Source organism: Bacillota bacterium, from assembly GCA_013314855.1.
In the GTDB taxonomy this organism is placed as follows: domain Bacteria; phylum Bacillota; class Clostridia; order Acetivibrionales; family DUMC01; genus Ch48.
Map to the genome: position 1 here is coordinate 1 of JABUEW010000028.1, position 40,860 is coordinate 40,860.

Consider the following 40,860-nt stretch of genomic DNA (forward strand, 5'->3'; position numbering starts at 1 on the left):
TACAGGCATGTCTTCATTTGTGACAATGAAAGTTTTATTTTTTAAAACTGATAAACGTCATATGGAATAATCTGGGTACTATGAATGATTTAGGGTAAAAAGTTTGAGTTTTTATGAATAGGTCCTGGATATTCAAAAAGAATAATTGACATATAGCGAGAAATATAATATAATTTTACTAAATCACAATTTACTAATTTATGTTTTAGTAAAATAAGGAGAAGCATATGTTTGTTGGTAGAAAACAAGAGTTAAAGAAATTGAACCAAATGTATGAAAGTAATAAATTTGAATTAGCTGTGCTTTATGGAAGACGACGTGTTGGCAAAACTACCCTTGTTAATGAATTTTGTAAAAATAAAAGGGCTATTTATTTTGTGGCTGTTGAGTCCACTGAAAAAGAAAATCTTAAAAATTTGTCAAGGGCTATCTTTGATATAACTATGCCAAACGTAGATATGCCTGTTTTTGATAACTTTGATAAGCTATTTGATTATATTTATACCGTTGCAAAAAATGAAAGAATAATTCTGGTAATTGATGAGTACCCTTATTTGGCTCAGTCATCTCCTGCTGTTTCTTCAATTTTGCAGTCGCATATTGACAGAAAGTTGAAGGACAGCAAATTATTTTTAATTTTATGTGGTTCATCTATGAGCTTTATGGAATACCAGGTATTAGGTTATAAAAGTCCATTATACGGAAGGCGTACGGCACAATTTAAGATAAGACCGTTCACATATATTGAGTCTACCGAAATGCTGCATGGTTTTTCGAACGAAGACAAAGCGATTTTATACGGAGTTACAGGAGGTGTTCCTGAATATTTATCAAGAATTAATAATAATTTAAGTGTAAAAGAAAATATTGTAGAGCTATTTTTAAATTCGTCCGGCAGGCTCTTTGAAGAACCATCAAATCTTTTAAAGCAGGAGCTTAGAGACCCATATACTTATAACGCAATTATAAGTGCTATTGCCGGTGGTGCGAGCAGGCTCAATGAGATTGCGGTTAAGGTGGGGATTGAAACCAGTGCGTGCAGTAGTTACTTAACTTCATTAATTGCCTTAGGTTTAGTCAAAAAGGAAATACCAATTACTGAAGATTTAAGCAGGAAAACCATATATCTATTAGAAGACCAAATGTTTCGTTTTTGGTATAGTTTTGTATTGCCAAATATGAATAGTATTGTTTCCGGTTACGGTGACAAAATTTACGATATAAAAATTAAACCACTGATAAGTAGCTATATGGGTGCTGTTTTTGAACAAATTTGTAAAGAGTATTTAATATCCCAATTGGGAGAGAATAGTTTACCGTTTTTCTTTACTAAGATTGGCAGATGGTGGGGTAACAATAAAAAGCTAATGCGGGAGGAAGAAATTGATATACTTGCCTACGATGGCGATAAAGCATTATTTGGCGAATGCAAGTGGGTAAATGCTCTTGTTGATATTGATGTCTTGGATGACCTAATCGGTCAAAGCAAACTGTTTCACTTCAAAAGCAATTATTTTTACTTATTTGCTAAAATCGGGTTTACGGATAGGTGCATCAAAACAGCAAATGAAAATAACAATGTGAGGCTTATCACCTTTGATGAGATGCACAAATAATGCTGCAATAAATAATACTGCAATAAAAAAGGTCTTAAAAATTCACTTCACGGCCAATTAAATTCGCTTTACTTATAACTTATACTTTTTATCTTTGCAACCATTTGTTTTACTTCCGTTTTAATCTCACCGGTAAGGTAAAGGCTTGCTCCATAAACTGCCATACCTGCCGGCACGAGGATAAATAACATTGGAATACTTACAGGTACTACTCTTGTTATTACATATAAAACAAGGCCCATTAATGCTGCAGAGCCGAATATCCTTACGTAGTTGCCGGAGGACAAGTGCCACTTAAGAATCTTCCTGCCGCCAAAGAAGGATAGGAGAAAATACAGAAAATAAGCCAGTGCAGTGTTTACTGCGGCTACTTTGTATCCCAATGGCCGTATTAATAAAAGGTTTAATGCTATATTAAAGAGGCAGCATAGCAAGCTATTCCTGAATATTACTCCTGTACTGGATGTAAGTTCCCATGCCTTGTTATTATACTCTGTAAGGCCCAGAAAAAACATACCAATAGATACCCAGATTATAACGCTGCTGCCAACGACATATAATGGATCCAGTATCCTGGAGATTATTGAAGATAAAACGCTAATACCTATAACGGCCGGGACAGTAATCAAAAGGAAAAAACGCACAGCACATGACAAAAGTTCTTCGGCTCTGTCTTTTTCATTCTGTTTCCATGTTTTTAAAATATTAGGATAAACCCCCCTCATAATAGCCAGCAACAGCATACTGAAAACAGAGGAAGCTATCGAATAATTGGCTACATAAATACCCACATCAGATGATCCTGAAAGTAACTTTATTATATACCTGTCAGCGTTGTTTAGAAGGCTTAGAGAAAGACTTACACCAACAAGGGGGATACCATATTTTATAAACTGTTTCATTATGTTCCGAGAAAATTGTGAGAAGTTGATATATTGGTATATCTTAAGCCGAAAAATGATTACTACAGCTACTGCCGAGTCTACAAGAATAATACTTATAACGGCACTATATATGCCAATATTAAAAAATTTGACAAACAGGGTGGTAACTAATAGCTTAAACACTGCCGACAAAACCGACAACATCAGGTTTAACCTGATTACTCTTGCCGCACTTAACATAGCAAAAAGGACCTGAGTAATACTATATGTAAGGAACATAAATATGCTTAACAATATAAGATATGTAATACCGACATAAAAATATTCTTTTATAAAAAACAATATAATAAGGCTTACGGCAACAACAGAGACAGAAATTGCTGCCCAGGCCACAAATACAGTTGAGTAAAATGCTTTAATATTCTTTTCTCCTGAAAAATTATTAATATATCTGTAGGCAGACTGAAAAAGCCAGCCTAACAGGAATAAAGCCGTTATATTTACTGTAACAACTGCCAGGTTATAGTTACCATATTCTTCTGGTTTAAAAAAGTTTGTGTAGAGAGAAAGAGTTATAATCCCTACTATTCCTTCTATTGCTTTAGCAGGAAGGTATAAAAAAGTATCTTTTGTCATATTGCTTTTAACTTCGCTGTTTTTTATACTGTTTTCCATATAATCCGACAATCCCTTTCTATAAATGACCTTTCTAATAAATTAATTATATAAATCATTTATTCATATTGGAAATCTTATATATTATATCCACAAGTTCTCGGGGAGTATGGGCGATGAAATCCGGTTCCCCTTTTATCAGAAGCTCCTCCGAGTCAAAACCCCAGGTTACAGACACTATCTTTATCTTGGATTTTTTACAGGCTTTAATATCCCTGTGTTCATCACCGATATAAACTGCCTCATGCTTTTTTATTCCAAGTTTTTTAATTAATTTATTAATGGCTCTGTGTTTATCAAAAAGACCCTTTGACGAGAAAATTTCATCAAAAATATCTAAATTTTTATCTTTAAAGAAACGTTCAATATTGGCTATAGAATTAGACGAAATAATAGCAAGCTTAAAACCGGCTTGTTTAAGCTCTTTAACTCCATCTTCTATACCCTCTATCCAGTTTAGTTCATGAATATGATTTTTTATTTCTTCCTGCATCCTTATGTTCATGGCCGGCAACCGATATAGGGGTATACCTAGTTTTTTGCACCTTTCTTTTATGGGCATAGTTGAAAACAACCTGAGCTCATCAATGCTTAGTTTTGGCAAACCAAACTCGCCGGCTATATTACTTGCCAACCTTATATATAGGCTTGCAGAATCTACAACAGTACCGTCAAAATCAAATATCAAATATTTTATCAAAACGCCACTTCCTTATAAAACCAGTTTATTAAAAATATGTAAAACATCAGGTGGCTTTTCGGGCAACTTATATTGGAAAAATTATAGCATACTTTCCTTTTACTTTACAAGGAAACAGGTTGAAAAACTTTACAAAAATATTGATACCATTGCATACAAATATTATAATAATTGTAATAAAATTTGATGGTTCTTGAGTACAACTAGCACAGTATTTTAATTTAAATTTAAAGAGGGAATGATAGATGCAAGTTGTGACGCCTTCCCAGATGGGAGAAATTGATGCCAGGACTATAAATGAATATGGTATCCCAGGCATAGTACTTATGGAAAATGCTGCGTTGAAAGTGCTGGATGAGATAGAAAAGATGTTGGGCAGTGTTTCATACAAAAGAATTCTTGTATTTGCAGGAAAAGGGAACAATGGTGGAGATGCTTTTGCTGTTGCAAGGCATCTGTTTAATAAAGGAGCAGCAGTTAACGTATATATAATAGCTAATAGAAATTCCATAAAGGGTGATGCAGCCATTAACCTTGCTATTCTTGATAAAATAGGCCTTGAGCCTGTTGAGATAAAAGAGTTTGATGACACAAAGGAAAGGAACGATAGTAAAGCTGAGCAAATTAAACACTTAGAAAATCAACTGGCTTCGGCAGACCTTATAATAGACGGGATATTCGGAACAGGTTTGAAAGGTGAGGTAACGGGAATAGCGGCAGAAATAATTAATATGATAAATTCCTCCGGCAAAACAGTTATATCTATTGACATACCTTCAGGAATTGACGGCACGACGGGAGAAGTTTGCGGTACATGTATCAAGGCCCATAAAACGGTAACCTTTGGGCTCCCCAAGATTGGCCTTATTTTATACCCAGGCTGTGAATATACAGGAGAACTTGTTGTTGCCGACATAAGTATTCCACCAAAAGTAATAGACAGTATGGACATTAAAACCAATATAATTGATGAGAGAATGGTATCCCTGTGGATTCCTAAAAGAGCTAAGCAGACAAACAAAGGAGACTATGGAAGAGTCTTAATAATAAGCGGCTCCAAGGGTATGACCGGGGCAGGCTGTCTTGCAGCACGGGCAGCCCACAGGGCAGGTGCTGGGCTGGTTTATCTTGCTGTTCCTGAAAGTCTTTCCACTATTTATGGTGCCTCTTTGACTGAAACTATAACTATTCCTCTAAAAGATGAGGGTAAAGGGTATATCTTATCTGATAATATCGAATTTCTTGAAAAGCAAATGGAAAGCAAGGATGTAATAGCAATTGGCCCAGGATTATCAATGAATGAGGATACAATTAAGCTTGTTCGCTGGATTGTTGAAAATTCAACAGTATCCCTGGTATTGGATGCAGATGCATTAAATATAACAGCTCGTGATGTTTCCATTTTGAAGAGGCTTAAAACAACTGCTGTAATTACCCCCCACCCAGGAGAGATGGCAAGACTTACGGGAAAAAGCATAGAACAGGTACAAAGGGACAGGATTAATACAGCAAAGGAATTTGCATGTAAATGGGAAGTTATAACTGTACTTAAAGGATTCCGTACAGTAATAGCTTTGCCTGATGGAACAACCTATATTAACCTTACAGGTAATCCCGGAATGGCAACTGCAGGTACGGGTGATGTACTTACAGGGGTTATTGCAGGTCTCATGGCCCAAGGAATTGAACCGGGTTTTGCTGCTCCTGCGGGCGTATATATACATGGGCTGGCAGGAGACATGGCGTCTTTGAAAATTGGTGAGTATAGTCTTACAGCAAGTGACCTGGTTGAGGAAATTCCGTATGCAATAATGAGTCCCTATGTAATAATGAAAAAAATATAGAAGGTGAATAAAATAATGGACTATAAACTTAACAGGGCATGGGCTGAAATAAATCTTGACAATATTGCACATAATGTTAGAGAAATACGAAGAATTGTAAATAAAAGGGCAGAAATAATGGGAGTGGTTAAAGCAGATGCATATGGGCATGGTGCAATGGAAGTTGCAAAAACTCTCCTTGACAACGGAGTATCCAGGCTTGCAGTATCAATGCTTGATGAGGCAATACAATTGCGTAAGAAAGGAATTGATGTACCCATATTAATATTGAGTTATACAGATCCTGTCAGGGCTGAGGATATTATTGAATATAACGTTACCCAGACTGTTTTCAGCCATGACCTGGCCAATGCTTTATCAAATGCTGCCGTAAGGTTGGGCCGTAAGGCAAAAATTCATATAAAGATTGATACGGGTATGACGCGGGTAGGATTTATGCCGGGCTATAGTGCGGTAAAAAATGTTGTGGAAATAAGTAAATTACCGGGGATTATTATAGAAGGATTATTTACTCATTTTGCTTCGGCTGACGAGAAGGATAAAAGATATACTTACATGCAATTTGAAAGGTTTTTAAGTATATGTACCGAACTTCAAAGGATTGGAGTTCATATACCGGTAAAGCATGTTGCCAATAGTGCAGCTATAATTGAATTTCCCGAGATGCACCTGGATATGGTGAGGCCGGGAATTATTTTATATGGGTTTTATCCTTCATCAGAGGTGGACCAAGAAAAAATCAGACTAATACCTGCAATGACATTAAAAGCTAATGTAATACTTGTTAAGGATGTTGAAAATCATACTCCGGTAAGCTATGGAAGAGTTTTTACTACACAGCGTAAGAGTAAAATAGCAACTATACCTATAGGATATGCAGACGGTTATTCCAGGCTTCTTACAGGCAAAGCCAAAGTTTTGATTAATGGGGAATTTGCACCTGTTATAGGTACAATATGCATGGACCAGTGTATGGTGGATGTAACAGATATAAAAAGTAATGTAAAAGTAGGTGATGAGGTAGTCCTGTTCGGCAAACAGGGCGGGAAAGAAATAAAAGTAGAGGAACTGGCGTCCCTTATAGGTACTATTAACTATGAGGTGATAAGCGTAGTGGGGAAAAGGATACCAAGGGTATACTTGCAGGGAGGGGAAATCTACAATGTGCTGAATTACCTTATATAGTAATAATCTTCAATAAGATAATAATATTTTAATTTGACCCGATAGTATTGTAGAATATATAATTATGGTGTATTATAAGATATATAATGGAGAATGCAAATATTTATCCTGTAAAACCGGCTGTACATACCTGGGAGTGGGGGGGTAATTTTGGCTGAGTCACGTAAAATATTAATCAGTCTTCCGGAACAGCTTCTAAAGGAAGTAGATTCTATAGTCTCAATAGAAAAAACCAACAGAAGTGAATTTGTACGGAGGACAATACAGCTTTATATAAGAGAAAGAAGGAAGATTGAAGTAAGGGACAGGCTCAAAAAAGGTTATCAGGAAATGGCTGAAATAAATATAAGATTGTCTGAAATATGGTTTGAAGCGGATAACGACTTGCAGCAAAAATATGAAGAAAGGCTCGGGGAGTTGGAGTAGGAAGTGGTGATTAGAAGAGGAGATATATTCTATGCAGACCTAAGTCCTGTTGTTGGTTCCGAGCAGGGTGGCGTTAGGCCTGTATTAGTAATCCAAAATGATATTGGAAATAAATTTAGTCCAACCATTATTGTATCGGCAATAACTTCACAAATTAACAAGGCAAAGCTACCGACGCATGTTGAGATAAGTGCAAAAGAGTATGGGCTCCAAAAGGATTCAGTAATACTTCTTGAACAGTTAAGGACTATTGATAAAAAAAGGCTTAAGGAAAAAATAGGCCACCTGGACGATAAGTTGATGGAGCAGGTGAATGAGGCGTTATACATAAGTTTAGGGCTGGTTGATTTATAAATGATATGGGAGGGACACAAAAGATGAGGTTTTTTGAAAATCTTAAAAATAAGGGGAGATACCTTTATATTTGTGTATTGATAATAGTTTTTAGTTTGCTGTTAGTACATACTGTAAGTGGTATAGGTTCTGAACCTGGAAGCGATGAAGACCCATTAGTTACAAAAAGTTATATAGATTCTGAACTTGATAAATTTGCTTCTGAAGTAAATTCCAAAATTAACCTGCTTAAGTCCGAGTTAAAAAAATCCAAAAGTGATGAGGCTGTTGAAGCAATAGCTGCCAAATTATTTGAATTAGTCAAAAATGTAGACGATTTAAATAAGCAAATTGAGGAGTTCTCAAAATATGCAAAATTTGAGGTTGTTGAGTTGGAACCAGGACAGAAAATAATACTGGGCGATAGTGCCGAAGTAATTCTAAGGGCTGGTAAAGCGCTTGCTATAGCAGGAGAAAAAGGTGACGGACTGGCTGACATTACAACCGACAGTAAGAACAATAATCTGGTTACAGAGGATATAGTACCCTTAAATCACTTGCTTTTGGTATCTAGAGATGACGGAAGGGGAATAAAGGCCGTAACCAAGGTATGGGTACTTGTAAAGGGCAATTATAGAATAGAAGGAGTAAATGAAGACACGGCAAGTAAGGATAACAAAGCCGAAACGGAATAATTGCCTGTCTCCTCATTGCTCGTTGTTATTATAATTTGAAAATACCCGCCTTTGAAAAGGCGGGTATTATAATAGGTAGAAATATTCAACTACCAGCCACTAAAGTGGCAGGTTTGTACGACGCCTGCATTTGCTTTAGTCGACTTTCAGTCAAAAATATAACCCCTGCACTTTAGTACAGGCGTCGTTAAGATATAATTTTGTTAATTATGTTAATTGTGCAAATTATGGGTTTTACTGTGGAATAACCTGGAGCGCAGAGCAAGTATCAAAAACCGTGGAATATCTAGCATTCGCCGAAAACGCCACGGTTCTTTATATAACCTGTAAAGCCATTCAAGGCCGTGCTTTTGGAAAAATGCCGGCGCGCGGGTTGCTTTTCCTGCAAAGACATCCAGAGTTCCACCTACACCAATGCATATTTTTACTTTGAGCCTGTCTTTGTTTTTATGGATCCACTTTTCCTGTTTAGGCGCTCCAAGGGCTACAAGTAATATTTGTGCTCCACTGGAATTAATTTGATTAATTATTTCATCCTCTTCATCTTTTGAAAAATACCCATGGCGGTACCCCGAAATTTCCACGCCTTTAAACCCGTTAATCATGTTTATTGCTGCTTCTTCGGCAACGCCGGGTTTTGCACCCAGAAGGAAAAACTTAAGTTTCATTTTAGAAGACATTTGTAAAATGTTTTTTACAAGGTCAAACCCTGCAACCCTTTCAGGCAATTTGCAACCGAGGATTTTCGAAGCTAATACCACTCCAGCCCCATCTGCTATAAGCATGTTACCTTCTCTTAAAACTTCCCTGAGGAATTCATCCCTTTGTGCTGCCATCATTATTTCTGAATTTGGAGTGTATATGGTATGGACCCTGTCTTGATTCAAAAACTCTTTTATCATTTCCAGGGCTTCTGCCATGTTTACATTATCAATAGGTATTCCTAAAATATCTATGGTATTTCTCATACTTCTAAAGGCTGCCTCCTCTCATAATTTAGTGTTAAAGTTAATTATCTGCAATTATCTGAAATAGAAGTACTGCACGGTAGTATTACTGCACGATAGTATTGTTACTCTGTAATTAGTTATTCTACTCTATTTCTGATTTATAGCTATTCAACACTTTAACTGCTATTTTGGCATTTTTTATTGATTTTTCTTTTAGTTCAATTGTAATATTTTCCAAATATGTTTTTATTTCATTTCTATTTGTCCAGGTATAATCAACAATATTTTTTAACTTTTCAAACTCAAGAGTTTTAACATCACCTGCCGAAGCCTGCCCTTGCCCTATGTACTCAAGAAACCATTGTACTTTCGGTTCATATACAAGTCCTACCACGGGTATTCCCAAACTTACAGCAAAAATAAGGGCATGAAGGCGCATCCCAATTAAAATATCCATCTTTGAAGTTATTCCCATGACCTGGGATACATCATACTTATTTTCTATAATATATCCTTTGTGTTTCATCTTAGAAACAATAGATTTAATTATAAGAAGATCATTAGGGTGCTGCATTGGTAAAAACACGGGGTTAGTATTATATTTTTCTACCACATAGTCAGCAGTACGGGCTATGACTTCTACATAATTTTTATAGCCATGCCATTTCCTTACTGAAAAACCCATAATTGGACCATGCAAATCTATACCTTCATCTACAAATATTTTTTCTATTTCGGTTTTGCTACATGGCTCAATGGTGAAAGCGGGGTCTGCAGTAACAATTACCTGGGGCTTACATATTCCAAGTTTTTGGAGCTCTATTTTTGAGGCTTCTTCCCTTAATGTAATCATGTCTACTTTATTAAGAATTTTTTTTGTCAATCTTTTATTAATATACTTGTTTATAGGCTCAATTCCATTTGCATAAAGCATAACTTTAAGTCCGATTTTTTTCGCTATCCATATTATTCCAAGGTAGTAAATAAGGGAACGGGTACTTGTATTTTCTTGAATAAGTGTTCCTCCACCATACATAAACATCCTGGAATTTTTCATGGCTTTAACAATCTTGATTAAATTCAGCCGGTTTATAGAGTATGTACTGTAAAGGAGCCTTGTTTCCATGGGGTTATTGGAAAGAACAACCATTTTTATATCTTCTATATATGTTTGGAGATCCTGGATAATAGCCATAAGCAGTGCTTCATCACCAATGTTATTAAAACCGTAATATCCTGCAATTACCATATCATACTTATGGTTTGTTTTCTTATAGAAGGCATACCTTTTTAATATAATTTTGTAGATATTTAGCTGGGTTTCACACATTTTTTCAAGAGAAAACATTGCCCTGGCTTTTTGATAAATCTTTTCCCCCATTATTTCGCGTTTTTCCGGATTACCTGCCAGCTCAAGAATATATTCAGCTAATTTTCCGTAGTCTCCCGGGTTAAAAAGATACCCGTTTTCTCGATTTTCTATAAGGTCTGGAATTCCTCCTACACAAGTACTTATGGTGGCTTTCTTAAATCTGGCCCCTTCTAGAATTGAATATGCGAAACTTTCGCTAATTGAAGTTAAGACACTAATATCTACAATACCCATGAGTTCATATGGGTCATTAAGCCATCCGGTGAAAAATACATTGTTATTTAGTCCCAAAGATTCAGCTTTCTGTTCAAGCATTTTCCTCTCTTCACCGTCGCCGCCTATAATAAACTTTACATTAGGGTTTTCCTTTACAACCAGGTTAGCTGCATCCAGAAGGGTGGATATGCTTTTTACAGGATAAAGCCGTGCTGCAATGCCAACGATTATATCGCTATCAACCAAGTTTATGTTATATTTTCCGGCAAATTCTTTCCTTGAATAATCTTTTATCGGGTTTTTGAAATCAACGCCGTTATAAACAGTGAAAATGTTTACTGGATTAAACTTTCTTTTTATCAACATTTTCTTAAAGTTATTAGACACGCCTATATGAAAATCAATAAGCCTTAAGGCTATAGTATTTATCAAGCCGAAAGTCAGGCTTTTAACCAGGCTGTGCATATAGTCGAGACGGTAGTCGCTGTGCACTGTTGTAACAGTGGGCAGCTTAGTAAAATATTTTACGGCAATTGCTATCATATTTGCCTTTGCACCATGAGAGTGGATTATCTCGTAACCCTCTTTTTTTACTATTTTAATAACTCTTTTAATGTCTTTAAAAATATTTCCCGTCTTTACCACTTCTACATCAATACCCATGGCTTTAGCATCATCTGCGAAAATACCCGGCCGAAAGCTCACTATTTTCACATCTATATATTTGCCTAATTCTTTAACCAGGTGCAAGACGTGGGTTTTGGCACCTCCAACATCCCCTCCACCTATTAAATGCAGTACTTTCATAGTATCTCCTTTTTAGTTCAATAGGTTAATTTAAGTTTATTTTATAGCGTTTTATTTGTCAACAAGGGGATAAGTTAAAAACATATTGCAAAATCTTTGTAAAAGTTTAAAATATAAATATAAATATTTTAATATTTAATGATAAGTTAAATTCTGATAATTTGGAGATACTAACCATGAATCCTAATAATCCTAATAATCTGAATAAAAAAAGAAATAAAATGAATAAAAATTATAAAGCTAAATTATGGATAAATTACTTAATGATTGTTGTAGGTTCGATTATTACTGCCGCTGGCATTAATATTTTCCTGGTACCAAATAAGATTGCTCCCGGCGGTGTAACCGGTATAGCCACGGTAATTTACCACCTGAGTAATGGCAAGTTGCCGGTAGGAATAGTAATGCTTGCTCTTAACATTCCGCTCTTTATTATAGGCATGAAATATATCGGAAAAAGGTTTATTATACGTACGTTATTCGGCACAATACTTCTTTCTGTAATTGTGGACTCTACCCAGCCTCTAACAAATCATTTTATTGAATTGTTCCTTACAAGACCTGAATATCCCTACTATACCCCGGATATTTTACTTTATTCGCTATTTGGAGGCCTTTTTATGGGAATGGGCCTTGGACTGATTTTCAGGTCTGGCGCTACAACAGGTGGAAGTGACCTGGCTGCAAAGATCATAAATCATTTTATACCCAATTTTACTGTGGGCCAAATTTTATTATTTATTGATATATTTATTATTATTTTCGCTACTATTGTTTTTAAAAGCTTTATTATAGGATTGTATGCGATAGTAACCTTATTTATCATGTCTAAAGTTATCGATGCAGTTCTGGAAGGTGTTAATTTTGCAAAAGCTGTATATATTATTTCCGACAAGTCTGGTGAAATTTCCAAAAGAATCCTGTATGAGATGGACAGGGGTGTGACAGCACTTAAAGGGACAGGTATGTATACAGGTAAGGAGAGAGACGTCCTTCTGTGCATCTTATACAGGGCTCAAATCTCCCAATTAAAGCAAATTGTTAAGGTTATTGACCCGAATGCTTTTGTTATCCTTGCTGATGTCAGGGAAGTATTAGGTGAAGGTTTTAAGGCCCATGATTGAGTGGGTTATATAAATATATTTTTAATAAAATTTTGTTTGCCGTGTGAAAATGTTTAGGAAATTTGGGAGGATAATAAATGACTGAAAAAGAAAGAGTAAAACGGGCTATACTTATGGATGGTCCCGACTGTGTACCTTTATTCCTATTTAATAAGGATATTGAGCAATCAGATATTGTTATATTGGAAGTAGTTAAGCATTTTATGGGCGAAAAACGTGACTACTCTGAATGGGGATTCCAATGGGAGAGATATGATGATACTATGGGCCAGCCAAAAGGTAGCATTATAAAGACCTGGGACGACCTTGAAAAATTAAAAATACCCGACCCCTTTGATACAAGGAGGTTTGCCGGTGTTAAGGATGCAATGCTCAAGTATGGCGAAAAGTACTACTTGGCAAGTCTTGCTTTGACTGGGTTTACTGTAATGACATTTTTACGGGGATTTTCAGACATACTGGTAGATATTTACATAGACAGAGAGAAGGTTGATAAGCTGGCTGATATAGTATTCGGGTTTGAAGAGAAGATTATAGGCCAACTAAGAGAATACGGATTTGATGGAGTTGCCTTCTTTGACGATTGGGGCACCCAGGGCAATCTTATCATATCTCCCCAATTATGGAGGGAATTCTTCAAACCAAGGTATAAAAAGCAATTTGACCTGACCCATAGTTGTGGCCTTGACGTATATTTTCACAGCTGCGGGTATATAAAAGAAATTATACCGGATCTAATTGAGGTTGGGGTCGACATCCTAAATATAAGCCAGCCGAATTTATATGATATAAAAGAACTGGGAAAAGAATTCGGCGGGAAGGTTTGCTTCTGTTGTCCCGTGAGCTACCAGACAACATCCATAACCGGGACCAGGGAGGATATCTACAGTGATATTGCTTTACTTTTCGAAAACCTTGGATGTTATAACGGGGGGCTTATAGGCTATGTTGAAGAATATAAATCAATCGGATTGAGTGATGAAAACTACCGTCACTGTGTAGAGGGTTTTAGAAGCTTGAAATATAAGTAACATTGCACAGGGTTCGAACAAAACGTCCCCTTGTCACATTATTTTTGATATAGTATACTGAATTGTGAGAAATTAATAACGAAGGCGGTGTTGTAATGGACAAACAAAAGTTAAAACAACTTAAGAAGTATGCCACGTTGATAAGAAGGCATATAATAGAAGAAGTATACCACGCAGCATCGGGACACCCTGGCGGTTCCTTATCCTGTACCGATATTCTTACGGTATTATATTTCCATGAAATGAGGGTAGATATACATAATCCGCAATGGCCTGACAGGGATAGGTTCGTTTTATCTAAAGGCCACTGTGCGCCTGCTTTATATGCTGCTTTGGCTGAAAGAGGGTTTTTCCCGGTAGAAGAGCTTCCAAAATTCAGAAGCATAGATAGCTATCTGCAAGGTCACCCAAGCATGAAGGATGTACCGGGGGTAGATATGTCTACGGGTTCTCTTGGACAGGGTTTTTCTGCTTCAGTCGGTATGGCACTTGCGGGAAAACTGGATAATAAGGATTACAGGGTCTATGTATTGCTCGGTGATGGAGAATTACAGGAAGGGCAGGTATGGGAGGCTTCAATGGCGGCTGCCCATTATAAACTTGATAACCTTACAGCTTTTCTTGACCATAACGGTTTGCAGATTGACGGTAAGATAACGGAAGTTATGTCTCCCGAACCGGTAGAGGAAAAGTTTAAGGCTTTCGGATGGAATGTTATCGTGATAGATGGCCACAACTACGGGCAAATTATGGGTGCTATAGAAGAAGCCAAGAAAACGAAAGGCAAGCCTACAATGGTGGTTGCAAAAACAACAAAAGGCAAGGGAGTATCTTTTATGGAAAATGAAGCAGGTTGGCATGGTTCAGCTCCCAATAAGGAACAACGGGACCAGGCTGTAGCTGAATTGGATGCTGCCTTAGCCGAATTGGAGGTGGAGTAGTATGGTACAGAATAATTCTTCAGTAAAAAAAATTGCAACGAGGGAGGCATATGGAGCTGCCCTTGCCGAGTTTGGAGGAGACAACAGGATTGTAGTACTTGATGCGGACCTTTCTAAGTCTACAAAAACAGATACCTTTAAGAAAAAGTATCCTGAAAGGTTTTTTAATATGGGTATAGCAGAAGCAAATATGATGTCAGTTGCTGCAGGGCTTGCAACTTGCGGCAAAATTGTTTTTGCAAGCAGTTTTGCCATATTTGCGGCTGAGAGGGCATGTGAGCAGATTAGAAACTCTATATGCTACCCGAGGCTTAATGTAAAAATAGGTGCTACTCATGCTGGAATATCTGTAGGAGAGGATGGAGCTTCCCATCAGGCAGTGGAAGATATGGGAATAATGCGTTCTATACCTAACATGACAGTAATATGCCCGGCAGATGCAGTAGAAACAAGGCATGCGGTAAAAGCAGCCATAGAATATGAGGGTCCTGTATACTTAAGGCTTGGACGCCTTGCTGTACCGGTAATATACGATGAAAGCAATTATAAGTTTGAGTGGGGGAAAGGGATTACTATTTCAGAAGGCTCCGACGTAACAATAATTGCAACGGGATTGATGGTACATGAGGCCCTGGCGGCAAAAGACATGCTTGAAGGCGAGGGGATTAGTGCAAGGGTTATTGACATTCATACAGTAAAACCTATCGATAAGGATATTATAATAAAAGCTGCCAAAGAAACAGGCGCCATTGTTACCGCAGAGGAACATAATATGTATGGAGGACTGGGGAGTGCTGTTGCCGAGGTTATAGTGGAAAACTATCCTGTGCCTATGAGGATTGTTGCTATAATGGACAAGTTCGGAAAATCAGGCAAACCGGCACCACTAATGAAGGAATATGGCCTTACTGCTGAAGATATTGTTGAAAAGGCGAAAGAAGCTATGAGAATGAAGAAATAGGGGGGCTCTATACAATGTTTAAAAGAGGCATAACAAGAGACTGGGAAAATCCTGCAGTACTCCACATAAACAGGGAACCTGCCAGGTCAAGTTTTATACCTTATGATGATGTTGAATCTGCAAAGACCGGAGAACGGGGAGAGTCACCGTATTTTAAACTATTAAACGGAACTTGGCAGTTTTACTATTGTCCCACACCTTTCGATATACCAGAAGATATACCGGAAGGTTTTCAGGGGCAGGGCCATCATGCCGGTATTGATTGTGATGATATTTGCAATGAAAAAGATGGTATATGTGGTATTAAGTGGGATACAATCCACGTACCGGGATGTTGGCAATTGTATGGTTACGGTATTCCTAATTATACAAATGCTGCATACCCTTATACAGTGGATCCTCCTTATGTACCTGACAATAATCCTGTGGGGCTTTACAGGAGAGAGTTTACTATTCCTTCTGGGTGGGATTCACGCCAGGTGTTTTTGGTTTTTGAAGGAGTCTGTTCGGCTTTTTATGTGTACATAAACGGGCAAAAGGTCGGCTTTAGTAAAGGCAGCCATATACCTGCGGAATTTAATATTACGGAGTTTGTAAGATGTGGAAATAATACTGTTGCTGTGGAAGTATACCAGTGGTCAGATGCAAGTTATATGGAAGACCAGGATATGTGGAGGTTAAATGGAATCTTCCGCGATGTTTATCTAATATCTGTTCCGCAGGTTTATATAAGGGATTTTTCTGTAAGGACCCGGCTTGATGAATCCTGTATTGATGCAACACTTAATATTAAAGCGTTTTTGAAAAAAGGTGAAGGGTTTTTAAGAAATGAAGTAAGAGATGAAGTAAAAGACGAAATAAGAAATGAAGTATATAGTTTATCTTTGTCACTTTTAGATGATAAGGGAATGGCTGTACCGGATGATAAAGGAGAGCCTATTATTGATAGAAAAATAGCACATTCCATAGCTTTTGATAAAAGCAATGAAACTTCCGATGAAACTTCCATAGAAGCTATCTTAAACATACTAAACCCAAAAAAATGGTCTGCGGAAGATCCTTATTTGTACAAGCTGATTTTGGTTTTAAAAGATAAAAAAGACAACATAATTGAAGTCGTGGGGGAAGATATAGGTTTTAGGCAGGTTGAAATAAAAGACAAACAGCTTTTAATAAATGGCGTCCCTATAAAAATAAAGGGTGTAAACCGTCATGATTTCCATCCGGATAAGGGTTATGCCGTATCCTTAGAGGATATGGAGAAAGATATAGTCATAATGAAACAGCATAATATTAATGCTGTCAGGACATCCCATTACCCAAATGACCCGAGATTTCTCGACCTTTGTGACAGGTATGGCCTCTATGTAATAGATGAGGCTGATCTAGAAACCCATGGATTTGGCATAACTGGAGATGTAAGCCAAATTTCCAATGACCCTGAGTGGAAAAAAGCATATATAGACCGTGCCATTCGGATGGTGGAGCGGGATAAAAACCACCCATGCATAATAATGTGGTCCCTTGGGAATGAATCAGGTTATGGCTCAAATCATGATGCTATGGCAGAGTGGATACGCAGTGCCGATCCAACAAGGCCCATCCATTATGAAGGGGCACGGGAAGCGAAAGTGGTAGATGTTGTAAGTGTGATGTATCCTACTGTAGATTATCTTATTGAGCAGGGGGAAAAGGAAGATGACCCAAGGCCATTTTTTATGTGCGAGTATGCCCATGCCATGGGAAACGGCCCAGGAAATTTGAAGGAGTACTGGGAAGTTATCTATAAATATCCCCGGTTGATAGGTGGGTGTGTCTGGGAGTGGGCCGACCACGGCATACGTCAAAAAAATCAAAATGGTAAGGAATGGTTTGCTTACGGAGGGGATTTTGGAGACTGGCCCAACGACGGCAATTTTTGCATTGACGCCCTGGTTTTTCCTGATAGAGTGCCTCATACAGGATTAATTGAATATAAAAAAGTAATTGAGCCTGTTCATGTAATACCTATAGATTTGAAACAGGGTATTGTCAAAATTGTCAACAAGTATAACTTCATTTCGCTTGCGTACCTTGAAGCAAGCTGGTCAATAAACTATGACGGACATATAATCCAACAGGGACTATTGCCAGAGTTGGATATACCTGCGGGAAAGGACAGGGTGGTTGAGATACCGTATACTCTTCCTGAAGGGAGGCCGGCAACGGAATACTGGCTGAATATTGATTTTTGCCTTAAGAGAAATGAACCCTGGGCACCGAGGGGACATGAAGTTGCATGGGCTCAGTTCAAGCTTCCAGTAGAAGTCCGGAAAGCGGAACCTGTCCAGGAAGAAGTTTCAGGCGATAGAGCGTGCGATGTAAGAGATGATCCAGGAGATGATGCAAGAAATTATGCAAGAGTTTATGAGACTATAGTTCCTGAATTCATAATAATTCCTGCATCAACTATACCTTGTTTGAATGTTGAAGAGACAGGCTGTATGTTAACAATAAAAGGAGAAGATTTCAAACTGGATTTTGATAAAATACGGGGGAGTATTTCTTCCCTTGAGTACAATGGCGCTCAAGTATTACGCCAGGGACCAAAACCACATATATGGAGAGCTCCTACCGATAATGATGCACCCAGGCAGGCAAAACTGTGGTGTCAGGAAGGTTTTGACAGGCTGGAGCAAAGCATAAGGGATGTTTCTGTAACTAAACATAACAAGGCGGTGGAAATAACAGTTAAGTCTATTCTTGGTGTAAGGAGTAAGGCACCGGCATTCGGAGTTATAACCTCATATTTGATTTATGGTACAGGTGATATAGTAATAACTTCAACGTTTAAACCCAAAGAAGGATTGCCTCACTTGCCTCGGATGGGCTATGAATTTCGCCTTCCTGTAGAATTTGACAGAATGATATGGTATGGACGGGGGCCTCACGAAAATTACATTGACAGGAAAGAAAGCGCCCGTATCGGTATATACTCCGGGACTGTAGAAGAACAATATGTACCGTACATTAAACCCCAGGAAAACGGAAACAAATCTGATGTACGCTGGGGTGCCTTTATAGATTCAAGGGGTATAGGGCTTTTAGTAACAGGCATGCCTTCAAAGGGAACTTCCTGTATTAATATAAGTGCTCACCACTATACTGCAGAGGATTTTACTGCAGCAAAACACACTCACGAATTAGTAAAACGTAACGAAGTTATCCTGAATGTGGACTATGCCCAAGGAGGACTTGGAAGCAACAGTTGCGGGCCGGGACCCCTTCCCAAATATCAGCTGCAACCTGTAGAAACAACATTTACATTTAGGTTAAGACCTTTTTCTACCCAGGAATGGACTCCTGCAAGGATTAGTAAGTATTTACCCGAAAGCTTATAATTAATTATTATTAAATAGTAATGAAGGGTTATAGTTGAAATGATGTGAAATAACCGGATGGGGGTAAGTTATGATAATTGACAATATAAAAAATGCTTTCCTATATTATGGAATTAGTAAAAAAATTGAAACTGCTTTAAAATTCTTACTGAATAATGACTTTTCAAAAATGGAGCCTGGGAAACATGAAATAAATGGCGAAGAAATATACATGATGGTTTCAAATTATGATACAAAGACTATTGATCAAGGGATCTGGGAAGCACACAGAAAGTATATAGATATACAATATGTTTTTGAAGGCAGTGAGTATATTGGATATGCAAATATAAATAGTTTGAAGGTAACCCGGGAATATGATGAAAAAGGAGATTATTTGTTACTGGAAGGCAAAGGTGATTTATTGAAGGTAGAAAAAGGTACTTTCATGGTGCTTTTCCCGGAAGATGCACATATGCCGTGTATTGCTGTTGACAGACCAGGAAAAGTAAAAAAAATTGTTATTAAGGTAAAGGTGTAATTACAATATACATAATATATACTCATGAGTTAGTAGCTCATGAGTATATATTGGTTGCCTTTCATTTCGTCTTTTATGCATCTTTATATGTCCCTAACTCCAATCCCTTTTCAATAAAATACCTATACGTTTCATAATGTACAGTATTGGGAATTGAGTGGTCGCTGTGGAGAGAATAACCGTATTTTTCCATAACTACCGGTATTTTAGATTCCAATTCCTGTTTAATAAGTTCTTTATCATTTGTATACAATACCCTCACATCAATACCCCCCATAAAGGAAAGTATATCGCCGTACTCTTTATACAATTTCAGGAGGTCCATTCCCGACTTTATTTCAATTACCTGTAAGCAATCCATACCGGCTTCAATCAAGCCGGGCACAAGAGATTCAACCATACCGCATGAGTGGACTATTACAGGCAGGTTATGGGCATGGGCAAAGTCGAAAGTCCTCTTATGTCCCGGTTGTATTATTTCTTTGTACATGGCAGGAGAAAAAAAGGGTTTACCTTTAAAACCCATATCTTCATAATACCAAATACCATCAGGATAACCTTCTTCAGCAAATAATATTTCCTGAAGCTCGATAATCAGGCGGCTATATGTATCTACCATATCTATAACCCAATCCGGGTCGAGTGCCATTCCCATAAGCATATACTCGTGACCGCAAACGGGGTGCATCAACTCAAATACATTTGTCCCAGACCATACAAAAAAACGGTTTTTTTCTGCAGCATACTTCTTTGCTTTTCTGTATGCTTCAAAATTAATACGCCTTCGGTCTGGTTTTAATAACGGTTTTACATATTCTTCCCAGTCTTTTCTTTCTTTTACAAGAAAATCTACATGTTCAGGTGTGGAATCATGGAGTTTATGCCTGCGGAGGAGGGCACCGTTGCCATCCCGGACAAGAATGGTTTCTTCTGTTTCTTCTACAACTTCAGGCACAAAGTCCGGATTGGCCACCATGTTAAATGCCCAGCATTCATCCATATCAAACCCGAAATGGTCGGCAAAGCTTTCATTTTCCTTAAGAAACCCATCTGCAACCCATTTTTTGTGAGTATCACCCCAGAAATGCTCATAAAGACCAATACGGTCCACAGGTTTACGTTCCAATATATTGCGCATACGTTCAATACCTGTCATATTTTGCATAAGGTACACCCCCTAGAGTGTTAAACTTAAAATAAGTTTTCCTAATTTATTGCCATGCTTTATGTACTACCTTTAAATAAATATACATTTATATTATATGAAAAAAAGGAAACATTCAAGAAGAGATAGAAAAATATTGTATTCACTCCCCGCACATGCTATAATTATTGCAGACGTGCACGTGCACGGTACGTAAACCAAAAACACAAAATTATAAAAGTGAGGTGGAGTTACATGCTTAGTAAAATAATTAATATTACTGAGTATTCGGGAGAAAAACTAAAGTTTGTTGCCTATCCCATGGGAGGTATGGGAGCAGGCATGATCTGCTTGGAAGGTACAGGTACATTGTCTCATTTTTCATTAAGAAATAAACCTGATATACATAATGAACCAAATGTATTCTCTGCAATTTGTATAAAAGGTGAAAAAAATATTGCAAGGGTGCTGGAAGGTCCCGTACCCATGTACAAGATTTTCGGAAGAGGTAAAGGAATGGGAAATGGACTGCCAGGTAAAAATTATGGCTTACCGAGATTCAGGGAGAGTTCATTTAAAGCTATATTCCCTTTCGGCATAGTTACTTTGAAAGATGAAGAAATTCCTTTAGATGTCCAAATTACAGGGTGGAGTCCATTTATTCCAGGGGATGCGGACAATTCGAGCTTGCCTGTAGCAGGACTTGAGTTCAGGTTTAAAAATACTGCAAACGAAAAAATAGAATGCGTTTATTCATTTAATGCTTTTAATTTTATGAAAACAGGTGCAGGAAATGAACAAGTCCTAACAGTACCTAATGGTTTTATCCTTGATCAGCCGCCGGTTGAAGAAAAACCATGGGAACAGGGAGCTTTTTGCGCTGTAGTGGATGACCTCCAGGCCAGGGTTGATTGCTCATGGTTTAGGGGCTGGATGTTTGATACTCTGACAATACTCTGGAAGAACATAGAAGAAGGAGCAGCAATTGAGAAAAGTCTCCCAAAAGAAGAAAAGCCTAGCCCTGGCGCAAGTATTTTTGTGCCATTCCAACTTGGACCGGATGAAGAGAAAGTTATCAGGCTAAGGCTTTCATGGTATGTACCTGAAACCGACCTAAGATTTGGAAAAGATGAAGAAAAAAGCGAAAACTGCGGATGCGGCTATGGGTGCAAGGATAAAGCCGATACAAAAGAAAAGTATAAGCCATGGTATTCTAAAAGATTTAACAATGTAATGGAGGTTTCAGATTATTGGGGTAGTAATTATGAGCAACTATACCAAAAAACTATGGAATTTACCAGGTGTTTCTACGATACTACATTACCCGGTGAAGTAATTGAGGCTGTTGCTGCAAACCTTACTATATTGAAATCACCTACTGTTTTAAGGCAAACCGACGGAAGATTGTGGTGCTGGGAAGGCTGCTGTGATGAAACAGGATGTTGTTATGGTACATGCACCCATGTTTGGAACTATACCCAGGCATTGTGCCATCTGTTCCCTGGGCTGGAAAGAGGATTGAGACAGACTGAATTTTATGAATCCCAGGATGAAAAAGGCCACCAGCAGTTTAGAGCTTCCCTCCCCATACGACCGTCAAGCCATGATTTTCATGCAGCTGCTGATGGGCAGCTTGGAGGTATTATGAAGATTTACAGGGAATGGAGGATTAGCGGGGACACTCAATGGCTTAAGCAAATTTGGCCTAAGGTAAAGTTAAGTATTAACTATTGCATAGATACCTGGGACCCGAAAAAAGAAGGCATTCTTAAAGAACCGCACCACAACACATATGATATTGAGTTCTGGGGGCCTGACGGAATGTGTAATTCTTTCTATCTTGGAGCACTAAAAGCTGCCTCATTAATGGCAAAAGCTGTTGGAGATGACTATTCCCTATATGATGAGTTATACCTGAAATGTAAAGATTTTCTTGAAAATTCACTATTTAACGGTGAGTATTTTATTCAAAAGGTACAATGGGAAGGATTAAAAGCCAGGTTACCTTTAGAGGAAAGTAATACCGAAACCCGGGAGTTATTGATGAAGGAAGGACCAAAATACCAGTATGGAAACGGATGCCTTTCCGATGGAGTGATTGGTGCATGGATGGCGGAAATGTGTGGGATCGGTGAAATACTTGATTCAGATAAGGTAAAAAAGCATTTGATGAGTGTATACAAGTATAACCTTAAAAAGGATTTATCAACTCATGTTAATCCACAACGCCCCGGATATGCAGTTGGTAAAGAGGGCGGATTGCTGCTTTGTACATGGCCAAAAGGTGGAAAACCCTCACTGCCTTTCATATATAGTGATGAGGTCTGGACAGGTATTGAATACCAGGTGGCTTCCCATCTGATGAGCATGGGGTATGTTGATGAAGGGTTGGATATTGTCAGGACATGTAGGAAGCGTTATGATGGGAGTGTTAGGAACCCATTCAATGAATATGAATGCGGGCACTGGTATGCCAGGGCTATGGCATCTTATGCTTTATTACAGGGATTAACAGGCATCCGGTATGATGCTGTTGAAAAGGTATTCTACATTGGACCTCGGATTAAGGGTGATTTTAGAAGTTTCATATCAACTGAAACAGGATTTGGAACTGCAGGGGTAAAAGACGGAAAACCCTTTATTGAAGTTAAGAGTGGATGCATTGATGTACGGAAGGTTGTATTCGGGACTGGAAATATTGCATATAGGGGTGAAAATATAGAATAATGAGTGTAACAACGGAGGAAATTGCCCGAATTTGTGGTGTATCAAGAGGGACGGTCGACCGTGCATTGCACGGCCGGCCGGGCATTAACCCGGATACGCGTAAAAGGATTATTGAGACTGCACAAAAATTGGGATACCGTCCTAATTTCATAGCACGAAGCCTTGCAAAGGGTAGGACAATGACTTTAGGGGTTATTGTATTTGACTTATATAACAGGTTTTTTGCACAAATAGTAAATGCAATTGAATCTAAAGCGAGGGAAATGGGGTACTTTATTTATCTCACTCTTACAAATAAAGATTTGGAAATTGAGAAAAAATGTATAGAACATCTTACGGATAGAAAAGTAGACGGAATATTGCTTTGCTCTGTTAATAATAGTAAAGATTATGATAAGTACTTGAAATCTTTAAATATTCCTATTGTAACAGTTATCAATAAGATTTCAGAGAGTTTTCATTATATAAGCATTGATGACCGGATAGCGATGAAACAGGCTACCAGGCATGTAATCGACAAGGGTTACAAGAGGATAATATATTTAAGCCCTGCTTTGTCATATAGAGACAAAATGAATATTTATGCTGTTAACCAGAGGTTTATTGGCTTTACGGACGCAATCAATGAATATGCCTCTGGCATTGAAACTATAATTATTGACAACAAAAATTTTACTGATTTGTTTGACGGTATAAAGTTTACCGGCAGTAAGAAAACAGCTGTTATATGTACAAGTGATATCTTTGCTATTGAAGTTTTAAGTTATTTCAAAAGAAGAGGTATTAAAGTACCTGGGGATGCCGGTATAATGGGTTTTGACAATATTGATGTATTAAAATACATAGAACCTGCTTTGACAACAGTTTCATATCCTATGGATGATATAGGTATAAAGGCTGTAGAACTTCTTTTGAGGCTGGTGGAAGGTGAAAATGTGCATGAAGTACCTGTACTTGAACACCGGATAATAGATAGGATGTCTTTGTAAGTAAATTGTAAGTAAATTAAAAATTGAGGAATTCTAAAAAATCCTATTGACCAGGAATAATTTTCGTGCTATCATTTAAATTGTTGATAAAAATGAATAAAATCTTCAGGGCAGGGTGAAATTCCCGACCGGCGGTAATGCGGATGTAATATAGCCGTTAGCCCGCGAGCCAAGGCCGATCCGGTGAGATTCCGGAGCCGACAGTAAAGTCTGGATGGAAGAAGATTAATATTTGCTTTTTTTAAGAAGTTTTAAGAAAAAGTAAATTGAAAAGAAAAGGAAATAGAAGATATTCCCTGGAGATTTATTCAGGGAATTTTTTATTGCCGCGGGATAAGAGATTCCTTGAATATATAGAATATAAAAGTTATAAAAGTAAAATTATTTTGTGAGGAGTGTGTGTAAATATGAAATTCGATATTAACAAAATGGTAAGAATTGCTGCATTATCTGCTTTAGGAATTGTGCTTATGTTGGCTTTAAGGTTTCCGTTGATTCCTTCAGCGCCTTATTTAGAATACGATCCTGCTGATATTCCCATACTTATTGGAGGATTCATGTACGGACCTCTTGCAGGGCTTATAATAACTGTAATTGTTTCATTTATTCAGGCTGTATCAGTAAGTGCGGGAAGCGGTTGGATAGGCTTTGTTATGCACGTTATTGCTACAGGTACTCTGGTGTTGGTTTCGTCGCTTATATATAAAAAGGTACACACTTTTAAAGGAGCAATAATTTCCCTTGTTGCAGGTTCACTTGCCATGGTTTTGATAATGATACCTGCAAACCTGTATTTTACACCAAAGTTTGGTATACCCTATGAAGTTGTTAAAGCCGGGCTGGCAGTAACGGTAATACCCTTTAACATACTTAAATCTGTTATCAATTCATTGTTGACGATGTTGCTTTATAAGCCCTTGAGCAAAGCTTTTAAGAAAATCACATTATAATTTATAATTTACAAAATTAGACAGCTTTTTCTAGCGGTATTGCTTCTCTGTTCAGTGGGGGGTGAAGCCCCCCACTGACTCTTACTTAACAGAAGCAAACTTACTTTAAGAGGAAAATTTACTAACGTACTCCTGAGTTTTCATGCATCTGTTTGTAAATCTCATATTTTTCTTTTGCATCCTGTTCTGCAATTTCAAAGTATTTTTCAGCTATTTCAGGGAAGGTATTCTTTAGACTGGTATAGCGAGTTTCACTTTGGATGAAGTCCCTGAAAGAAGCTGTAGGTTCTTTCGAATCCAGGATGAAAGGGTTTTTGCCTTCTTTCTTAAGCATGGGGTTATACCTGTAAAGGTGCCAGTATCCGGCTTCTACTGCTCTCTTTTGCTGCAGGCTGCTGTTGCCCATACCACCTTTTATACCGTGGGCAATACAGGGAGCATAAGCAATTATTAGTGAAGGTCCGATATAGGCTTCAGCCTCCTTAATTGCCCTTATGGCCTGGTTCATATTTGCTCCCAGGGCAATCTGTGCCACGTATACATAACCATATGTCATTGCAATTCTACCTAAGTCCTTTTTCCTTATCTTTTTCCCTGATGCGGCAAATTTTGCGACGGCAGCAGTAGGTGTAGATTTAGATGACTGGCCGCCGGTATTGGAGTAAACTTCAGTATCGAATACCAGTATATTGATATCCTCCCCTGATGCAATTACATGATCAAGCCCGTGGAAGTCAATATCGTATGCCCATCCATCGCCTCCGAATATCCACTGGGATTTCTTAATTAAGAATTCTTTTTTATCAAGGATTTGGGCTACCAGGTTATTATTTGCATAATTTTCAAGTAAAGGTAATAGTTTTTCTGTAGTGGTTTTTGATTCTTCACCCTTATCCTTGTTTTCCAACCATTCATTAAGAGCTTCATTTAACTTGACATCTAAATTTGTTTTTATTAGTTCCTTTGCTAAATCGGCAATTTTAGACCTGATTTGTGATATACCGAGGTGCATACCATACCCATATTCCGCATTATCTTCAAACAATGAATTGGCCCATGCAGGTCCATGGCCCCTGTCATTTACCGTATATGGAGTAGACGGCGCCGAGCCGCCCCAGATGGAGGAACAGCCTGTAGCATTGGCAATGAGCATCCTGTCTCCGAAAAGCTGAGTAACAAGTTTAGCATAGGGTGTTTCACCGCAACCTGCGCAAGCGCCTGAGTACTCAAGCAACGGTTTTGAGAATTGGCTTCCTTTGAGTGTAAATTTATCCATCAGATTGTCTTTTATTTTAATATTATTCGCTGCAAAGTCGAAGTTTGCCTTTTGGACCGCAACCTGCTCTTCAAAGGGCTTCATAATTAATGCTTTATTCTTGGCAGGGCATACTTGGGCACAAACACCGCACCCCGTGCAGTCCAAAGGACTAATTTGAATCCGGTATTCCAGACCTTCAAGTCCCTTACCTATAGTGGGCTTGGTAATAAAGGTTTCAGGTGCTGCTGCCTTTTCTTCCTTATCCAACAGGTAAGGGCGAATAACGGCATGAGGACATACAAGCGAGCACTGATTGCACTGTATGCAGTTTTCTACCTGCCATTCAGGTACATCAATTGCAATACCTCGCTTCTCCCAAGCAGCAGTACCCTGTGGGAATGTACCGTCTTCAGCACCAATAAAGGCGCTTACAGGCAATAAATCACCTTGCTGGCGGTTTATTACATCAAGTATGTTCTTAATAAAATGTGGTCTGAATCCTTCAACTTTAACGTCTAATTCTGCTTCCTCATCAGATATAAGGTTTGATACATCCACTTTTATTAAAGCATCCAAGGCTTGGTCTACAGAATCCCAATTCATCTTAACGATTTTTTCTCCCTTGCTTCCATAAGTTTTTTGAATGGCATCTTTTAAATATTTTACTGCGTCTTCGACAGGAATAATATTAGCCAGCTTGAAGAATACAGTTTGCATTATCATATTTATTCTTCCGCCAAGTCCCAGCTTTGAAGCTATTTCGTAAGCATTGATTATATAGAAATTAATATTTTGTTCCTTTAGATGTTTTCTCATATTATAAGGAAGTTTTTCCTTCAATTCTTCAGGTGACCACTGGCAATTTAATACAAAAGTACCTCCCGGTTTCAATCCCTCAATGATATCAAATTGAATTACATAAGATTCTTTATGACAGGCTATAAAGTCTGCTTCTTCAATAAGATATGTGGATTTTATGGGTTTCTTGCCGAAACGTAAGTGTGATACGGTTACACCACCTGACTTTTTGGAATCATAAGAGAAGTATGCTTGTGCATATAAATCCGTGTTATCCCCGATAATCTTTATGGCATTTTTATTCGCTCCAACTGTTCCATCTGAACCAAAGCCCCAGAACTTACAGTTTATGGTGTCTTCAGGGGAGGTCTTAATTCTTTCTTTAATAGGAAGCGAGAGATGAGTAACGTCATCTACAATACCTATAGTAAAGCCATTCTTAGGCTGTTCTTCTTTTAGATTATCAAATACGGCCTTAATTTGTGAAGGTGTCGTATTTTTAGAACTTAAACCATACCTTCCTCCAACAATTAAAGGAGCATTATTCTTATTGTAGAATAATGTTCGCACATCTTGATATAAGGGTTCTCCTAATGCTCCGGGTTCCTTTGTCCTGTCTAATACAGAAATTCTCCTTACTGTTTTTGGTAAAACATTAAAGAAATACTTTTCTGAGAAGGGACGGTAGAGGTGTACTTTAATTAATCCCACCTTTTCTCCTTTTTGAGCAAGGTAGTCAATGGTTTCTTCTATAGTTTCGGTTACCGAACCCATTGCTACAATAACATGCTCTGCGTCTTCACAACCGTAATATACAAAAGGATGATATTCTCTTCCCGTAAGCTTGAATATCTCCTGCATATAAAACTCTACAATATCAGGTACGGCAAGGTAAAACCTGTTAGATGCTTCTCTTGCCTGGAAGAATATATCAGGGTTTTGAGCAGTACCTCTCGTTACAGGGTGTTCAGGGTTAAGTGCGTTTTTCCTGAACTTTTGAATAGCTTCATAATCTACCAGTTTTGCCAATTCATCATATTCTAATACTTCGATTTTTTGAACTTCATGAGATGTCCTGAAACCATCAAAAAAGTGCAGGAAAGGTACCCTTGATTTTATTGCAGCCAGGTGGGCAATTCCACCAAGGTCCATAACTTCCTGGACACTGCCCGATGCCAGCATGGCTACACCTGTTTGGCGGGTTGCCATAACATCCGAGTGGTCGCCAAAAATAGAAAGTGCATGGGTGGCAATTGTACGGGCACTCACATGGAAAACCCCCGGCAAAAGTTCACCTGCAATTTTATACATGTTGGGAATCATGAGCAGCAACCCCTGAGAAGCAGTAAACGTAGTTGCTAAAGCTCCTGCAGCAAGCGCACCGTGCATAGCACCTGCAGCTCCTGCTTCAGACTGCATTTCTGTAAGCTTTACAACCTGACCGAAAATATTTTTACGCCCCTGTGCACTCCATTCATCAACCAACTCAGCCATTGTTGATGAAGGAGTTATGGGATATATTGCCGCAACCTCTGTAAATGCATATGCCACATGTGCAGCAGCTGTGTTACCATCCATAGTCTTCATTATTTTCCTCATATGTATTTTTCCCCTTTCATTATCATAAATAATTTATACCTCACTGTACAATTAAGTAAACACAATTTTATCCAGCTTTTCATGCAACGTACGGATCTTACGTATTATATTTAAAAAAACATATATATCTTAAGTTTTTCCTATTTAAGAATTGTGACTGTAATGTTAATGTTTTTTTGTATTTGATAATTTTATTGTTCTGTATTTTGTTACTGAATTAGATATGTGTAAGAAAGGACAGTTATGTATGCTAATTTACAGAAGTAAATATAATTTTTTAAATTTGAAAAGAATCATTGACAGGCTGGTGTATCATGACGATGCTGACTTGATAAACAGCCTTAGTAGAAAGAGCCAGGATTTTTTTATCTTACAGGCTATTGTGGGTTCAATATTTATGGTTTTAACAGGTGGAGTTGTATTGTCCGGATTTGCTGTGTATCTTGGCGCATCTGATGAGACAGTAGGTTATATTCCTTTAATTTCCAGCATTAGTGGTATATTTCTTGTATTTTCGGGACTTTTTCTTGAGAGATTTAAGAATATTAAGAAGTTAGTAATTTGTTTAAATTCAATTGCTAAGCCTTTATTAGTTTCAATAATATTAGTGCCTTTATTGATACCGGAAAAATTAAAAGTACTTGTTTTATTTATAATTCTTATTATAGGGTATTCTATTAATATGTTAATGTCATTAGCTATTAATAGTTGGTTTGTAAATGTTATACCATTAAATATAAGAGGACGTTATTTTGCCATTCGTCAGGTATTTGCCGTAATAATATCTGCACTTGTACCGTTAATAAGTGGTATTATTCTAGATATTACAGGTAAAAGCTATAAAGGTTTTGCTATTCTTTATGCTACAGCTTTGGTTTTTATTATTGCAGAGAATATTGCTTTCTGGAATATAGAAGATAGTTATATTGAGAATAGTGACAGAGAGAAGTTTAATATTGCCGACGTATTCCGAATGCCTTTAAAAAACAAAGAGTTTATGGGATTTACATATAAAATGATATTTTTCTATATGGTGCTATATATTTCAGCATCATTTTCTCAGGTTTATATGATACGTTACTTGAGATTATCGTATACATTTATAAGTACAATGTCAACAATTAATGCTCTTATTCAGATTTTTATACTCCCATGGTGGGGTAAAATCTGTGATCAACGTGGAAATGAATTTGCCTTGAGGATATCAATCTGGTTTTTTGCAGGAGATATTGCAATGTGGGCATTAGTATCACGAAGTAGTATGTTTGTTTTTATCCCTATGGCATATATATTTGGAGCTTTTTCGAATTCCGGATTTGCGGTAGCAAATTTTAATAGGAAATACAGTGTAATCCCTGAAAAATGTAGAACATTTTATGACGGGTTTTATACTACGGCTATAGGCTTAACATTGTTGATTGCCCCTTTTATTGGTGGAAGAATAAAATCTTTTCTCGCCGGAGCAAGTTTTGTACAGGGAAATATAGATTTTGGTGAGTTTAGAATACTTTATGCCCTGTCAGTTCTTGGAATTGTAAGTCTACAGGTTTTTGACCTATTAAAAGATAGAAAGGGGAAGGGAAAATTCAATGGTATTAATCAAACTTCCTAAACATTATGGTTATTACTAATTTCTTCCCATTTCCCTTGTTCTATAAAGGCTTTTGCCCGCGCTTCTGAGGAAAATGTTTCGGGATAACCCTGTTACCACAGTTAGTCATAGCCATAAGCCTTTCTTAAGAATATTGAAAAAATATAGTGCAATACACTTTTCAATGCGTTATAATATAGGATAAGTATAAGATAGGAAATTAGAAGTACAAGGATGATCGAGAGATACACAGATAATATGGAGCTCATAATGAAAAGAAGAGATGATTTTTATAAAACACTCAGGCACATAAGACCTGAAAGATTGATAATTGACTTAGGAGGAAATCCCCTCTCAAGTATGGAAGGACGCAGCATGTATAAGCTGCTTGAATTCCTGGGATACGAACAGGATAAGGATAACATAGATATTCTGCCATTTGGCAAAGTCCGTAAACTGGATGAGAGATTGCTTGAGTATTTTGATATTGATACGAGGTCTGTAGGTGCCATATTACACCCCAAAAAGTCATTATATAGGAAAGTATCTGATAATGAGTATGTGGATGAATGGGGGATTAGACGCAAATATACAGGCATGTACTGGGATATTGTGGATTATCCCTTGAAAGGTGCTTCCCTGGAGGATCTGGAATTATTTGAGTGGCCTGACCCTGAATCTATTGATATAAGTGAATTAGAGAATTACACCAGAGAAGCTGAAAGGTTATATAAAGAAACCGACTATATTATATGTGCTGAACACCCTGTTTACGGCATATTTGAATTGGGATGTTGGATGTGCGGTTTCGATGATTTTCTTTTAAAAATGGCTATAGATCAGGACTTTGTTAAAAGGTTCTTTGAAATTGTTTTAAACTATCAAAAAAAAATAATTGAATTGTATTACGGAGCATTAGGCAAATATATCCATTACACTTCCAGCGGAGATGATTTTGCCACCCAGAATGGATTGTTCATATCTCCCGACATGTTTAGAGAGTTAATTAAACCATATTTCAAAGAAAGAATAAGATATACAAAAACGTTTACAGATGCGGCATACCTTCACCATTCATGCGGCAGCGTTTTCCCATTGATAGATGACCTGATTGATTGTGGCGTAGATATACTAAATCCCATCCAACCCAAAGCAAGGGGTATGGACCCTAAACTCCTTAAAGACACTTACGGGGATAGAATAATCTTTCATGGAGGCATAGATACCCAGGACATTTTGCCCTACGGTACAAAAGAAAGTATAGAAGAGGAAGTTGAGAAAGTTATAAAAATCCTAAATAAAAATGGGGGCTATATTTTTGCTACTGCCCATAATATTCAGGAAGATGTACCGTGCCAGAATATTGTTTATATGTTTGAAGCAGCTAAAAAATTTGGAAGGGGTTAGGTTAAGGTTAAATATAATTTGCTTGGTAACAATGGAGTGCAAAGTATCTCCTATTTAAATTAATTGTGCTTTCGATTTCCTGCTATTTCCCATGTTCAATAAAGGCTTTTGCCGGTTCTTTATGTACTTGTTTTATCTATATTAAGAGTTAAATCAAAATGTTATTGATATTGTATTGTATATGGTGTTTACTTTGAGATATAATATTATTATGTAAAACCTAAAACCGTTGGCAGTTTTTGCTTTATACGAGCAGAGTGTGTTAGTTATTTAGGAGTAGTCATATGTTTAAGAAGAAAATACTCGTCATAGAAGATAGTGAATTAATATCAAACATGATAGCAGATATCCTAAGAGCAGAAAATTATGATGTTATTATAGCAAACAGTGGGGAGGAAGGACTGCTTAAGGTTGCCCAGGAAAAGCCTGATCTTGTATTACTTGATGTGATCTTGCCGGAAATGAATGGTTTCGAGGTTTGCAAGATATTAAGGGAGGATGAGGGTAATAACCTTATGCCCATTATTATTCTAACATCTCAGGTTAATGAAGATGATAAACTTAAGAGCTTGGAACTTGGCGCCGATGATTATATTATTAAACCTTTTAATCCCAGAGAACTTATAAGCAGGGTCAGAAACACCCTTATAAGAATAGAAAGGAACAGATATGTTAATCCACTTACAGGTTTGCCGGGAAATATTGAAATCCAAATGGAAATAAATCACAGAATTGCAACAAATAAAGTATTTTCATTTATTTATGCTGATTTGGACAATTTCAAGGCTTATAATGATGTATATGGATTTGCAAGTGGTGATAGGGCTATAAAACTTACAGCTGACATTATATGTGATAATGTACACATGCATGGTACATCCGGTGATTTTATAGGGCATATAGGTGGAGATGATTTTATTGTTATAACAATACCGGAATGCGTGGATAATGTTTGTAATGGTATTATCAATGATTTTGATACCAAGATAAAAAGTTTATATAGTAAAAGGGATATTGAAAATGGTTATATAACCACAACTGATAGAAGAGGAAATATTAATAAATTCCCTATAATGTCTATTTCAATGGCTGTTGTTTCAAATGAATACAGGAAATTTGTCACATATGCACATGTATCGGAAGTTGCTGCTGAGGTTAAGAAGTTTGTAAAATCAATACCCGGAAGTGCCTATTTTAAGGATAGGCGAAAAGATTGAGAGGGTTAAAAAGCAAATCCGCCGGAAAATAAATCCAGCGGATTTGCTTTTCAAGATTCTTAAAAGAAGCCTCAAGAGCAGATTCTTGCTTCCTTAAAAACAAGCTCCTACTCATCCAGTGCATTTGCAGGAAGTCCCATGGGCAATGGTGACGGACGTTGGCAGGTGCTGGCAACTTCATAGTGTTTACCATTATTTGATGTATCAAGGAATCCCAGCATTACATCCAATACATGATATGCCATATCTCCATTTGCTCTATGAGACCGGCCGCTGATTAATGCATAGGCCATATCTGCAAGCCCGATACCTCTGCTGTTTTCAGCGAAACCGTGAGTTAAAGGCACTTCACTCCATTGAGAAGCATCTTTTCTTTTTACATAAACCGGCCCGCCGAAAGTATTGGGATCAGGTACACTAAGGGAACCTTCAGTGCCATATATCTCTATTCTGGGAAGCTGTGCCGCCCATACATCAAAACTTGTAATTATTGTACCTATGGATCCGTTTTCGAAATCAATGACTCCGGCAATATGGGTAGGAGTATCAACAGTAATTTTGGTGCCGTATTTTGGTTTGCTTGTTATTGTCCTCTCAGGGAATGTAATTCTTGCTGAACCTGTTATCCTTCGTATTGGACCAATAAGGTTTATTAATGCTGTGAGGTAATAGGGACCCATATCCAACATGGGGCCTCCTCCAACCTTGTAATAGAATTCCGGGTCGGGATGCCAGCTTTCATGTCCATGGCACATCATAAAAGCAGTTGCCCCTATGGGTTCACCAATCCATCCGTCATCTATGAGTTTGCGACAGGTTTGAATCCCGCCTCCCATAAAAGTATCGGGAGCACACCCTACAAGGAGTCCTTTGGATTTGGCTGTTTTTAATATTTTTTGACCGTCTTCTCTTGTAATTGCCAGGGGTTTTTCACTATAAACGCTCTTACCGGCTTCTAACGCTGCAAGGCTGACTTCTGCATGAGCTTTGGGGATAGTGAGGTTTAGTACTATTTGAATATCGGGATCCGATAGCAGTTCTTCCACTGTACATGCTTTGGGAATGCCAAACTCTTCTGCCTTAGCTTTTGCCCTTTCAATATAAAGATCGGAACATGCAACGATGTCAAGGACTTCAAGCAGTTTGCCGTTCTTAAAATATATACCGCTTATATTCCCGCAACCGATGACACCAACTTTAACTTTTTTCATAATTGATTTCTCCTTTCACGTTTATTTTTATTGAAGCAGCGGCACGTAAAATGTCCCTATGCCTCTCCAGGACAACTCCAGTACCACTTCAGTACCACTAAAACATTTTCTTGTCGCTTTCAAATTCTCTTGCATCAAGGCCTAATCTTAATGCAACATCTTTGCCTTCTGCAGCCCATAAGAATCCTCTTCGCATTATTTCAAGGGCTTCTTTTATATTGAAAACATCTGCATGATGACCCAGGGAGCTGTAAAATACTCGGCCATGTCCCCATCTCTTTGTCCATACTACGGGGACATCCACATATCCATTGGAAGCATGATACCAGTTGACTACAGGAAAACGTGTGGTTGCCAGTACTTCAATGGCAGGGTCTACATGTACGTAATACTGCTCACTTTTTACCTTAAAGTCTTCAATTCCTTCTACAATAGGGCTTGAACCTCTTTTAATATTTACCATATATTCCACGCCGTCTCCGCCGGGATGGGAGACCCATTGTCCACCTGTCATAAACTGCCATTCAACGCTTTCGCGGAAAGCGTCGCACATTCCTCCATGACATCCAGCTAATCCTACTCCTGAGGCTACGGCTTCCATAACCGGTTTAACTTGTTCTCCGGTTATTTTCCCCATGGTCCACTCTGGAATTATTAAATGTAGGGATTTTAACTTTTCTACATCCAGGAATGCATCCAAAGTATCAGAAACTTCCACTTCAAAGTCACATTCTTCAAGAGTCCTCTTAAATATGTGTGCTACCTGTTCCGGTTCGTGACCAAGCCAACCACCCCAGACAATTAAAGCTTTTCTTTTCATTATTTATTCACCTGCCTACTTATTATTTATATTTATTTTATATTTACTTTAGGAAGAAAATTAAATTGGAACAAATATTGTTAATATCTTGTTTACTAAAGGACTTCAAGTCCTTGATTTATACCAGGTTATGATTGGTTGATTTTCTAACCACCAATTCGGGCTGTATAAATATTTCAAAATTATCCTTTTCATTTCTAACGTATTTAATAAATTCACCGGCACATTTATAACCCAGCTCATAAAAGGGGATACGTACTGTAGTAAGCTGCGGTGTAACGAGAGTTGCTATATCCGAATCATCGTAACCCACGATAGAAATTTCTTCCGGTATTTTAGTGCCATTTTCCAACAGCCCTTGAAGGAGGCCTGCAGCCATCCTGTCATTAGAGACAAAGACCGAAGAAGGTATCTTTTTAAGGGACAGTATTTTTTTTGACGCATAATATCCGCTTTTTCTTCCATAGTTGCCTTCAAAGAGCATTTCATTGTCAAAAGGGATATTGTATGTCTCTAGAGCTTTTTTATAGCCTTTAAGCCTGTCTATACTATTTATATAATACATTGGGCCGTTTAAAAAAGCAATTTCTCTATGTCCCAGGTCGATAAGGTGTTTTACCGCTTCAAAACTTCCTTTTACATTATCTGCATCTACGAAACTTATACCGGAGTTTTCTATGTAGTTATTTATAAGACAAAATTTATAACCCTCTTCTTTCAATTTTTTAAGCGAGGGATCATTGGCAAATGTCCCCAATAATATACAACCGTCTACTTTGTTTCCCCTGAAATACTTTACATAATCACCACCTGATATACTATACTTTCCATTATTTCTTGCATGACTGTGTACAGTATCAATGTCATGATAAAATAAAAGAAGATTATAGCCGTTTTTTGTAAGGGCATCGCCAATTCCGCTTAAAAGCTCTGCAAAGTAGTATACAGATAGCATATGGACATTTTGAATTCTTGGAATTACAACCCCTATATTTCCGCTTACCCCTTTTATAAAATTAGTTGCTATAATATTAGGATGATAGTCCAATTCCTTTGCGGCTTTTAAAACTCTGTCACGGGTAGCAGGAGATACTGAATTAGGGTTATTAAAAACCCTTGAAACTGTAGCACCTGACACACCCGCCTTTTTGGCCACATCATTTCTTGTCGCTACAACAATTACCTCCTTTCTCTAATGTTCCTTAATTTTGTACACGTGTACATTATAACTTAAAAAAATATTAAAGTCAATCAAATTTAACAATTTGACTAAAACTAAAGAAGTTTTACTAGATGCAGTTCTTAAAAACTAACTCTTGGAGTGCTTCTTTCAGCTTCGTCGGTCTTAAAGAAAGGCTCTTCTTTAAAACCAAACATTGATGCAATTATGTTAGTTGGAAACATTTGCACCGCATTGTTATATGTTAAGACAACATCATTATAAAATTGCCTTGCATAGCTTATCTTATCCTCTGTCTTTGAAAGCTCCTGCTGCAAGTGAGAAAAGTTTTCATTGGCCTTCAAATCAGGGTAGGCTTCAGATAATGCAAAAAGCCTACCTAATACTTGAGAAAGCTGGCCGTTGGCATTCATCATATCTTCCGGCGTTTTTGCCGAGAGGTATTTTGTCCTTGCAGAGACAACAGCTTCCAAAGTTTCTTTTTCATGACCTGCATAACCCTTTACAGTCTCTACAAGATTCGGAATAAGGTCAAACCTTCTCTTTAGTTGTACATCAATTTGGCTCCATGAATTCTTTACCCTGTTCCTTTTAATCACCAGGCCGTTGTACATAGATATTACAATTAATACCAAAACTACAATTACTATAAAAGCAATAATCCATACCATAAAAAACCCTCCAGTTAAAATATTTGCTAAAAATACACTTAAAAATACACTTAAAAATATATATTTACTTAATCCTGTCTCAAGCATCGCTTTTCGCGTCATCCGTGGTGCTCCAATATTTTCTTCACTTAAATTAAATACACCCAATATAGGAAATTAAAAAGCACCGCCACCGCTGCCACCACCACCTCCTCCTGAACTACCTCCGCTAAAGCCACCACCTTTTCCTGAAAGTGACGAATTCTTTGAATTAGCTATAGCAGTAGCTGTTGTAACCGCACTTTCAACTGTGCGTATGGTATCGTTAAATGTCCTTTCAAAGTTGCTAAAATACCCGTAAGACATCCCGTAGAGGAATGTAAGCTGGGGATTATTTAAATCAGTATCTTTAAAAACCAGTGGAAGTTGCTTTATTACTTCTTTTGCTACACCTAGAGATATTGCATAGACCAGGTAATGCTCCCATAGGATAATGGACTGGATTTCAGCCTCTCTTAAGCGGCTGAAGTCTTTTAAGAATTTTCTGAAAGCCTTCCACTTTGCATATTGTTCATTGCCATAGGAAGAACGTCTCTTAATTCTAGCAGAAAAAATTAGCATAATAATACCCAGGAATAGCAGTATAACGCCATAAGCTGTGTAGAAAGCTGCAGGTAATGCAATACCTGCAGCTATATAAAATATTGCCGACAGTATACCTATAATTTGGCCTTTCTTTGCAGAATTGTCAAAAAAATTATTTTTTTTGGCTTCCATTTCCGCTTTCTCACACCAGAGGTCATAGCTCCCTTTAAAGTCCAATGCAGTCTTGTTCTTCTTTGCATAATCTTTAATATCGTTTAATAATACATCATGTCCATTGCCGATTTCATTAATAAACCAGTTTATCAGAAAAGATTCATGAGATTTTAAGTCTGTTAAGGGTTTTTCATTATTTAATGAAATCATATACTCTGATACTTTTTTAGTTCCGAAAAGGGACTTTTTGTCCACATCAACTTTTTCAAGCAAAAGATATCTTTTCCTGACAAGGTCCATAAGGGTAGCCATTATATCCCTAGGATGTACACTACCCATACTCATGAGCACGCTCATTTCCGCAGGAGTGTATTCTCCGGGCAATTCTCTGTAATATTGACCAAAAAAGCTGTGCTTAAATTCTCTATCATATTTTAAATAGATATATATTATTATAGCAAACCATAGGGGCAGTAAAATTCCAAATAATATGTTTCCTATAAGGGAGAGCCTTTTTCGCCTTTCCTCTTGCTGTTTTAAAAACTCCCTGGCCTTTTCTCTTTCAATATTTGCTTCTTCGGCAAGTTTTTCTTCATATTTAAGAATATCCGATAAAGCATCTTTGGAAACTATATTCTTTGAATTGGGGACAAGTTTGTTAGGAAAGAGCACTCTCGTTTCGACAAAGGTTCCGGGCGACACTGCAGGTACTTTGAATTCAGCTGTCTTTGCATCAATTATTTCTGATTCTCCGGTTAAAGGGCCATGACCAAAAATGTTAATTTCTTCTTTTGTTGCACCCTCAGGTATTGTCACTTTTATATAGACATTATTAATAGGTACTTCCCAGCCGGTACCAATCATTTTTCTGTTAAACTCGGCAATGTCATTGTATCTTGTTACTGCATCCAGCAACTTGTACCTGTAAACAAAGGTTTTTTCTTCATCTTGTGAAGGCTCATATACCTTAAACATTGCCGTATTATTGGACAAATTAAAGGTATAAGTACCCCTTGCCCCGGAATTATTTTCTTCGGCTTTTACTTCGGTACCTTTTCGATTTATAAACACTTGCGGTTTCTCTATACCATTAGTCCCTGATAAATCAATATTAAGAGTTACACCATTAAATTTACCTGAGAAATTATAGGTTATGTGTTCTTCAACACTGGCAGAACCATCACTGCTAATATATACTAATATATTATACTTTGAAATGTAATATTCCCTGTCGCTGTCAGCCATTACAACAGTGGCAAATACAGGCATTACTGCAATAGTGGCAAAGGCAGATATAATCATCAGAACAACAATAATAGCAAATAAAAAAATTGCTGCAGCTTGTTTTTTTCTTCCCAGCATATAATAGGACCCCTACTTTCAAATTTAATGTATTTCTAATTTAACTTATTGTGCCATTTCATTATATTGTGCCATTTCATTATGAAATAATATTTAGCGATAGTTCTTAAATAAAACCAACACAATAAATTATATTTATTAAGCTATTATATCACACAGATTAATATGTAAATACATAAAAAAATTAAACATTAAAAGTAGGGAAGAAATACATCCTTTCCTACTCACTTTCAGTAGGATTTTCTAATTCATAAGAGTTAAAAACCGGATTTTTCTGAATATTTACTACCGGATCTATATGGACAAGGACCTCGAAAACATCCTTTATATCTTCCAGTAACTTTTCTTTTGTCAGCATCGCAATATTATGACCTTCTTCTACTGTTATACCCGGATCTACCCCAATTCCCATATCTACAAAAAGATGCTGTCCCATATATCTGGCTTTAATCCATGAAATAGAGATTACTCCATCTATACCCATTACTGATTCCTTTATACTGTTAATCTTTTCGCTACTTGGAGAAGAATCCATAAGACCTTTAATAGAATGCTTCAAAATATCAAATGCTACCTTAAAGATCAAGCAAGCAACAATGGCTCCGGCTAACGGGTCCAGGTATTCAAGAAAGTAAATATTAAAATAATTTCCAATAATACTTCCCAAAATACCAAAAAATGTACCTATGGAAGAATATGCATCTGAACGGTGGTCCCAGGCATTCGCCATAATTGATACACTGTTGATTTTTTTACCTTCACTATAAGTAATTCTGAACATTGCTTCCTTAACAACAATTGATATAACAGCAGCTACAATAGTAATGAAAGATGGAGTTGCAAAAGAATGATTAATTATTGATTCTATAATTCCCTTTACAATGGCAAAAGCAGCAAATATCAATGTAACACCCACAAACGCTGCGGCAATAGGCTCAATTTTACCGTGGCCGTAGGGATGCTCTTTGTCGACAGGTTTTTTAGCAATTTTAATGCCTATAAGCACCACAAGAGTTGCAACTACATCTGAACCGGAATGAAGGGCATCTGATACCATTGCTTTACTACCGCCGGTTAATCCTGCAAACAGTTTAAATAAGCTAAGGATTACATTACCGACAACACATGCGGTTGTTATTCTTTCTCCTTTTTTGTAATTTGTTTCCTGCATATAACCCATATGATTTACCTCCATTTTCTGTGCCATAGAGAAAAAAATACCTGTGGCACCGTAATTTACTTAAACTACAGTCCCACAGGTATTTTTACCTGCTGCCGGAAATACCAGCCCAGCCCCACGCATCGCTGATGCATCGCCTGCTCCGTATGATATTATAATTGTTTAAATTTAATATACTATAATTAATATACTATAATATATGCATAATTGTCAAGAAAATTCCCTTTTTTACAGAGCTGAAGCATGAAAATTTTATTCTTATCCATTAATAGTGGCTGCGTTAGTAATTTTATCCAATTATATAATAATATTACATAAATTTAACCATACGTTTAAGTCATCGGATAACACTATAACC

The 40,860-nt window shown here is 37.4% G+C and carries 30 protein-coding genes and 1 riboswitch; of the genes, 18 read left to right on the forward strand and 12 right to left on the reverse strand.

Annotated features, from left to right (window positions below; translation table 11 throughout):
- Positions 1 to 227: 227 nt before the first annotated feature.
- On the forward strand, positions 228 to 1,616 hold the full coding sequence (locus tag HPY74_06820) for an ATP-binding protein (protein ID NSW90375.1): 1,389 nt from the start codon (positions 228 to 230) through the stop codon (positions 1,614 to 1,616).
- Positions 1,617 to 1,684: 68 nt separating this feature from the next.
- Here HPY74_06820 and HPY74_06825 read toward each other — a convergent pair whose 3' ends face one another.
- Positions 1,685 to 3,175 carry a polysaccharide biosynthesis C-terminal domain-containing protein gene (locus tag HPY74_06825; protein NSW90376.1) on the reverse strand — a complete coding sequence of 497 codons (1,491 nt, stop codon included), beginning with the start codon at positions 3,173 to 3,175 and terminating at the stop codon, positions 1,685 to 1,687.
- Between the two features lie 55 nt (positions 3,176 to 3,230).
- Positions 3,231 to 3,875, reverse strand: coding sequence for an HAD-IA family hydrolase (locus tag HPY74_06830; protein ID NSW90377.1), 645 nt, complete (start codon positions 3,873 to 3,875; stop codon positions 3,231 to 3,233).
- 245 nt (positions 3,876 to 4,120) lie between these two features.
- Here HPY74_06830 and HPY74_06835 point away from each other — a divergent pair, with 245 nt between their 5' ends.
- The 5 genes from HPY74_06835 to HPY74_06855 all read left to right on the forward strand — a co-directional run bounded on the left by HPY74_06835 (position 4,121) and on the right by HPY74_06855 (position 8,358).
- Positions 4,121 to 5,719 (forward strand): NAD(P)H-hydrate dehydratase, encoded by a 1,599-nt coding sequence (locus HPY74_06835; protein ID NSW90378.1) that lies wholly within the window; start codon positions 4,121 to 4,123, stop codon positions 5,717 to 5,719.
- Positions 5,720 to 5,734: 15 nt separating this feature from the next.
- Complete coding sequence (gene alr, locus HPY74_06840) at positions 5,735 to 6,904, forward strand: alanine racemase (GenBank protein ID NSW90379.1); 1,170 nt, start codon at positions 5,735 to 5,737, stop codon at positions 6,902 to 6,904.
- A 150-nt stretch (positions 6,905 to 7,054) separates the two neighbouring features.
- Positions 7,055 to 7,330, forward strand: a complete 276-nt coding sequence (locus HPY74_06845; GenBank protein NSW90380.1) for a ribbon-helix-helix protein, CopG family — start codon at positions 7,055 to 7,057, stop codon at positions 7,328 to 7,330.
- A 3-nt stretch (positions 7,331 to 7,333) separates the two neighbouring features.
- Positions 7,334 to 7,684, forward strand: coding sequence for a type II toxin-antitoxin system PemK/MazF family toxin (locus tag HPY74_06850; protein NSW90381.1), 351 nt, complete (start codon positions 7,334 to 7,336; stop codon positions 7,682 to 7,684).
- 23 nt (positions 7,685 to 7,707) lie between these two features.
- Positions 7,708 to 8,358, forward strand: coding sequence for a hypothetical protein (locus tag HPY74_06855; GenBank protein NSW90382.1), 651 nt, complete (start codon positions 7,708 to 7,710; stop codon positions 8,356 to 8,358).
- A 212-nt stretch (positions 8,359 to 8,570) separates the two neighbouring features.
- Here the strand turns inward: HPY74_06855 and HPY74_06860 are convergent, their stop codons facing one another.
- Positions 8,571 to 9,326 (reverse strand): WecB/TagA/CpsF family glycosyltransferase, encoded by a 756-nt coding sequence (locus tag HPY74_06860; GenBank protein ID NSW90383.1) that lies wholly within the window; start codon positions 9,324 to 9,326, stop codon positions 8,571 to 8,573.
- Between the two features lie 124 nt (positions 9,327 to 9,450).
- Positions 9,451 to 11,703: a polysaccharide pyruvyl transferase CsaB gene (gene csaB / locus HPY74_06865; GenBank protein NSW90384.1), complete on the reverse strand. Its 2,253-nt coding sequence runs from the start codon at positions 11,701 to 11,703 to the stop codon at positions 9,451 to 9,453.
- 221 nt (positions 11,704 to 11,924) lie between these two features.
- On the opposite strand from csaB, the gene HPY74_06870 reads away from it, so the two are divergent.
- From HPY74_06870 to HPY74_06895, 6 genes are all read left to right on the forward strand, one after another.
- Complete coding sequence (locus HPY74_06870) at positions 11,925 to 12,827, forward strand: YitT family protein (protein NSW90385.1); 903 nt, start codon at positions 11,925 to 11,927, stop codon at positions 12,825 to 12,827.
- A 77-nt stretch (positions 12,828 to 12,904) separates the two neighbouring features.
- A complete protein-coding gene (locus HPY74_06875) occupies positions 12,905 to 13,858 on the forward strand; it encodes a hypothetical protein (protein NSW90386.1) in 954 nt (317 codons plus the stop codon).
- A 95-nt stretch (positions 13,859 to 13,953) separates the two neighbouring features.
- Entirely contained in the window at positions 13,954 to 14,799 is an 846-nt protein-coding gene (locus HPY74_06880; protein NSW90387.1) for a transketolase, read from the forward strand.
- Between the two features lies 1 nt (position 14,800).
- Entirely contained in the window at positions 14,801 to 15,760 is a 960-nt protein-coding gene (locus HPY74_06885; protein ID NSW90388.1) for a transketolase family protein, read from the forward strand.
- A gap of 14 nt (positions 15,761 to 15,774) precedes the next feature.
- The gene (locus HPY74_06890; GenBank protein ID NSW90389.1) at positions 15,775 to 19,140 is read left to right on the forward strand and encodes a DUF4981 domain-containing protein; all 3,366 of its coding nucleotides are present in this window, start codon (positions 15,775 to 15,777) and stop codon (positions 19,138 to 19,140) included.
- Positions 19,141 to 19,210: 70 nt separating this feature from the next.
- A complete protein-coding gene (locus HPY74_06895; protein ID NSW90390.1) occupies positions 19,211 to 19,660 on the forward strand; it encodes a YhcH/YjgK/YiaL family protein in 450 nt (149 codons plus the stop codon).
- Positions 19,661 to 19,733: 73 nt separating this feature from the next.
- Here the strand turns inward: HPY74_06895 and HPY74_06900 are convergent, their stop codons facing one another.
- Positions 19,734 to 20,825 carry a hypothetical protein gene (locus tag HPY74_06900; protein ID NSW90391.1) on the reverse strand — a complete coding sequence of 364 codons (1,092 nt, stop codon included), beginning with the start codon at positions 20,823 to 20,825 and terminating at the stop codon, positions 19,734 to 19,736.
- Positions 20,826 to 21,059: 234 nt separating this feature from the next.
- Here HPY74_06900 and HPY74_06905 point away from each other — a divergent pair, with 234 nt between their 5' ends.
- The 3 genes from HPY74_06905 (at position 21,060) to HPY74_06915 (ending at position 25,470) form a co-directional block, all read left to right on the forward strand.
- Positions 21,060 to 23,531 carry a hypothetical protein gene (locus HPY74_06905; GenBank protein NSW90392.1) on the forward strand — a complete coding sequence of 824 codons (2,472 nt, stop codon included), beginning with the start codon at positions 21,060 to 21,062 and terminating at the stop codon, positions 23,529 to 23,531.
- Complete coding sequence (locus HPY74_06910; GenBank protein ID NSW90393.1) at positions 23,531 to 24,520, forward strand: LacI family DNA-binding transcriptional regulator; 990 nt, start codon at positions 23,531 to 23,533, stop codon at positions 24,518 to 24,520. The genes HPY74_06905 and HPY74_06910 overlap by 1 nt, the downstream gene beginning before the upstream one ends.
- Positions 24,521 to 24,617: 97 nt before the next feature.
- A riboswitch (FMN riboswitch) is annotated at positions 24,618 to 24,750 on the forward strand.
- A 177-nt stretch (positions 24,751 to 24,927) separates the two neighbouring features.
- Positions 24,928 to 25,470, forward strand: a complete 543-nt coding sequence (locus tag HPY74_06915; GenBank protein NSW90394.1) for an ECF transporter S component — start codon at positions 24,928 to 24,930, stop codon at positions 25,468 to 25,470.
- Positions 25,471 to 25,591: 121 nt separating this feature from the next.
- On the opposite strand, the gene nifJ is transcribed toward HPY74_06915, so the two are convergent.
- A complete protein-coding gene (nifJ, locus tag HPY74_06920; protein ID NSW90395.1) occupies positions 25,592 to 29,125 on the reverse strand; it encodes a pyruvate:ferredoxin (flavodoxin) oxidoreductase in 3,534 nt (1,177 codons plus the stop codon).
- 247 nt (positions 29,126 to 29,372) lie between these two features.
- On the opposite strand from nifJ, the gene HPY74_06925 reads away from it, so the two are divergent.
- The 3 genes from HPY74_06925 (at position 29,373) to HPY74_06935 (ending at position 33,340) form a co-directional block, all read left to right on the forward strand.
- Positions 29,373 to 30,737: an MFS transporter gene (locus tag HPY74_06925; protein ID NSW90396.1), complete on the forward strand. Its 1,365-nt coding sequence runs from the start codon at positions 29,373 to 29,375 to the stop codon at positions 30,735 to 30,737.
- Positions 30,738 to 30,986: 249 nt separating this feature from the next.
- On the forward strand, positions 30,987 to 32,123 hold the full coding sequence (locus HPY74_06930) for a methyltransferase (GenBank protein ID NSW90397.1): 1,137 nt from the start codon (positions 30,987 to 30,989) through the stop codon (positions 32,121 to 32,123).
- Positions 32,124 to 32,407: 284 nt separating this feature from the next.
- Positions 32,408 to 33,340, forward strand: a complete 933-nt coding sequence (locus tag HPY74_06935; protein NSW90398.1) for a response regulator — start codon at positions 32,408 to 32,410, stop codon at positions 33,338 to 33,340.
- A 107-nt stretch (positions 33,341 to 33,447) separates the two neighbouring features.
- Here HPY74_06935 and HPY74_06940 read toward each other — a convergent pair whose 3' ends face one another.
- From HPY74_06940 to HPY74_06965, 6 genes are all read right to left on the reverse strand, one after another.
- Entirely contained in the window at positions 33,448 to 34,551 is a 1,104-nt protein-coding gene (locus tag HPY74_06940; GenBank protein ID NSW90399.1) for a Gfo/Idh/MocA family oxidoreductase, read from the reverse strand.
- 97 nt (positions 34,552 to 34,648) lie between these two features.
- Positions 34,649 to 35,371 (reverse strand): ThuA domain-containing protein, encoded by a 723-nt coding sequence (locus tag HPY74_06945; GenBank protein ID NSW90400.1) that lies wholly within the window; start codon positions 35,369 to 35,371, stop codon positions 34,649 to 34,651.
- Between the two features lie 118 nt (positions 35,372 to 35,489).
- Entirely contained in the window at positions 35,490 to 36,509 is a 1,020-nt protein-coding gene (locus HPY74_06950; GenBank protein ID NSW90401.1) for a LacI family DNA-binding transcriptional regulator, read from the reverse strand.
- 164 nt (positions 36,510 to 36,673) lie between these two features.
- The gene (locus HPY74_06955) at positions 36,674 to 37,222 is read right to left on the reverse strand and encodes a LemA family protein (protein ID NSW90402.1); all 549 of its coding nucleotides are present in this window, start codon (positions 37,220 to 37,222) and stop codon (positions 36,674 to 36,676) included.
- 156 nt (positions 37,223 to 37,378) lie between these two features.
- Complete coding sequence (locus HPY74_06960; protein ID NSW90403.1) at positions 37,379 to 39,322, reverse strand: DUF2207 domain-containing protein; 1,944 nt, start codon at positions 39,320 to 39,322, stop codon at positions 37,379 to 37,381.
- Positions 39,323 to 39,542: 220 nt separating this feature from the next.
- Entirely contained in the window at positions 39,543 to 40,502 is a 960-nt protein-coding gene (locus HPY74_06965) for a cation transporter (protein ID NSW90404.1), read from the reverse strand.
- Positions 40,503 to 40,860 lie beyond the last annotated feature (358 nt).

Coding starts and splice junctions, on each gene's coding strand:
- HPY74_06835 (NSW90378.1), top strand. CDS start 4,121: ATGCAAGTTGTGACGCCTTCCCAGATGGGAGAAATTGATGCCAGGACT.
- HPY74_06945 (NSW90400.1), bottom strand. CDS start 35,371: ATGAAAAGAAAAGCTTTAATTGTCTGGGGTGGTTGGCTTGGTCACGAA.
- HPY74_06960 (NSW90403.1), bottom strand. CDS start 39,322: ATGCTGGGAAGAAAAAAACAAGCTGCAGCAATTTTTTTATTTGCTATT.
- HPY74_06930 (NSW90397.1), top strand. CDS start 30,987: ATGAAAAGAAGAGATGATTTTTATAAAACACTCAGGCACATAAGACCT.
- HPY74_06820 (NSW90375.1), top strand. CDS start 228: ATGTTTGTTGGTAGAAAACAAGAGTTAAAGAAATTGAACCAAATGTAT.
- HPY74_06870 (NSW90385.1), top strand. CDS start 11,925: ATGAATAAAAATTATAAAGCTAAATTATGGATAAATTACTTAATGATT.
- HPY74_06915 (NSW90394.1), top strand. CDS start 24,928: ATGAAATTCGATATTAACAAAATGGTAAGAATTGCTGCATTATCTGCT.
- HPY74_06910 (NSW90393.1), top strand. CDS start 23,531: ATGAGTGTAACAACGGAGGAAATTGCCCGAATTTGTGGTGTATCAAGA.
- HPY74_06935 (NSW90398.1), top strand. CDS start 32,408: ATGTTTAAGAAGAAAATACTCGTCATAGAAGATAGTGAATTAATATCA.
- HPY74_06885 (NSW90388.1), top strand. CDS start 14,801: ATGGTACAGAATAATTCTTCAGTAAAAAAAATTGCAACGAGGGAGGCA.
- HPY74_06955 (NSW90402.1), bottom strand. CDS start 37,222: ATGGTATGGATTATTGCTTTTATAGTAATTGTAGTTTTGGTATTAATT.
- HPY74_06900 (NSW90391.1), bottom strand. CDS start 20,825: ATGCAAAATATGACAGGTATTGAACGTATGCGCAATATATTGGAACGT.
- nifJ (NSW90395.1), bottom strand. CDS start 29,125: ATGAGGAAAATAATGAAGACTATGGATGGTAACACAGCTGCTGCACAT.
- alr (NSW90379.1), top strand. CDS start 5,735: ATGGACTATAAACTTAACAGGGCATGGGCTGAAATAAATCTTGACAAT.
- HPY74_06855 (NSW90382.1), top strand. CDS start 7,708: ATGAGGTTTTTTGAAAATCTTAAAAATAAGGGGAGATACCTTTATATT.
- HPY74_06940 (NSW90399.1), bottom strand. CDS start 34,551: ATGAAAAAAGTTAAAGTTGGTGTCATCGGTTGCGGGAATATAAGCGGT.
- HPY74_06895 (NSW90390.1), top strand. CDS start 19,211: ATGATAATTGACAATATAAAAAATGCTTTCCTATATTATGGAATTAGT.
- HPY74_06860 (NSW90383.1), bottom strand. CDS start 9,326: ATGAGAAATACCATAGATATTTTAGGAATACCTATTGATAATGTAAAC.
- HPY74_06905 (NSW90392.1), top strand. CDS start 21,060: ATGCTTAGTAAAATAATTAATATTACTGAGTATTCGGGAGAAAAACTA.
- HPY74_06875 (NSW90386.1), top strand. CDS start 12,905: ATGACTGAAAAAGAAAGAGTAAAACGGGCTATACTTATGGATGGTCCC.
- HPY74_06965 (NSW90404.1), bottom strand. CDS start 40,502: ATGGGTTATATGCAGGAAACAAATTACAAAAAAGGAGAAAGAATAACA.
- HPY74_06890 (NSW90389.1), top strand. CDS start 15,775: ATGTTTAAAAGAGGCATAACAAGAGACTGGGAAAATCCTGCAGTACTC.
- HPY74_06825 (NSW90376.1), bottom strand. CDS start 3,175: ATGGAAAACAGTATAAAAAACAGCGAAGTTAAAAGCAATATGACAAAA.
- HPY74_06880 (NSW90387.1), top strand. CDS start 13,954: ATGGACAAACAAAAGTTAAAACAACTTAAGAAGTATGCCACGTTGATA.
- csaB (NSW90384.1), bottom strand. CDS start 11,703: ATGAAAGTACTGCATTTAATAGGTGGAGGGGATGTTGGAGGTGCCAAA.
- HPY74_06925 (NSW90396.1), top strand. CDS start 29,373: ATGCTAATTTACAGAAGTAAATATAATTTTTTAAATTTGAAAAGAATC.